The 57671-nt window shown below is 44.9% G+C and carries 33 protein-coding genes (2 of these 33 only partly in view); 10 read left to right on the top strand and 23 right to left on the bottom strand.

The window, feature by feature from the left end; genetic code table 11:
* The 4 genes from C3B73_RS07710 to C3B73_RS07725 form a co-directional block, all read left to right on the top strand.
* Positions 1-9244, top strand: the 3' portion of a protein-coding gene (locus C3B73_RS07710) for a hypothetical protein (RefSeq protein ID WP_157939448.1). It extends 3164 nt beyond the left edge of the window; only the last 9244 of its 12408 coding nucleotides appear in the window; the start codon falls outside the window, past its left edge; the stop codon is at positions 9242-9244.
* 23 nt (positions 9245-9267) lie between these two features.
* Entirely contained in the window at positions 9268-11304 is a 2037-nt protein-coding gene (locus C3B73_RS07715) for a hypothetical protein (protein ID WP_103665024.1), read from the top strand.
* A gap of 60 nt (positions 11305-11364) precedes the next feature.
* A complete protein-coding gene (locus tag C3B73_RS07720) occupies positions 11365-13398 on the top strand; it encodes a tetratricopeptide repeat protein (protein WP_103665025.1) in 2034 nt (677 codons plus the stop codon).
* A 125-nt stretch (positions 13399-13523) separates the two neighbouring features.
* Entirely contained in the window at positions 13524-19295 is a 5772-nt protein-coding gene (locus tag C3B73_RS07725) for an IPT/TIG domain-containing protein (RefSeq protein ID WP_103665026.1), read from the top strand.
* 153 nt (positions 19296-19448) lie between these two features.
* On the opposite strand, the gene C3B73_RS07730 is transcribed toward C3B73_RS07725, so the two are convergent.
* The 5 genes from C3B73_RS07730 to C3B73_RS07750 are packed head-to-tail and all read right to left on the bottom strand — an operon-like array spanning position 19449 to position 24067.
* Complete coding sequence (locus C3B73_RS07730; RefSeq protein ID WP_103665027.1) at positions 19449-20894, bottom strand: hypothetical protein; 1446 nt, start codon at positions 20892-20894, stop codon at positions 19449-19451.
* Positions 20895-22253, bottom strand: a complete 1359-nt coding sequence (miaB, locus tag C3B73_RS07735; RefSeq protein ID WP_232803074.1) for a tRNA (N6-isopentenyl adenosine(37)-C2)-methylthiotransferase MiaB — start codon at positions 22251-22253, stop codon at positions 20895-20897. It abuts the gene before it with no gap.
* Between the two features lie 32 nt (positions 22254-22285).
* Entirely contained in the window at positions 22286-22942 is a 657-nt protein-coding gene (gene pyrE / locus C3B73_RS07740) for an orotate phosphoribosyltransferase (protein WP_103665029.1), read from the bottom strand.
* A 48-nt stretch (positions 22943-22990) separates the two neighbouring features.
* The gene (locus C3B73_RS07745) at positions 22991-23479 is read right to left on the bottom strand and encodes a phosphatidylglycerophosphatase A family protein (protein WP_232803075.1); all 489 of its coding nucleotides are present in this window, start codon (positions 23477-23479) and stop codon (positions 22991-22993) included.
* Positions 23480-23488: 9 nt separating this feature from the next.
* Positions 23489-24067, bottom strand: coding sequence for a CDP-alcohol phosphatidyltransferase family protein (locus tag C3B73_RS07750; protein ID WP_103665088.1), 579 nt, complete (start codon positions 24065-24067; stop codon positions 23489-23491).
* Positions 24068-24226: 159 nt separating this feature from the next.
* Here C3B73_RS07750 and C3B73_RS07755 point away from each other — a divergent pair, with 159 nt between their 5' ends.
* Genes C3B73_RS07755 through C3B73_RS07765 form a run of 3 tightly spaced genes read left to right on the top strand, consistent with a single transcriptional unit; the run spans position 24227 to position 28368 of the window.
* A complete protein-coding gene (locus C3B73_RS07755) occupies positions 24227-25516 on the top strand; it encodes a competence/damage-inducible protein A (protein ID WP_103665030.1) in 1290 nt (429 codons plus the stop codon).
* The gene (locus C3B73_RS07760; RefSeq protein ID WP_103665031.1) at positions 25513-27480 is read left to right on the top strand and encodes a putative porin; all 1968 of its coding nucleotides are present in this window, start codon (positions 25513-25515) and stop codon (positions 27478-27480) included. Before C3B73_RS07755 ends, C3B73_RS07760 begins: the two co-directional genes overlap by 4 nt.
* A 3-nt stretch (positions 27481-27483) precedes the next feature.
* Positions 27484-28368: a cell division protein FtsX gene (locus C3B73_RS07765; RefSeq protein ID WP_103665032.1), complete on the top strand. Its 885-nt coding sequence runs from the start codon at positions 27484-27486 to the stop codon at positions 28366-28368.
* A gap of 51 nt (positions 28369-28419) precedes the next feature.
* On the opposite strand, the gene C3B73_RS07770 is transcribed toward C3B73_RS07765, so the two are convergent.
* On the bottom strand, positions 28420-28926 hold the full coding sequence (locus tag C3B73_RS07770) for a Fur family transcriptional regulator (RefSeq protein WP_103665033.1): 507 nt from the start codon (positions 28924-28926) through the stop codon (positions 28420-28422).
* Positions 28927-29043: 117 nt separating this feature from the next.
* Here C3B73_RS07770 and C3B73_RS07775 point away from each other — a divergent pair, with 117 nt between their 5' ends.
* Positions 29044-30924: an AMP-dependent synthetase/ligase gene (locus C3B73_RS07775; RefSeq protein ID WP_103665034.1), complete on the top strand. Its 1881-nt coding sequence runs from the start codon at positions 29044-29046 to the stop codon at positions 30922-30924.
* A gap of 87 nt (positions 30925-31011) precedes the next feature.
* On the opposite strand, the gene C3B73_RS07780 is transcribed toward C3B73_RS07775, so the two are convergent.
* The 7 genes from C3B73_RS07780 to C3B73_RS07810 all read right to left on the bottom strand — a co-directional run bounded on the left by C3B73_RS07780 (position 31012) and on the right by C3B73_RS07810 (position 39364).
* The gene (locus C3B73_RS07780) at positions 31012-32916 is read right to left on the bottom strand and encodes a S41 family peptidase (RefSeq protein WP_232803077.1); all 1905 of its coding nucleotides are present in this window, start codon (positions 32914-32916) and stop codon (positions 31012-31014) included.
* A gap of 136 nt (positions 32917-33052) precedes the next feature.
* Entirely contained in the window at positions 33053-34465 is a 1413-nt protein-coding gene (gene hslU / locus C3B73_RS07785) for an ATP-dependent protease ATPase subunit HslU (protein ID WP_103665036.1), read from the bottom strand.
* A gap of 1 nt (position 34466) precedes the next feature.
* Entirely contained in the window at positions 34467-35015 is a 549-nt protein-coding gene (hslV, locus tag C3B73_RS07790) for an ATP-dependent protease subunit HslV (RefSeq protein WP_103665037.1), read from the bottom strand.
* Between the two features lie 55 nt (positions 35016-35070).
* Entirely contained in the window at positions 35071-36804 is a 1734-nt protein-coding gene (locus C3B73_RS07795; protein ID WP_103665038.1) for an Rne/Rng family ribonuclease, read from the bottom strand.
* 526 nt (positions 36805-37330) lie between these two features.
* Complete coding sequence (gene murA, locus C3B73_RS07800) at positions 37331-38602, bottom strand: UDP-N-acetylglucosamine 1-carboxyvinyltransferase (protein ID WP_103665039.1); 1272 nt, start codon at positions 38600-38602, stop codon at positions 37331-37333.
* A complete protein-coding gene (locus tag C3B73_RS07805; protein WP_103665040.1) occupies positions 38595-39101 on the bottom strand; it encodes an acetyl-CoA carboxylase biotin carboxyl carrier protein subunit in 507 nt (168 codons plus the stop codon). Before C3B73_RS07805 ends, murA begins: the two co-directional genes overlap by 8 nt.
* Positions 39098-39364 (bottom strand): hypothetical protein, encoded by a 267-nt coding sequence (locus C3B73_RS07810; RefSeq protein WP_103665041.1) that lies wholly within the window; start codon positions 39362-39364, stop codon positions 39098-39100. The genes C3B73_RS07805 and C3B73_RS07810 overlap by 4 nt, the downstream gene beginning before the upstream one ends.
* A gap of 139 nt (positions 39365-39503) precedes the next feature.
* Here C3B73_RS07810 and C3B73_RS07815 point away from each other — a divergent pair, with 139 nt between their 5' ends.
* Together C3B73_RS07815 and rpoN are read left to right on the top strand one after the other, a co-directional pair.
* On the top strand, positions 39504-40082 hold the full coding sequence (locus C3B73_RS07815; RefSeq protein ID WP_103665042.1) for a DUF3109 family protein: 579 nt from the start codon (positions 39504-39506) through the stop codon (positions 40080-40082).
* Positions 40082-41587: an RNA polymerase factor sigma-54 gene (gene rpoN, locus C3B73_RS07820; protein ID WP_103665043.1), complete on the top strand. Its 1506-nt coding sequence runs from the start codon at positions 40082-40084 to the stop codon at positions 41585-41587. Before C3B73_RS07815 ends, rpoN begins: the two co-directional genes overlap by 1 nt.
* Positions 41588-41608: 21 nt before the next feature.
* On the opposite strand, the gene C3B73_RS07825 is transcribed toward rpoN, so the two are convergent.
* The 10 genes from C3B73_RS07825 to C3B73_RS07870 form a co-directional block, all read right to left on the bottom strand.
* Entirely contained in the window at positions 41609-45880 is a 4272-nt protein-coding gene (locus C3B73_RS07825) for an SPOR domain-containing protein (protein WP_232803081.1), read from the bottom strand.
* Between the two features lie 49 nt (positions 45881-45929).
* Positions 45930-46760, bottom strand: a complete 831-nt coding sequence (locus C3B73_RS07830) for a fimbrial biogenesis chaperone (protein ID WP_103665045.1) — start codon at positions 46758-46760, stop codon at positions 45930-45932.
* Positions 46761-46896: 136 nt separating this feature from the next.
* Positions 46897-47421, bottom strand: a complete 525-nt coding sequence (locus C3B73_RS07835; protein WP_103665046.1) for a hypothetical protein — start codon at positions 47419-47421, stop codon at positions 46897-46899.
* Between the two features lie 213 nt (positions 47422-47634).
* Positions 47635-48165: a hypothetical protein gene (locus tag C3B73_RS07840; protein ID WP_103665047.1), complete on the bottom strand. Its 531-nt coding sequence runs from the start codon at positions 48163-48165 to the stop codon at positions 47635-47637.
* Complete coding sequence (locus C3B73_RS07845; protein WP_232803083.1) at positions 48158-48721, bottom strand: hypothetical protein; 564 nt, start codon at positions 48719-48721, stop codon at positions 48158-48160. Before C3B73_RS07845 ends, C3B73_RS07840 begins: the two co-directional genes overlap by 8 nt.
* Positions 48722-48792: 71 nt before the next feature.
* Positions 48793-49299 carry a hypothetical protein gene (locus C3B73_RS07850; RefSeq protein ID WP_103665049.1) on the bottom strand — a complete coding sequence of 169 codons (507 nt, stop codon included), beginning with the start codon at positions 49297-49299 and terminating at the stop codon, positions 48793-48795.
* A gap of 979 nt (positions 49300-50278) precedes the next feature.
* On the bottom strand, positions 50279-51421 hold the full coding sequence (locus C3B73_RS07855) for a hypothetical protein (RefSeq protein ID WP_103665050.1): 1143 nt from the start codon (positions 51419-51421) through the stop codon (positions 50279-50281).
* Positions 51422-51431: 10 nt separating this feature from the next.
* Positions 51432-52031, bottom strand: a complete 600-nt coding sequence (locus C3B73_RS07860) for a hypothetical protein (protein WP_103665051.1) — start codon at positions 52029-52031, stop codon at positions 51432-51434.
* A gap of 2 nt (positions 52032-52033) precedes the next feature.
* The gene (locus C3B73_RS07865; protein WP_103665052.1) at positions 52034-52570 is read right to left on the bottom strand and encodes a hypothetical protein; all 537 of its coding nucleotides are present in this window, start codon (positions 52568-52570) and stop codon (positions 52034-52036) included.
* Between the two features lie 173 nt (positions 52571-52743).
* Positions 52744-57671, bottom strand: the 3' portion of a protein-coding gene (locus C3B73_RS07870) for an invasin domain 3-containing protein (protein WP_198597306.1). The gene runs 274 nt beyond the window's last position; the window shows 4928 of its 5202 coding nt (coding positions 275-5202); its start codon lies off the right edge, out of view; its stop codon occupies positions 52744-52746.

The following is a 57671-nucleotide window of genomic DNA, read 5'->3' on the forward strand; positions in this document are numbered from 1 at the left end:
CATAGCGTGGCTGGATGAGGATGGTTTCCATCCTTCGCCGGGATTCTTTGCGGACCTGTTGATCCCTGAACATCTTCCTCTGCCAACGATGGATATTGCCTATCTGACCCTTAAGGAAGAGGGAGAATTATTGGTAGAGATCACAGAAAATGAGGACGGTAATTATGCGATGTCAACCTTGCCCGGCAAAACATTGACCATAACAGCACCCTATTTTGATCCACAGGGTAGTCCATCACTCACCAATGTAACCCTGAATAACGTGGTGATATCAGGAAATCCGTCTAATCCGGAGATCCTTGAGGGGAGCATCGAAGTGACCATACCTGAGGACGATCCAATGTGGCAGTTAAAAGATCGTCAGGTTCCGATCACACTTAAAAAACTTCAATTCGGATCCAGGCCGGTTAATGGAACCTCATTGACGGCATTACACTTATTGGGCGACCTCCATCTGTTTGAAAATGACCTGCCGGATGCCCAACAGGAATTTGGTTTCTTTATTCAAAGCAATGGGGTGTTAAGAGCCGATCTGAATATCACCGGTATGGATGCTCAGGTACCTCTTTTACCCGAAGATAAAGCGTTATTGAAAGTGGACGGAATCAGCGGAACGTTCACATTACTTGAAGGGGCTAATTCACCCGGTTACGACTTCACCATAGACAGTGGTTTTGAACTGAATACTGAAACCGGGATCTCAACCGGCGCGGAATTTGACCTGAGATTGACACCCGGGAGTATGAGTCTTGAAAATCTGGTAACTGAAGACCTCGAGGGGTTGCCTGAATTTGATTTTGGCGTGTTTGGCCTAAAACTGAATACGATCGAGAGTATACCCCAGTTTGATTACACTCCGGGAGAAGGATTTGATTTTGCCTTTGCCCTGGATGCAGATATTCGGATTCAACCTGAAGGAGCTGAGGAGATCATATTCCCACTGCAGGGATTTGAGATCAGGGATACAGGGATTCAGATCCCAATACAGGACATCAGTTCGGCCAGTATTCCGGGTTTGAGTTTGCCGGAGTTTGATATTGCCGGTTTCAATTTTAAACCATTATCGCTTGAAACAACTTCTCCATTTACATTCAATTGGGGAGAAGGACTTGATTTCAATCCGGATGTGAACATGAGTTTTGAAGTGGATCTGCCTGAGTTTGAAGGCACAGGTTTGAATCCACCGGATGGTCTCACCTTCAATGATGTAGGGCTGGTTGACGGATTTTTAACCGGTTCCATTGAGCCGTTTCAGCCATTGGGGGGAGCAGAAATAGACCTGGTTCCGGGCATGCCGGATTCACCGACTCTAATGATCAGTGAGTTATTTGGATCACTGGATGCGGGACAGGATGAAAATGGAGACCTCTTTCAGGCCGTCAATATCGACCTGACCGGTGAGTTAGGTAACCTGCCGGCTTTTAACATTGACGACCCGAATGCTTGTGTTGAAAACGGATCCTTTACATTGAGTCTGGTTCAAAGTAAATATTTTGAAGGATCGGTAAGTGGTATTCAGCCTTGTGGGTACCTTGAATTAGGTCCTGCCCAAATTGCGGTCACCAATGCAGACCTAAACTTCAGCGTGTCAGCCGATCAGCAAATGGCAGAACTGGATGGAGGGGTGATGGTGACCTTACCGGCAACGGATCAGGGTTCTGAAGTGACCGCCAATGGAAACCTGGTACTCGATCTGATCGAAGGTAAGATCAACGACGGTTCAGTAACGATCGATCAACAGTTTGGTTTGGAATTCCCTCACGGACCAAGTGACCCTCTGTTTACCTTTGGCATCAATCAGGCTGTGCTGAGTAAAGATGGTCTATTGGTGAATGGGGGTGGAAATCTATCCGCAGACGGAGTCCAGTCTACCGTACAGTTCAACGATCTTTTAATAGGGTTTAACCCGTTCGGGGTACAATCCGGTAATGCCTCCATAGCAACTAACTTTGCTATGGAGGTTGGGGTACAACCTTTAGCTCTCAAGCTAAAAGACCCTGCTACCGCAATGCCGGCAGATAATGCTATCGAATTAGGACTGAACGGCGACATCGTTCTCGATAACAACGGTTTAAATCTGACCGGAAGTTCTACTGCTACCATCAGGTTTCAGGGAGAAGAATATGCCGCCCTGGAAGTTGCCTATGAAGACGGGTTTGCACTGAATGCGGGTGGATTTGCCGTAAATCAGGGACGTGCCTTATTCTACGAAATTGAAAATGGGGTTCGGTCTCAGGATCCATTAGCTGTGCTCAGTCAGAGAGGGTTTGATCTTGGGGAATTCATTGCCTCTTTATTACCATCCAGGATTCCGTTGCCATCAGAGGATATCGCTTATATCGACATAAAGGACTCCAATGACAGTCTGCTTGTGGATGTCATATCCAATGAACAAACCGGTGGCTATACTATCACCACTAATGAGTCTACTTTACCGATGGTGATCACGGCACTTGAAGATCAAAATGGAGACCCCACGGAAGTCAATGTCGGTTTCAGTTTGACTACGGACGGTTCCTATAATATCACGGGCGGATCCCTTTCACTGGAAAGCAGTTACTCACTGGAATCCCGGTTAGACATCCCGGTCAGCATCACGGAATTCAGCATTGGAAACGATGGAAATGGCATGGAACTCAAGGCCGGTCTGAAGGTTGATCTTCCGGGGCCACTAAAAGACCATGATGCCATTGCAAACGCTGTCATCGATCAGAATGGGTTATCTCAGGCTTCAGTTTCGGTTGGGACACACCTGACGGCCTATCAAGATGGTATTACTCCGCTTTTTGCCTATGAACACTCAGGCAACATAGATGGAAGTCAGGAGACGGATGTCTTTGAAGCCGAACTTTGGGGAATTGAAGCAGAGTTTGGTGGCACCAACAGTGTTGCCGTATCAGGAATATTGAATAGCAGTTTGATCCTTGAAGTAAGTGGAGGAACAGATCCGATCTTTTATACAGCTTCGTGGTCTGATACCGGCTGGGATTTTAGCATAGACCCCGGATCACTCGGAGACCTTTCCATGGGAGATGCGACACTTGCTCTCAATCAGCAAGATGGAATTGATGTGGTAAGCACTGACGAGGCATTTTATCTGGTATTGAATGGTCAGGTGTCATTAGAAGATGTGATCGGTGAGCCGCTGGATGTTTCGGTACAGGACCTTGAAGTAGGGGTTGATGGGCTTGAATCAAGTCCTGCATTGCACTTTGCAATTGGAGGGGCTTCAGGATCGATAGCAGATCAAACTTTTAGTCTGTTTGAAGGGGCATTTGAAGGCCTTATTGAAAGTCCAACTATTACTCTGAATGGACGGTCATTGGCCCTAAGTTCCGATACCGGGACCCTGACTTTCCTGGAGAAAGATATCGAGTATAATGACCTGATGATAGATACACAGGGTGGTTTAACTTTTTCAAGCATTGAAGCCCAGAATATCGAATTGATCCCCGAGTATGTTTTAATGAATTCATTGACCTTATCCGGTGATGAAGGACTAAGGCTGGACAGTGAGTTAGCGATCACTTTACCGGCACCGGTTGATCAAACTTCATCCTCGATCATTAGTATTTACCGGGATGAGCAAAATGTGGTACAAATAGAAGCGACTGCACCTGCTTTTGATCTTGAACAACAATATGCTTTGGGTGACTTTGGATACTTCCAGCTGAACGAACTGCAGGCGGATATTGACCCGTATGATTGGGAAAGTTCAGGCATTTATGCCAACGGGGATCTCTACAAATCAGGAGATACATCACCTATCATAAGTTTTGGGGAAGCAGGACAGATCACGCAAAATCCGGGAATTGGATTGTCGGCGGAATCACCTTACGTGCAATTCAATGCTACCGGGAATGTCGGCTTCGATTATGATTTCAGTGTATTCAGTGTAGCCGTCAATTTTGATGAAATTTCTACAACTCCAGATGGATTTGAATTAGAGTTAAGTGGAAGTTTAAATATGAGTGATGATGTTGATGCGTTGACAGTACGGAGTTCTATCAACTATGAGAATTTTGTAATTGACCATACCGGTGTTAAGAATTACGGAAATATTGATGGATCCGGAGAACTCGAAATGGATGGGATCGGTAAAATTGGGATCGGTCAGTTTATTTACGAAAAATATGAAAATGGCAAAGACATTGAGATAGCGGATGCTTCTGAAAAGAAACCTAATGAAATAGAAGGAGATCAAACTGGAATTCCTACTCGTACGGAAACGGGAGTGACCGAACTACTGTGCTTTGGGCCTTGTCCGGTTAGCACCAGTCAAGGAAGTGTGTCTCAAAGTGCACTCACGGTATCTATTGGAGGAGGCACAGACAGTGAAAGCGGAGGCTTTACCGGGGGTGTTAAAACCATTTTCTTCATGAAAAAATCCACCGGAGAATATGAACTACTGATAGATAGTTTAAATGTTTCACTGATAGATAATTTTTCCATCACTGCCAATATGCACTATCTGAATACAAATGACGGATTTCTGTTAAGAGCGGCAGCCAGTGGAGATTTCACTTTTGGCAATCAAAATGTTTCAGCAGCGGTAGCCGGTAAATTTGCCAACATTGGTGGAGAAATGAGTTATGGATTGTTTGTGGCTGCACAGACAAGTGTGGGTATCCCGATCGTTCCGGGCGTGATAGAATTAACGGGAGCCGGTGGAGGTTTTTTCTGGAAACCAACTGAGAAGGACCTGGATCTTGTTGTAACAGCTGTTGAAGGTATGGGGCACACGATCATCAAAAAAGACAGGTTTTCGCACAGTGATGATCTGTTATTTGCTGCTCAACTTTTCGGGAGTTTCGGTATCGCAGGCTCAGGCACAGATTATGTGATCGAAGGAAGTACTTTTTTACAGCTTACTGATGAAGGCTTTTATATGGATGCCAGTGGGGTGGTCTTAGGTATGGATGGCACCTCAGAGGCTCCTGCAAATACTTTATTGGAGGGTGGCATGTCACTTGAAGTACAATGGGATCCAAAAATGTTTATTAATGGTACATTCTTTGCGAATGCCAATGTACCGGCCATACTGACAGGTGATGGTGAAATAGAATATTTTGCTGCAGATAACAACGGAGAAACGGTTTGGGGAATAATGGGTAAGGCTAACTTCTCCATTTACTCCGGTATCATGACAGGTGGCGGAGAACTCTTAGCTTCAGGTTCGGGTGTACTATTGGAAGTAAATGTTGGCTTTGATGTTGATATTCCGATCCTTGAAGTGAACAGTAATGTGACCGGCTCCATCTGGATGATCGATGATCCGGATTTCAGTATGCCATTTGGGGCCTATGTGGTGTTCAGTGCAGAGGCCTGTCTCGGTTTTTGTATCACAGCTGATGCTAAAGCTGCTTTTGTAACAAAAAGATCGGGTGGTTTCCAGCTATATGGAGCTGTGAGAGGTTGTGTAGATCTCCTGATCGATGAAGCCTGTTTATCAGCTTGGGTATCGCTTACAGAATCTAAACTGGATGGTGGATTTGGACAGGGTGATCATAACGATCTGATTGCTCAGGCTCAGGATCAGAGAGATCAATTCCGGCAGAATATTGAAGCAATGAAAAATAGTATAGAGGATGCTAAAAATGCACTTTCAGAACCACCGGTATTCAGTGGACCGGCATACTCAGAAGAGGATGTTTTTAAAGCAGGTGCTAATATCTACTCTCAGGGTTATCAGCAAAGAAGGAGCCTGGCTACCATTATCGAAGATCAGGTTGAGAATAACCGATACTATTCACAAGGCGGAAACTTGCCAACGTCGTTACAAAATATTCTAACAGATATGATGGTGCGACCAAAAGTGTATAAGCTGTATGACTTGTTTACTTCCCGGTCTAATGCCCGACAGGAACTGCAAACGGCAGTCAGTAATGCTGAGACAATTTCTGATGCTGTTACAGATAAGTTGAATAATAGTGTTGAAAAAGCTATTGAATTCAGTAATGATGCTGAAACAGCATTCGAAGACATGATGACAATGATGAGCCAATCTCCGGTTTCAAATGTAGTTAAGCCGAATCCAAGTGAAAATACAACGGATTCAGTTTCCTTTACTGTAAATGAAACAATGGCTGAAAACCAGGCAAACAGCACAGAATCGTTAAGGGAAGAAGTGGATCAGCTGGATCAACAATTCAGAGAAAGCATTACACAGGTAGAGGAGAATCTCGATGATATGCAGGATATGCTTGCTGCAGAATATAATTTCAACTACCGTTCACCTAGTCAGAGTTCACAACTTTCAAGCCTTAATTCTCAGATAAGTGGTGGTAGCAGCAGTACAGAACCCGCTCTTAGTATTACGCCAAGTGTTAATGCTCTGGCAAAAGCCTATACAGATGTGTACGAAAAATTTGAAAAGTATTTTGCATTAGAGGCTAATATAAATTGGATGGAATGGGAATGGGCTTATAACCTTAGGGAAGAGTACATCAGTAGTAGAAGTAGCATTCAGAATGGAATCGGAACGTTGAATTCACGATTTAATAATCGGTTAAATTCCCGGAATAGTGGCTCAACCGGATTCAATGCTTTCAGAAACGAAGTCCACAAAGTAGCACAACGTAATCAGGCTATTTTACGCTTCAGTAACTCAAATTTTGATTCCAACTTTCCTCACCCTGCATCCAGTAGTGCCCCGACTGCAGTAAATGATCTCTATTCTGAGCTATTAAATCCAAATTGTGATGGAAGTGGATTAGATTGTGTTCGTGATTCTGTATCAAATATGAATCAGGATTTCTGGTATAACATGCATGTTTTGGGACTTGAAGAACATGGAGATAAATCGGCTCAGATAGTTGTAGATGAGGTGGTCCCAAATATGAACACGGTTCAAAGTACACTAAGGGAAGGTCACAAGGGAATGACAACTCTGCTTGACTCTTTTTACAGCAATAAAGCACAGTTAACGGCCATTCTCTATAACATGATAGACAATTATGTGAATTGGAAAGCAGGGATCAATTTTTCTTCAGATGGGGAAACACTAACTACTTCATCTGATACATCGAATACAGATTATAGAAGCCGTATACAAGAGTTGTCGAATGACCTGAGGCCTCCTCAAATTTCAGATATATTGGCTGAAACGTCTCGCCATTCTGCAAGTGGAAGTACAGTTAATTTTAACACGTTCTTCAATGATACTGAGATTTCCTGGTCGGCTACTCATCCCGTAGGGGTTATAGAAAATAGTGTAAACGTCGAACTGAGTGATCTTGAAAATATGCAGGATATAAATAACACGTCTGTTGCGTTTGGCGACGACAATTACCTGTCATTAGGGGAAGAGACCTCATTGAACATATATCCATTTAAAACGGCATTGGGTACAGGTAACGCTGTAAGTGAAACTAAGATGATAAACCTGGGATTAAGAGTCAGAGGTAATGCCGGTAATACAGCTACTAGAAGAACTCTGTTCTGGGTAGACGTCGGTCCCGAAGGTATTAACTTTTCTGACTCAGGATTCCTGGGTACAGACGGTGATCCTTCGGTATTGAATGAGGATAATACCAAACCGGACAAGCCTGTTATTAAACTGGGAGATATTTATGGAAGTTCTTCCCGGTATGTTTCTATGGGTAAAGGATATTACGGAACTTATGTTTCAACATACTGGACCAAAGATCCATCCAATCTCACCCTTAAAATTCAAGCTTACGATGCACAATCAGATATCGCTAATTATGAGTATGCAATCGGTACTTCAAAAGGTGCTACGGATGTGGTTGATTGGACAACCTTACAAGGTACCAGAGAGTTTATATCCGAAATTCCAACTTCCCAGATCACCGGAGAAACTCGGTTAATAAATATGAGTGAGGGTGTTTCCTATTATGTAAGTGCAAGAGCTATAAATGGTGAAGGATTAGTCAGCGATGTTACTGAAAGTTCCACAGCTATTAAACTGGATACAGATAAGCCATCAAAACCGGGTACGGCATATATTACTGCCCCACTGGTTATAACTATGAGTACGTTTGGGTACTCCACTCCTGTAGATCCAATGGTTACAACAGCACCCGACCTTAACATCAGTAACTCTGATAAAGATGACTGGGAAAATGCTCTGATTCCAGAAATTTCAGCAGCGTGGACCGAATCAAATGATTCAGATTCAGGATTGGATAGATACGAATACATTGTATCCACTTCTGAAAATGTTGCAGTAGCTCAGTTTACAGATACGGATAAATATACAACCGATGATCTGAATATGACCTACACCGGTGCAATGAAGAGTTCCGTATTAGAAGACTTTGATACGGAAGTATTTGTACACGTGAGAGCTGTAGATGTAGCCGGGAATGCGAGCGATATTCATACCATTGGATCAATAAAACCTCGTGACCCAACTCCACCAAAATCCGGAAGAATGAGAGCTAAAGTAAATCCATCGGATGTTAAACTGTACTTTACTGAGTTACCATATGACCCCGAAACAGATCTCAATGGAATTCAATACTCAATAGGTACTTCTCCTGGATCTGATGACCTAAGAGCCTGGCCTGCAGATGGAGAGGTAGATTTTGGATGGAGTCATTATAACAATTATTATTTGTTCAATTCTAATACTCAGTCCTCGGAAACAGTACAACAATCTTCAGGTGGACTTTACTCCGGTGTTAGTTCAGGTACTACATATATCTCAACAAACATAAATTATGTTTCCAACACTAGTAGCTTGAGTGCCGATTTAACACCTGACAGATACTTAACATTGTCCAGATCAGAAATTCCTGAAGGTACAAACATATACATCAACTACAGATCTGTAAATGGTAACAATAAGTTTTCCTCTATAAGGTCAACGGGACCATTAGCAATAGATGAAAGCATCCCAGAAATGCCATCATTGGATGTAACTTATAAAGTATCAAATAACAGGTTGCATATTGAATTAGATGACATTGAAGATCCTGAAACAGGAATAACATCAGTTCGGTATGCCGTATATAAATCAAAAAGCCCTCTTCCATTGAAATCATGGGCTGATTTTGAGACTATATACGGTATTAACCATAGTAGTTTTGATGCAGACAGATATGTGTATTTTTCTGATGGGGAAGTTCCTGACTTTACGGACCTTGTTGTTAAGATCAAGATAACTAATGGGGCAGGGATGCAGAGGATCATTAACCGATCATTATCTTATTCAGATTCTTATACAGCCAAGAATTTTCAACCAAGGACAACTTATACGTATCCTAAAATTGGGTTTTAAAATAAATGTTTAAAATAGTTTACATGTCATATTTAAGAATTGGGTTAACCTGTTTGTTGATGATTGCATTATCTCTACTTAAAACAGGTGAATTGAAGGCTCAGTTAAATAATGATCAACAGATCATCGGTATAGCAAGCGAAGAAGGTCAGGCTTATATCTATCATGCACAGCAAATTCCGCTGTCTCATGGATATAATGTTTATAGAAGTGAGAATGGAGATAACTGGACCAAATTAAACAGTGAGGTCATTTATCCTGCCCGCGATGGCTATGACCTTGAGTACCGTTTGCAGGATCAATTTGAACTGGCACAGCAGTTAACGGGTCGGCAGGATCCACAAGCGGTGTATCTGATGCTGAGAAGCGGTACCGGAGCCGGTATCATCGCAAATTTCGCATCACCCGAAATAGCCCAGAATATGGGCCGCTTATACATCGATGAAGATGCTCCCATAGGGGAAGACGTGCACTACCGTTTCGATATCGTGGATGACCTGGAACGTTCAACCGGTCAGGCTATAGAAGGGGAGGTCGATCTCGATGTTGTACAACCACCCGCTCCCACAGAACTTGACGTAACCAACCGAGGAAAGTTCGTTGACTTCAACTGGAACTATGTGCCGAATTCTGACCGGGATTCAAGATATGTGATCCGTTTTCAGATCTTTTACAGGGAAACAGGTGAAGAAAACTGGCTTCCCTTTCATGAACAATTATTGGCAAGAACCACTGGGAACACTGAGTTTAAATTTACCGATGAAGTGCCGGTTCTGGGAGAAGAGTATGAATTTGTAGTGCATGCCGTAGATTTCACCGGTGCAATTTCTGATGAAAGCAACAGGGTAACTTTAGATGTGGTAGAGAATACGGCTCCGGCTCTTGTCAGAAACGTTCAGGCTTCCGATCTGGGGAATTACAAAAGTCGTGTCACATGGGCTGTCTCAACGGAATTGGATCTTGGGGGATATCACATATATCGGGCGAGAGATGACGAGGAGGAATATGACCGAATTACCTCTGAATTATTACCTCCGCTTCAAACAGTTTTTGAGGATTCCGTTACAGAACCGGGACATCAATACCGATATAAGATCACAGCTTCAGATACATTGGGTAACGAAAGTGAGCTAAGTAATCCGGCACATATTTATTTTGAAGATGAACGCATTCCTGACCCGATCACAGCTGTCGAAGCCACATTGATCGATAATAAAGTTGCCAGGGTTGTCTGGGAGAATGGTGAAGTGCCCGGTGGGCTAAGATCATATCAGGTGCTTCGACGGGAAAGAGAACGCGGGGCGGAAGGACTTTGGAGTTTATTGAACAGCAATGCCCATACTGAGACATCCTATGAAGACACCGGTTTTGGTGGAACCCGCTTTGTGGAGGGGACTACGATCGAATATGGGATCGCGATTGTCAGTGAAAATGGCAACATCAGTGATACTGTAAGCACTGCTCTTAAGATCCCAGATATCACGCCACCGGAAGCACCCGGTTTACTGGAATTAACTATGCAGGAGGCCCGAAGAGTAGGGATCACATGGAATGCATCCTCATCAGGAGATGTAACGAATTATCGAATTTACAAACGAGAGTTAGATTCCGGTGATAGTGCTGATACCTTGATTACTGAAGTTGGTAAGGGAGACAGGTATTTTAGGGATGAAAATGTACCACTGCATAAAACCTACATTTACTCGGTTTCAGCCGTTGACTCAGTGGGTAATGAAAGCATTTCTGCTATATCCGATACACTCATCACGCGTAACACCCATGCTCCTGACAGGGTGCGAAATGTGCAGGCCGTCAAACTGGATGAGGGTGTTGTATTAACCTGGGAAGCCGGTGATGAAACAAAACTGGATGGGTATGTTATCTATAGGTCCGGTATTGCAACGGGTGTTTATGAAAAAGTAGGTACAGTGGAATCCTCTACCACAAGGTGGACCGACGGGACAGGAGAAGCCGGTAACTGGTATAAGGTCCATGCTATGGATATGACCGGTAGGGAGTCAAGAACGGCCAAAGCCACTCAGGCTGTAGAAAGAAATTGAAGTTCAGGGTTTATTTCAGAATCTTAGAGTTCGAGTATTTACAGATCTATTAAAGAGGCTATGAGGGCAACCCGAAGTTTATTGAAGTTATTATTGCTGGTTTTCGCGTTCCTATCGGTAACAACCTTTCCGGGGTACTCACAGTCGTTTGAACTGTCAGATGGGATCGCTTTATTTCAGAATGGTGAGTTTGAAAAAGCTATTTCCCAACTTGAAAAAGCGGTAGACAAAGATCCCTATAACACAGAGGGGTATTACTATCTTGCAGCCAGTCAGATGGGTTTGAAGAAATATGAAGCGGTCCTGTCAACTGCAGATAAAGCCTTGGAGGTGGCACCTGAAAATGTACAGATGCTGATCGTAAAAGCAGAAGCTCTGTACCATCTCGATTACCCCAAAGCCATTCCGGTCTATCAAAAAATAACGGAACTTGCCGGACAGAGAGGTGGGGATGTCATCAATAAGAAGCAAGCAGAAGCCTATCTGGGTTATCTGTATAAGCGTAAAGCCAATGATGCCTTTTTATCAGGAAATGTGGATGGAGCTGTGCAGGACTATAAACGTGCCAGAAATTTAACACCGGACAGCCTGACGGTTCATAATAATCTGTCTTACATTCTGATACAGCAGGAAAGATGGGAGGAGGCTATTGAGGCTCTGGAAATTGGTCTGAATAGATTTCCAACCAGTGAGCAGCTGCTGTTCCTTAAAGGACAGGCTCATCGGGGGGCAGGTAACAGCGAGGAAATGGTTCAATCATTTAAAGTTTTATACGAACTATATCCTGACAATATAAACTACGGGGTGATCTACGGGCAGGCACTGATGGCCACCAATCAGGCAAGAAAGGCCAACGAGCACATGAATCAGCTGATCGAAAAACACCCGGAAAGCGAACCATTGTATGAAACGTTGAAATCAATGAGTGAGCAGCGCTTTGACATGGGGTCAAAGCGCAATGTCCTGAAGCTTCAGAGAGAAGCTTTTCCGGACAACCGGCTGGTAGCCATGGAACTGGCCGATACCCATATTTTGCTTAAAGAATATAAAGAAGCCCGGGAGATCTATGATTCCCTCTACACGGCAAGTCCAACCCCTGATGTGGCTTTACGATCGGCCCGAACTTGGATCTACGATGGGATCGATGAAGAAGGATTAGAGGTATATCGGCAGCTTGTAAATGAATGGCTGAATAATTTTAAAGTCATCAATGAAACAGCAGTTGTGCTTAGGTCAGCCGGCCTTGAAGAACCTGCTCTCAGGCTTTTTAAAAATGCTTACGCTATTGAGAAAGACCCCGGAACTGCGATTCATATCATAGAGCTTGAGGATCAAACCAAAGGTCAGATTCCTGAACATATGATTACCGACTTAAAGCGTTCACCGTATTATGCACTGGGTGAATATTTTGAATTAAGACACCAATTATCTGCAACTGAGAGAACTTCAAAAAAGGATCAGTTTGTGTCGTCGATCACAGGGATTTTGGATCTGTATTCAGAATCCACTTCAGCTCTGACCACTCAAACTGAGCAGGTTCTTGAAGGGGAGGCTTCTCCTACCCCTGAGGTATTACAGGAAAAGCGGTTCACCGAAAAATTAAGTACTTATGTGGATGATTGGTATGAATTGCTCAAAAAAAGTTTCAGCTCTGAAAAGCAGGTAGAAATTATTGATGAGGCACTGAACGAATATCCCGGTAGTTCACGCCTGTTGTATTTCAAGGGAGTGTCGAAGTTAGAATCGGGTAATATAGCAGAAGCGAAATCTACTTTTGAGGATGCCATTCGTAATGGGGCAAGGGATGAGGCTATCTTTATTAAGATCGGGGATATCTATGCGGCAGAAGAAGATCCTGATAATGCCATTTTGTTTTATGAAAGAGGTCTTTCCCTGAATAACAGAAATAAAGAAGCTTATCGAAAGATCATTGCGGTTGCTGAACGGTATAATGTACTCAATGAGGTTTGTGATCGCTGGATGCTGAGGTTTGAGACAGATCCAGACAATAAAACACTGAGAGATCATCTCATTTCTGCCTTACACAAAGCCGACCGATTTGAGGACGCCAGGAAAATTATTGAAGATAACTGATCTGCTAAAAAACGACTGATCAGGAAAAATTCAATTATTATGACCTGTTATTGATACCGTTTACGTAAGTATTAAATGAGGGGTAAACCACTTCATTTCCGGAAAACAACGATTCAAATACTTACATGAAGAAATTAACGGTATATTTTTTCGCAATTTTAGCGGTATTGCTTGTATTCAAAGCAGGCTGCAGTGATATCAACAGGTCAGGGATACAAGATGAGGTAGATGGAATTAAGGCCGTGGTGCCGGCACAAGGCCCTTATGGCGCCAGGGTCCTGATCGAGGGGAAAGGGTTTACAAATAATCCTTCAGTGCTTTTTAACGGGGTTGAGGCAATGATAGAGACAGCCAATGATTCCTCGATCCTTACAAGAGTACCGTATGAAGCGACCACAGGTCCGCTTGAAGTAGTAGCCGGTCAGGCCCTATTTACAGGTCCGAATTTCAGTATTGACTCAACCCGTACGCTCTTCTTAGTTATTGATGAGATCCGTCCTGCAACCGCTAGGTACCGGGATACCGTTTATATAGCCGGGACAGGTTTCGATCCGGTTCCTGATGCCAATGAAGTGTATTTCAATGACTTGAGAGCAGAGGTTGAAGAAGCTAAAGATACGGTGTTAGTAACCACCGTACCATTTGGAGCTGAGTCAGGTTTGATATCGGTAGTTGCCAATCAGGATACCGCTATCGGTCCGGAGTTTACCTTGTTGAGACATCAGATCAGTGAGCTGGATCCAAGTTCAGGCAGGGTGGGTACACAGGTAAGGATCAACGGAACAAATTTCAGTGATCAAATATCTGAAAACAGCGTGTTTTTCAACGGGGTACAGGCAGAAGTACTCGAATCATCAACCGATCAACTTATAGCATCGGTACCTTTCGAAGCTACCACAGGACCGGTTTCAGTGGCAGTCAGAAGAGATACGGTAGAGGGACCCACTTTCAGCGTACAGGAATTGCAAATACTGGAGGTAGCTCCACTGAGTGGGGAAGTTGGAACGGAGGTGTTGATCTCAGGAAATGGGTTTAGTCCGGTCGTAGAAGAAAATACCATTCAATTTAACGGTGTTTCGGCTCCGGTTCTATCGGCTTCTGAAACCGAGCTGCAAACCAGAGTCCCTGAAGGAGCGACAAATGGTAATATTTCTGTGAGTGTAAATGGAATGAGCGTAACCGGGCCTGAATTCATGGTTGAACAGGGAGCACCGGTCATAGCCTCAGTTGAGCCACAGAGTGGTTTGATCGGGGATGATGTGACCATCACCGGTAGTAATTTCAGTGCCGACACTGCAGAAGTATCCGTTCTGTTCAATGAAGTTGAAGCAGAGATCTTGAGTTCTACAGATACGGAGATACAAACACGGGTACCTCAGGGAGCTACAAATGGCCCGATCACAGTCAGTGTAAACGGTAAATCTGCAACCGGACCGGATTTTGAAGTGATCACCACAGGTACGCTAATCGTGGAGATCACAACCACCGGAGCCGATGTGGATACCGACGGGTATTCATTAACGATCAATGCAGGTGATGCAATCCGAACCGATGTGAATGATACGATCACACGAAGTGGATTAGAAGAAGGAGAATATGAGGTACTACTTGGTGATATTGAGACCAACTGTTATCTGACACAAGATCTGCCAAATCCAAGAACGGCATTTGTTGAAGCAGGAGCTACCACTACGGTGAATTATATGATCACCTGTGAGGGAGTGAATGAACCACCGGTAGCGGCATTTACTATGGCTTGCAACGGACTTACCTGTGATCTTGATGCTTCCGGATCTTCAGATCCCGATGGCAGTATTACAGCCTTTGACTGGATCCTGGGTGATGGAAGTACGGCAACCGGGGAGGTCGTTTCTCACACCTATGAAACATCAGGAACCTATAGTGTTGAACTGACGGTGACTGACAATGAAAATGCCACTCATTCAGTGACTCAGGATATCACAGTTACGGTTCCGGAGATCACTGAAGTTTCTCCTCTTTCCGGAGTGCCTGGTTCTACCGTTTTGATATCGGGATCTAACTTCAGTGCAACCGCATCCGAAAATAATGTTCAGTTCAATGGAGTACGTGCTGAATTGAACAGTGCTTCTGAAACCGAGTTAAGTGCCATCGTTCCGGGAGATGCAACCACAGGTCCGATCACTGTTACGGTAAATGGATATACGGCTCAGGGTCCTGAATTTACGGTAGAAGCAGTTCAGCAACCGAAAACTTTGCAAGTGGTCATAAACACTCAGGGTTCCTTGCAGGATGATGATGGCTATACATTATCGGTGAGCGGAGAGGATGATCGCATTGTGAAGCCAACTGATAATGTGACGTATTCTAATATTCTTGAAAACTCTGTTCAGGTTGAACTGACCGGAGTAGCTGATAACTGTGTAGTAGAAGGCGATAATCCGCGTTCGGTGAATCTCGATAATTCAGATAACTGGGGTTATACAGAATTTACAGTAACCTGTAGTGCTCCGGCTCCTGAGATCACAAGTATAGATCCGACTTCCGGTCCGACAGGAACAGAGGTCACCATAACAGGGTTAAACTTCAGTGCCGTTGCTTCCGAAAACAACGTTCAATTCAATGGCGAACGTGCAGAACTGAACAGTGCAAGTGAAACGCAGTTAGTGGCCATTGTACCCGGTGCAGCTACAAGTGGCCCGGTTACGGTTGAAGTTAACGGTCAGACCGCCATAGGTCCTGATTACACCGTACTCCTGCCGGGAACACTTTCAATTAATGTGAGCACCGGCGGTTCTATGATTGATGAGGATGGTTATACCTTGTCAGTGTCAGGTCAAGAAGACCGAATGATCAAGCCAAATGATGATCAGATGTACAACAATATTTATGAACCGATTGTTGAAGTTGGCCTGACCGGAGTGGCCGATAACTGTACGGTATTTGGAGATAATCCACGAAAGGTAAGCTTAGATAACTCTGATAGAGCAGGTTACACTGCCTTTGAGATCACTTGTTCTGCTCCGGCACCTGAGATCACTTCTATTGATCCGGTATCCGGTGTAACAGGAACTGAGGTCACCATAACAGGTTCAAACTTCAGTGCCGTTGCTTCCGAAAATAACGTTCAATTCAATGGTGAACGTGCAGAACTGAACAGTGCAAGTGAAACGCAGTTAGTTGCTATTGTACCCGGTGCCGCTACAAGTGGCCCGGTGACAGTTGAAGTTAACGGTCAGACCGCCACAGGCCCTGAATTTACAGTTGTAGTGCCAAAAACATTGTATGTGAATGCAGAGACAATCAACCCGGTAAGTGATGGGTACACCGTACTTGTTTCCGGCTTTGATAACCGAATATTACCGGCTAACGGTGGCCTGGTGTATGAGAATATTCTGGCTGATCAGGTGACGGTAGAGATGACGGACTATCCAACAGGTTGTACCATAAATGGAGATAACCCAAGAACGATTAATCTTGACAATGGATATAATGAGGCTACTGCAACGTACTATATGGATTGTTCGCCACCGGCACCAACCATAGAAAGTATAACACCAACCTCAGGCGGATACGGCACCTTTGTGACGATCACCGGAACCAACTTCAGTACGGTGAATATGGACAATGATGTGAGGTTCAACGGAAAGAGGGCTGAACTGAACTTTGTCTCTGAAACTGAGATCGAAGCTATTGTACCATGGCAAGCAACCTCAGGTCCCGTAACGGTAACTGTAAATGGCCAAACCGCAACCGGCCCGGACTTCACAGTGATTGAACCTAAGACTCTTGAAGTGATCACAAACACGACAGGTTTTTCGCTGGATGAGAATGGATACACAGTGTCTGTCAGTGAGCAAACGGATAGAAATATCGCGATCAATGATACATTGATGTATTACGAACTATTTCAGAATGAAGTGAATGTGGAGCTTTTGGATGTTGCCCAGAATTGCACAGTTGATGGTGCCAATCCTCGCACAGTAAATCTGGATAATTTAGCTAATGAAGGAACTACAACTTTTAATATTTCATGTGTTTCTCCTCCTCCGACCATTGAAAGTATTGATCCTGCTTCAGGGGAATATGGAGCCAGTGTGACAATAACCGGTAGTAACTTTAGTACCGTCGCTTCTGAAAACAACGTTCAATTCAATGGGGACAGAGCAGAATTGAACAGTGTCTCAGAAACAGAGATAATTGCGATTGTTCCCTGGGGAGCTACTTCAGGTCCGGTTACCGTTACTGTAGATGGTCAGACCGCCATGGGTCCCGAATTCACGGTTTTAGTACCAAAAACACTGTATGTGAATGCGGAGACGACCAACCCGGTAAGCGATAGTTATACCGTTCTGGTGTCCGGTTTTGATAACAGACAACTTCCCGTAAATGGAGGCATTATTTATGAGAATATTCTGTCCGGACAGGTAGATGTTGAACTGACAGATTATCCATCCGGATGTAGTCTGGTAGTCGGAGAAAATCCAAGAACTATAAGTTTCGACAATGGGTATAATGAAGCCACTACCAACTTTTATTTGGATTGTTCACCTCCGGCGCCAACCATTGAAAATATCAATCCAACGTCAGGCATATACGGATCCTCAGTAACGATCACCGGTACCAACTTCAGTACGGTGAATATGGAGAATGATGTTAGGTTCAACGGAACCCGAGCAGAGCTGAATTTTGTCTCAGCAACAGAGATCGAAGCTATTGTTCCATGGAATGCAACCTCAGGTCCGGTTACGGTAACCGTGGGTGGACAAACAGCTACCGGTCCGAATTTCAATGTGGTGACTACAGGAAGTGTGGAGGTCAACGTCAAAACAACCGGTACCAATATTGATCCAAATGGCTACCAGTTATTTTTTGACAAAGAGGGGCCAACGGCAATTAACGTAAACGACCAATACGTATACACCAATGTGGAAGCAGGACCTCACACTCTTGAAATAACAGATATTGCATCGAATTGTATGATCAAAAGTGGGCCGGAAAATCCATACTCACTCTATGTGGAATCAGGGGCTACATTGATCCTTAACTACGAACTATATTGTGAAGGCAGTGCATCACCCGAAAAGATCTTATTCCACGGTGGTGATAAATCGACCAATATCTTTATGATGGATCCGGATGGAGCCAATGTAATTCAATTGACCAATGATGCTTTTCTAAATATTAATCCGGTTGCGTCGTATGCCGGTGATAAAATAGCCTATGTAGGTGGCTCAGATATTAAGGGTATACGTCTTATGGATTATGATGGAACCAATCAGCAACCAATTACAGGCAGTGAATTAATGAATCCGATCTTTTTAAGCTGGTCACCTAAGGATGATGCTATTTTATTCTCAGAGGACAACGCAAAAACTTTGGACCTTTATGTGATTGGTTCTAATGGATCCGGGCTCAATCAGGTCACTAATACTACAACACTAGATGAAGTATACCCGCATTGGTCACCGACAGGTAATGAGATCATTTTTGTGCAAATTGATCCGGAAATTGCCGGATCCGGGACAATTATTCTTGCAAACCCAGATGGTACGAATCAGAGAAAGATCACCGAAATTAGTGGGGATTACTCGTACCCAAGGATCTCTCCTGATGGCAGCAGGATAGCTTATGTACATATGGCGGGTGACTGCGATCAGATATTTACAATGGACCTTGATGGAAATAATATCTCACCGCTAACCGCTGAAACCGAATTTAAATGCGAAAATATTGACGGACTCGATTGGTCTCCTGATGGCACACAGATCGTATTTCAAACAAATCAAGGCGCTCCGGGAACAAGTCGAATGTGGGTCATGCCATCTAATGGTAGTACCTCACCATACGTTATTACCAATACTTCCGATCATCCCTCTGAACTAGCTTTACCAACGTGGGGAAATTATAAGCAGTAGAGGAGTATGACCGGGATGCTTAACAAGCCATTGTCTGAGACAACCCAGCTCAGATGATGGCTTTTTTATTTTCTTTGATAGGTTTTCAAATTTTTCTAACTCTGAAAGGTGTATCGAAAATGACAAGGGTGACCAAAGGTATTTCTGAAGCTCTTACAAGGACAGGGATAAGCGAAGGATATCAATTATATCGGTCTGCAAGATAAGATAAACAATGATAGACAGGTTGATTACAGTATGTAATCCCGAGGTAAGTATAAAGTAAAGGATCTTATCTGAGGTTTGATTTCGTGCCGTGTTGAAGGCAGTCAGATAAAAATTGATAAACCAGATCAAAAGATAAAAGGTGGCTAAAATAGTAACCGGAATGGCACTGAACCCTGTCACATAAAAGGAAATGAGAATGGTCAGCGTCAGATAGTCCGTGTACAGTAATCCGGCATACAGATTGGCCGTCTGACTCATATTTCTCAGGTTTTTGGCCGGAAAATAGAGCCAGAAAATGCTAATGGTTTGAAATAATAAGATCAGAACGATCATGAATATCGATAGCGAAATATAGCCATTATTGAACCAATCAAGCCATGGAAGGTGATAGGTTAAAGCGTTCATACCTAATTCACTGATCAGCATTTTTGAGGCAACAAACACGACGATACCACCTGACAAAGCATGAACAACCATCATAATGATGCTTTGAGTGGCATATCTTTCCCGATAGTGGAGGATATCATCTATATAAAAGCGATGGGCAAAGAAATACCGCAGTACCATGGGACGTGCATTAGGTATGAATTTTACCTGAACGGCAAGTACGATCCACAATAGAAGCAGAGCAAATACCAGCCAGTTTGCGGGGCTGGAATGTTCTTCCTGATAGGGCATTGGAAATGACCAATGGCCTTCTTCATGATAGACCTTCAAAGAGGCAGCCAGTTCGGGTACGTCCTCAACGGCTTGTGTCAACCACTTTGAATGCACAAATAGGATCAGGTTATCACTTTCTTCCACATGATCCTGCATGTGTGTGTCAAAAACACTTAGATCCTCGATATTGAACGGAGCATCATTTATTAGTCGCCCAAAGGGTTTACCGGGAGAATTTAAGGGCACCCACTGCCGGTTTTGAACATAGTAGAGTGTCTTGTCGGTAAAAGTATTGAGTGATTCGGCCTTTTCCTCAAATGCGGTACTAAAATCAGGATCCTTAAAGTGACTTTGAGATAAAAGTCCAAAACCCGCAATGCGGTTGTACTCCTCAAATGTTTGCAGCATTTCGCGGTTCAGCTCCCCGAATTCTTCAGCACTTTTTTCCAGTGTACGAAGCGTATAAAACCGCTCATCATTTCTGATCAGGATAGAAAAACTGAGACTATCCATTCTCCGGATCTGATCTTCGGATATCCCAGCCGGGAACTCAATATGGGTGACCCCGATGTCTTCAAAAAGCTGAAGTTGTCGGTCTGTAATGGGGTTTTCCTCTGAGTTATCCCAGACAACGCCAAGTGTAGGCTGGGCGGCACCGGTATTCGAAAGACCGAATATCCAGAGCAGAAGACCAAAACCCAGTACCCACAGATATGTTTTTTTTTGCCTCACCTAAGCGATAACTTCAGCTCCGTAGTATTCTGTGAGAGTCGTTTTACGGATCGGGTTGCCTATTAGGGTGGCGGAAGTCGTCTCAGTGATCTCCACTTCCACGTAATCACCCGGTTCAAAATCTTTACGGTCGAATACCACCATTTTATTGGTATCGGTGCGGCCGCTTAACTGGTCGTCCGACTTTTTACTGGTACTTTCGACCAGGACAAGATGACGGCGTCCAACTTCCTCTTTATTTCGGCGTTCCTGAATCTCACGCTGCTGAGTGATGATCTCTGATAAGCGACGTTTTTTGACGTCTTCAGGTACATTGTCTTCAAATTTACGTGCTGCCAGGGTTCGCTCACGTTCAGAATAGGCGAACATGTAAGCGAGGTCGTACTCAACTTCTGCCATCAGCGATAGCGTTTGCTGATGTTCCTCTTCCGTCTCATCACAGAATCCCGCAATGATATCGGTTGAAAGGGACACCCCGGGTATGATATGCTTCATTTTGTCGATCAGTTCCAGGTAGCCCTCGCGGGTGTATGGACGACGCATTCTCTCCAGCATGGTATCACTTCCTGCCTGAGCCGGAATATGAATATAGTTACATAAGTTTGGCCGTTCAGCGATCAGGTGCAGCAGATCGTCAGGGAAATCTTTTGGGTGAGGAGAGGAGAAGCGAAAGCGCATTTCGGGATCCACTTTACTCGCTTCATCCATTAATTTAGTGAAAGTGTTCTCACCGTCCAGGTAGGAATTCACGTTTTGTCCAAGCAGGGTCACTTCCTTATAGCCTTCATCAGAAAGCTGTTTGATCTCACGAATGATAGATTCCAGCGGACGGCTGCGTTCACGTCCACGTGTGAAGGGCACCACACAAAAGGCACACATATTGTCGCAACCTCTCATAATGGATACAAAAGCGTTAACCCCGTTTCCGGTGGTTCTGACCGGAGCAATATCGGCATAGGTCTCTTCAAGTGACAAGAGTACGTTGACGGCCTTACGACCATCATCCACTTCCTTCAGGAGTCGGGGGATATCACGATAGGCATCCGGGCCAACCACAATATCCACAAGGTGTTCCTGTTCAATGATACGATCCTTGATGCGCTCAGCCATACAGCCAAGCACCCCAACGGTCATTTCACCATTTTCTTTTTTGATGGATCGAAGTTCCTTGAGTCGGTTCCAGACCTTGGTTTCAGCATTTTCCCGAATTGAACAGGTATTGACCAATACCACATCTGCAGTTTCTGCATCATGAACCGGTTTCATGCCTTCTTCAAGTAAAATGGAATTCACGATCTCAGAATCCGCAAAGTTCATCTGACAACCGTAAGTCTCGATATAAAACGTTTTATCTGTCACAGTAATGAATTTTAGTGTGTTTAAAAGCCTGTTTATTCTTCTTCAGGTGAATTTGGCCAAACATCCGGATGTTCTCTCCATGAGGAAAGCAGATCCAGGTCGTCACCGTCTATGGTGCCTTTTTCAACAGCTACGTTGATCAAAGTTTTGTAGTCTGTGAGCGAGTACAGTGGCACATTCGCTTCCTTGAAACGGTCGGTGGCTTTTTCAAAATCGTAAGTAAAGATTGAGAGTACGGCATCCACATTGGCGCCTACAAACTTAAGAGCCTCAACCACAGAAATGGCAGACCCCCCGGTCGATACCAGGTCTTCGATCACAATGGTATGTTCGCCTTTCTTTACGCCGCCTTCGATCTGATTACCCATGCCGTGTGCTTTGGCCTTAGCCCGTACATAAGCCATAGGTTTGTTCAGGTTTGCAGCTACCCAGGCGGCATGTGGGATCCCGGCAGTTGCGGTTCCGGTTACTACATCTATATCAGAGAATTTTTCCTGAATGATGCGGGTGAATTCATTTTCGATCTTATTTCGGATCTCAGGATACCGGAGAGTTAACCGGTTATCACAATAAATAGGGGAATTCCATCCTGAAGACCAGGTAAATGGATCATTTGGTTTTAAAACCACAGCGTTTATTTCTAATAAATGAGCCGCTAACTCACGTGCAAATGAGGTGTCAAGTATCATCTTTGTTGTAATTCTTTTATTTGATTGCCGTAACGATGAGTGAGATCATTAAACTATCCCGAATATTTTCGGCCAAAAGAAAATAAGGGTTTTTAGACAGATAAGCGCATACAATCCTGCAAGTAAATCATCCGCCAGAATTCCAATTCCCCCTTTGTACTTTTGGATAGAATGTATGCCAAGAGGCTTTACAATATCGAAAAAACGGAAGAGCATGAAACCGGCCAAAAGAATGGTCATATCGCCATTGAGGCTTCCTGAGAGGGGGATCGTTAAAAAAACGAGACTTTGTCCGGCCCATTCATCTGCAACCAGTTGCCCCGGATCCTCGGCGTAGGTTTGTTCAAAAAAAGGTGAAACCCAAAGTGAGATCAGGCTGCTTAAAACTGTGAACATTATGAGATAGGTTAGATCTTGTTCTTGCAGAATGGGGTAAATAAGGATCAGTGCTGCAAGGCTGCCAAAGGTGCCCGGTGCCTTGGGCAGTAATCCCGAATAGAACCCGGTTCCCAGTAAAAGCTTTAGCTTATTCACCATAAGATCCGGTTAGCGGCTAAAGAGTTTTCGGTTCACCCACAAATATTCTATACCGGAGTAAGCGGTGAGTGCAGTGACAAACAGCATGGCGTAATAAAGAACACCGGAGTTGAAAAACTGAGAAGCCTGATCTGCAAAATCAATATCTGCTTGCTTGAAAACGCCTAACAACAATACGGCATACAGGAACACCATTTGAACAAGAGTTTTGGCTTTGGCGGTGAAACGGGTTTCCATAACAATGTCTTTTTGCCCTGCATATAATCGTAACCCGGTTACTATGATATCACGCACAAGAATTACCGAAATGGCCCACCATGGGAATTGACTTACATCGAGAAAAGGTAGACACAGGAAACCCGCAAAGGTCAGGAATTTATCAGCAAGGGGATCTATGAAGACTCCAAAATCACTTTCAATTTCATAATACCGGGCAATTTTACCATCAGCAAAATCAGTGACTGCCGCCACCGCAAAAACAGCTACACTTAGAGATCGCCAGATCAACTCATCCTGAATGTACATAAACAGGAATATGGGAGCCAGGATCATCCTAAGCGTGCTCAGTATGTTAGGAATATTCTTCATAAAAAATTCAGCTGATTTGATGGCCAAACTTACTAAGTAATTCAATTCATTACATGAATGATTTCGTTGCAAGCAGAGGCAGATCCGGATCGAAGGGAAATAAAGTATTTAAAGATTTAACTGTGGAAATTGGACAGGGTATTACAGAATTTATGCCCCATGAAAGCACAGATTGTTTCGGTCGGAAATGAGTTACTTATTGGTGATACAGTTAACACAAATGCCTCATGGCTGGGGGATTACCTTACCCGTGCCGGTTTTGAAGTGACTTACATTCATACCATCACCGATGATCTAAGTCAGATCAAGAACACCCTCCGTTTTGCAATGGATCGATCCGATCTTGTTATCAGTACCGGAGGACTTGGTCCCACCCACGATGATATGACCAAGAAGGCCGTTGCAGAATTATTTGATGTAGGATACGTGCTGCACGAGCCCACACTTGAATACATTAAAACGTTGTTTAAAGAGCGTAATATCCCGTTTTCCAGCTCAAATCATGCTCAGGCTGAGGTTCCTGAAAACTGTAAGGTACTTTTCAATAAAGCGGGTACTGCGCCCGGAATGTGGTTTCATGAATCTGATACGGTGCTGGCGGTATTGCCCGGTGTGCCAAATGAAATGAAATACCTGATGAAAAAGCGGGTACATGCTAAGATCAAAGAAGTTTTTTCTGAAACGGAATACCTGCTATCGAGATACCTGAAAACAGCCGGGATCGGTGAAAGTACGCTGAGTGATGAGGTCCTTGGAGATCTGAGTGATTACTTTAATAATGGCGTGAGTATGGCTTACCTGCCGGCTCCCGGAGGTGTGACGTTGCGGCTGAATGCCAAGGGGGCAACTAAAGAGGAGGCGGAAGAACATCTTCAAACGATCACTGATGTGATCTACGAAAAAGCCGGTAAATTTATTTATGGTGAAGGGAAAGAGTTTGAACTCAGTGAATCGGTCGGTCATTTACTTCAGGAATCCGGGTTGTATTTAGCCACCGCAGAAAGTTGCACAGGAGGATCGATTTCGAATAGTATCACGGATAGATCCGGGAGCAGTGCTTACTTTAAGGGTGGCATTGTATCGTATGCTAATTCTGTGAAGGTGAAACAGCTTGGGGTAAATAAAGAAGACCTGGAAAAGCACGGAGCGGTCAGTAAAGAGGTAGCCCTGCAAATGGCTAAGGGGGCGGCTGAAAATCTTGATGCTGATATCGGTATTTCTGCAACGGGTGTGGCAGGACCTACGGGTGGCACAGAAGATAAACCGGTCGGTACGGTATGGATGGGGTATTATCAGGAAAACGGTCCTCATTTTGCCGTAAAAGCCATGTTTACCAAAGACCGATTGATCAATAAGGAACGTACCAAGATGGTGCTTCTTGAGATCACAAGAAGACAGTTGAAGAACATTGATGGCATGCCTTACGATCTAAAACCACACACTTCTTGAACCGCCTTATTTTCCTACATATCGTTTTTCTGTTGGTCAGTACACAGGTGTGCGCGCAAGTTGTGGACTCAGTCCGGACGAATATTTCTTCAGATTCTTTATCACTGACTCCCGATTCAACCTTCAACTCCGATACTACGGCATCCAAAAGAACCTCAGAACCCCTTGAACCCGTCGTTCCCTGGGAAGAATCATTTCCATCATTCGCGGAAACCATAACCACGGATAGCCTTCTCAGATGGCAGATCTGGCCCAACTGGGGAGATCATCAGGCTTACCGGCCGGATGTGATCTCGTTCAGGCAGGGAACCATTGGCCGGGTTGACGCCTATCACATAAATGGATATGAACCCTACGAGCAGGAAGTGGTGCTGGATGGACTCACTATCAATGACCCTGTTACGGGTTTACCGAATTATAACCTCATCCCTCACCGGAAAATTGATGAAGCTGTGGAATTTTATGGAGGCACATACCGGTCTGATATCAGGATAAGAGATTTTTATCTGCTGAAACCCAGAAGTTATTTGATCTATGATGAAGCCGGTGGGGCTTACCGCAACCTCGAGTTTTTGGTGTCTCGTAATTTTTCCCAATCTACCAATCTGGAACTTTCTTACTGGGATCGACGTGGCGGTGATTATTTTCCAAACAGTAATGTACAGGGTAATCAGATAACCGGGAGATTGTACCATCACCTGAATGATAAGTATTTGGTGAGGGCATTGTATCTGCGAAATCAATATGACAGGGGGGAACCGTTTGGGTATGTGATCGGTAATCCGGCTGAATTCCCATTTAATGAATTTCAATCCCAGCCCCGGAACAGCAGTGCGAGTTCTGATCTAAGCCGATGGGATCTGATCACCGGGATCTATCATCGAAGCGATACCTCATCGGCTGAAAATGCAGGGATCGATTTTTCATACAGCAAAAGCAGTAAGGAACTCTCGTTTGTGATCGATACCCTCACTCAAAACATTCGTAGTTTCAGTCCCCGGGCTTTTTATAAGGCCGGCATTGGTAAACTGAAACTGGGGGTAGAAGGGAAGGCCTCACTGCACAATGTGGACGAGAATACCTCACTGTCGATCAAAAACTGGTCGGTTTACAGTGGAGATCTTTCTGCGGAATGGAATATTTCAAATGGCCTGATGGCTTTTGGTACTGCCGGAATACAGTACGACTCGAATGAAAAGTCAGCCTATGAATCCGTCCTGGGAATGGGGCTTCAGCCACTGAATTGGGTAAACCTCAAAGTCAGTGGGGCGATATTTAGCAACAGGCCGTCCATTCAGGCATTGTATTGGGATGGCAGCGGCTATGAAGGAAATTCGGATTTGGATAATGAAATAGGATATGCAGCCAATGCCCAACTTGAGCTGGATTTTCATCCAAACCTGACATTTGGTTTGAAAGGGAGGTACAAAAATTCGGACGGTGCGGTGTGGATCACTTCAGATAGTACCTTCACGAACAGCTCTGAGGTCGAACAGCTGTACGGTTCGGTCTATGGTCAGTTTGAGAACCGATTATTTGAGTTCAGCAGTTCAGCGACATTGCAAAATTATACCTATCTGGAACCCGATCCGTTAAATACACCTATTAATCGGCAAGATCAGATCTTGTGGATACGGAATTCGGCCTTTGTAAAAGGATATGTATTTGACCGGGCAGCCTATCTGAAGATGGGTTTTAAAACCCTGCTATCTCCCTTTGCCTACGGCGCGCGAACCTACAATACAGAGTTAGGTATCTGGCAGGGTAATAGCCTTGAACAAGATCTTCCTCCATTTTTCAGAATGGATGCTGAACTTTCTGCCCGGATAAGAGGTATCATGCTTGTCATGCGATGGGAAAATGCCCTTGACGGATTTGGTCAGGCAGGCTACTTTGAGGCGGCCGGTTATCCGATGCCACCACGACGGTTATTAGTTGGAATCAGAGCACAATTCAGAAATTAGAATATGAGTATTAAATATATTGTTAGGGAAGGTATTTCAGGAATCAAGCGGACAAAGCTGGCCGCTACCACTTCCATTTTTTCATTATTTGTTGCGGTTTTGTTATTGGGAATTCTCACGCGCATCGGTTTCAACGTGTATAGTCAGGCAATGTCGATCAAGGAATTAGTTGAGGTTGAGGTATTCCTTCTGGATGTGGATGAGCGAACCATGGATCAGATCCGTCAACAGATCGAATCAGAGGAATTGGTGATCGATGCAACCTACATCTCCAAAGACAGTGCCTCAGCCATTATGAGAGAAGAATTCGGGGCAGGGGTGGAAGAACTGGCTGAATTGAATTTTCTCCCGGCTTCGTACCGTCTTAGTGTAAATACGGATGCAGGGGCAGAGAGCATTGAAACCATGGTTTCCAGGCTTCAGAATATCCGTGGCGTGGACGAAGTGGAGTATAATGCCGCCTTACTTCGAGTTATGGAGTCGAATTTAAATACCTTTTCAATGGTGGGAGGCGGTATAGGGATCCTCATTTTACTGGCTGCTTTGGTATTGGTTTACAACACCATCCGGCTCACCATTTACGCAAAAAGAGACCTGATCCGGGCTATGAAACTGGTAGGAGCCACTCATAAATTTATCCGAAGCCCATTTATCGTAGAGGGGATCTTGCAGGGATTGATTGCAGGCTCTTTGGCTGTACTGAGTATATTTTTCATTTTTGAATTAGCGATGCCATACTATCTGCCTGACCTTGGGTTACTTGAGTGGCCTTTCGGAAGGTGGTACTTTCTGGCCGGAGCCATGTTGCTTCTCTCAATGATGATGGGATGGTGGGGAAGCCGCTGGGCTGCACGCCGGTTCATCAAGGAAACCTATATTTCTGAATGACCGACTAAGGAGCTTCTAAAGCGGCTCCTTTTACTATAAAGGAAACCTAAGTTACTCCTTCACAGAAGCCAGTTTGTTATTATTGGCTTTCTTGCGTTTTTCACAAGCTTCCTTATCGGTACAGGTACCAAAGAAGTGAAGGGAGTGGCCATCAATATCCATATCGTGGATCTCTGATAACATGCGTTGTATCTCGCCAATTCGCGGATCACAAAATTCTAGCACATGTCCGCATTCTCGACAGATGATATGATCATGCTGCTGGTAGGCATAGGCACGTTCGTAGTAATACTGACTTTTCCCAAACTGCTGACGCTGAACCAATCCGCATTCTACAAGCAGATCAAGGGTGTTATAAACCGTGGCTCTTGAGACCCGGGTACCGCCTTCTTTCATCCTGAAAAATATATCGTCGGCATCAAAATGTCCGTCGGCCGTGTAGATCTCTTCCAGAACCATGAACCGCTCAGGGGTTTGGCGCTGATTTCTTTCTTTTAAATAGGAACGAAATATCTCCTTTACAAGATTTACCGTATCTTCGTGTGCTGGATGTGCCATAATACTCTTTTGATTTGCCTAAATATACAACTTGTAAACATGCATATGAAACTCAGGCTTTTGATTTTAAGAGTATTATATTTCAGCGGAGTTAGACCAGGAATTAATTAGCGAACTATGCCTACTGTAGTCCCTTTTGAAACACTGACGGAACTGTTTTTGAATCTGTCTCATAAATACAGTGAGTCAGATAAAACCCCATTTCATTTTAAGCCTGCACCCGATAAACCTTATGAGCCCATATTATGGGATCAGGTGACCGATGATGTATATTCCATCGCTACTTATTTGATGGAAAGAGGTATTCAAAAAGGAGACCGGGTCGGTATTCTCAGTGAGAACCGGTACGAATGGGCGGCCGTTGACCTTGCTATACAGTTAGTGGGAGGTATAAATGTATCGCTTTATACCACTCTTCCGGCACATCAGTGCGAATATATTCTGAAGGATTCCGGAACTAAGATCTTCTTTGTTTCCACGGGACTTCAGCTTAAGAAAGCTGTTGATGTTTTTGAGAATTGTGATGAGCTCGAGCAGGTTGTGGCCTTCGATGAGCCGACACTGAAGCATTTGATGGATAATGACTTCGTGCAAATGTATGACGACATGCTTATTGAAGGCGGAAAGCACATAGAGAAGCATAAGGACGCTATAAAACAACGCAGCAAAGAAGTAGAGCCTTCAGATGTGGCAACCCTGATCTACACGTCAGGTACTACCGGTCAGCCCAAAGGGGCCATGCTTACTCACAATAATATTGTGTCTAATGTGAAGGCCGCCACGCAGCATATATACTGGGATGATAATGACCGGCTGCTTTCCTTCCTTCCATTGTGTCATTCTTTTGAGAGAACGGCCGGGTATTATGCGATGATATCCAGTGGTGTTGAGGTCTATTATGCTGAAAGTGTGGATACGGTCTCCCGGAATATGCCTGAGGTAAAACCAACCATTATGATCAGTGTGCCGCGGCTGTTTGAGAAAATGTATAATCTCATCGTGAAAAGTGTAGAGGAGGGGAGTGACACCAAGAAGAAGATCTTTGATTGGGCCGTTGAGACCGGGCAGAAGTATGCGGAAGGCAAACGCGGACTGGTGGCCGTCCAGAAAAAAATTGCTGACAAACTGGTGTTTGATAAACTGAAAGAACGAACCGGTGGTCATGTTCGGCTTTTTGTATCAGGTGGAGCCGCTTTGCCCCCTGAGATCGACACCTTCTTCCAGTGTGCCGGTATGAATATTCTTCAGGGTTATGGACTTACAGAAACCTCTCCGGTAATGGCTGCCAATCAGCCGGGTAAGGAAAAGATAGGTGCAGTTGGGACGATCATTCCAGGTGTAACGGTTGGTATTCAAAGCCTTGAGAATGGGGAAATACTGGCCACCATCAGCGGTGAGGATTATCCTACCGACCTGAGTTCTGAAGAAGGTGAGATCCTTTGTAAGGGACCAAATGTGATGAAAGGATATTGGAATAACGAGAAGGCAACCAAGGAAATGATCGACGATGATGACTGGCTTCACACCGGTGACGTTGGAAAGTTTGAGGATGGTTTCCTGAAGATCACGGATCGTATCAAACATATGATCGTGAATGCCGGTGGTAAGAATATTTATCCGGGGCCGATTGAAGACCTGTTTAAAACAAGTAAGTGGATCGATCAGATCGTGGTAGTTGGAGAAGCCCAAAATTACATGGCCGCGATCATTGTCCCTGATTTTGAAGTGGTAGGTAAATGGGCCAAAGAACAAGGCTTATCGTTCAAGGGTAATGAAGAACTTATTGAGCTTGAGGAAGTCAAAGATATCTACAAGAAGGAGCTAAGGGCCTTCTCTAAAGAACTCGCCTCGCATGAGAAGGTGAGAGACTTCAGATTGGTTGCCAACGAGTTTACGGTTGAAACCGGCGAGATCACTCCTACCCTGAAAGTGAAACGCAGGGTGATCGCAGATAAATACGGTCACCTGATCGAAGACATCTATAAGGATGATGATTGATCCGACTTCACCATTCTCTGTATAAAATCTGAAATATAAAAAAGGCCTCGTGTGAGGCCTTTTTTATATCACCAAAGAATGTATGATCTACTCGTTATTGTCACCTGATAGATTTCCAATGGCAGAAGCTTTTGAATCTCCACTGGCAAGTTCTTCCAGCCTGGCAACGGCATCCCACAAGGTCATGGCTTTTTTAAGGGTGTTGTCAAACACATCGTTAACGATCGGGTAGAAGTACTCCATTCCCCAGACCTGTCGGGCCAGCTCAGCCTTCATGCGGCCTTCAAGCAGCCACGAGATATCTTCAAAATGTCCCTGTGGCACAAATAATGTATCGTTTCTGAAATCAGGGGTTTTAACCGTATCAGAAATGAACATACCGCGTTCAACCAGCAAAGATCTCAATCCTTCTACATTGGTATCATCCCACTCAAAGTTTTCGCGATAGTTTTCAAAATCAGATTCCCATTCTGCTCTGAAAGCATCCCCGTTTTCATCCAGGAAGTTCCGTACATAATCAAATGAGGCCTGCTCACGAATAGCGAAATTGAATACATAGGCTGATGTGGAAGTATCTGCCGGTACAATATAATCAGGTACAATGCCGCCACCGCCATAAACGGTTCGTCCACCATCGGTTTGATACTTGAGAGAATCAGGAATGTGGTTTATGAATTCTGAGGCATCATCCATGGCATCCTCACGGCGGTAGATCTCGTATGCATACTCTTCACCGCCTTCTACAAATGGCTTCTGAATGAGTCTGCCCGAAGGGGTATAGTATCGGGAAATAGTGACCCTAACACTGCTCTTATCTACCAATTCGTATTGCTGCTGAACCAGGCCCTTACCGAAGGTTCGTTTACCGACTATCAGTCCCCGGTCATGATCCTGAATAGCCCCACTCACGATCTCGCTCGCTGAGGCTGCTCCTTCATCAACTAAAACAATAACGGGTTTTTCAATATAAGCACCATCTTTTCTGGAAAAATACTCACCGTCGAAGCGTTTATGCTTACTTTTGGTGGATACCAGCTCGGTTCCCCGGGGGAAGAATTCTTCTGCAATGGCAATAGCCTGACTCAGATATCCTCCGGGATTTCCTCTCAGATCAAGTACCAGGCGGTCCATGCCTTCATTGCGCAGTTCCCGGGTTGCTTGCATAAATTCATCGTGGGTAGTGGCTGCAAACCGGTTGATCTTGATGTACCCGGTACGCTCATCCAGCATATAGGAGGTATCCACAGTGTATAAGGGGATATCATCACGCGTGATGGTAAAATTGATGGGTTCACGCACATTCGGTCGCTTGACGGTTACGCCAACTTTGGTGCCTTTTTCGCCTCGCAGCCTTCTCAGTACCATCTCATTGGTAAATCCAACGGCAGATGAATCCTCGATCTCAATGATGCGGTCACCGGAACGAATACCCAGCTGCTCACTGGGTCCACCGGAAATAGCGGTAATTACGGTTATGGTATCCTGAATGATCTGAAACTGCACGCCGATGCCCTGAAATTTTCCGGCAAATTCAGCCTGGATCTGCTCATTGTCTTCAGCTTCGATGTACACAGAGTGAGGATCAAGGGTTGAGAACATGCCTCTGATGGCAGCCTCGGTTAGCTTACCCATATCTTCATCCGCACTGTTGTTGGCTACATAAAGATACGCCCGTTCAAAATTTCTAAATGAATCTCTTATCGATTCAATGTTAACTCCGCTAAAGGTTGTATCGATGGGGGAATCGGTGATCTCCAGCGTACTGTCTTTGATGGCTTTGACCATATATTTGATACTGGTCTTGTACATCTGATCGATGTCAGGTTCGCTGAAGTAATTGGTAATGATACTTCGTTGTGCCTGATGGTATTTGGTCAGGTTTTCCGTGTCGTTGTTTTCTGACTGAATGACCGGATCGACCCCCGTAAAACGGAGCGCCGCAAGCAGCAACAGAATGAGTATGTTTGGGTACAGTATCTTTTTTAAATGCATGTAGATCATATTACGTCATTACTTATTGATCATAACCAATTCTGGCGTGTAAAGTTTCATTCAGAACGAGTGTACTAAATAATTAAGTATACCACAATTGTGGTGTTTGGTTCATTTAATAACCCTTTACAAACACTTATAGAATGTAGTGGCTCAGATCTTTGTCTTTAACAATATCGGTCAGTTGTTTATCCACGTATGCCTTGTCGATGGTGATCTTACCTGAGTTGATATCGTCCGGAACGGCAAACAGAAGTTCATCGAATAGTGAAGACATGATGGTATGCAAACGTCTTGCTCCAATGTTCTCCACAGAGGAGTTCACCTCAGCGGCAATTCGTGCGATCTCTCTGATCGCGTCTTCTTTAAATTCAATTTCGACACCCTCTGATTGCAACATGGCAATGTATTGCTTGGTCAAAGCATTTTTGGGTTTCGATAGAATATCAACGAAATCGTCTTCAGTCAGTGAATTCAGCTCCACTCGGATTGGAAACCTTCCCTGAAGTTCAGGAATCAGATCAGATGGTTTAGATACATGAAATGCACCGGAACCAATGAACAGAATATGATCGGTCTTGACGATACCGTGCTTGGTGTTTACCGCACTGCCTTCCACAACCGGAAGCAGGTCACGCTGTACTCCTTGTCGGCTTACATCGGGGCCGCCTTTGCCGCCTCCGCTTGAAGATTCTGCGATCTTGTCGATCTCATCAATAAAGACGATACCTTGCTTTTGAACCCTCTCAAGGGCTTCCTGCACGGCAGACTCATGGTCGATCAGCTTTTCGGCTTCTTCTTCCGTCAGCAACTCACGGGCTTCGCTGATCGGCAGCTTTCGCTTAGACTTTTTATTACCCTTGCCAAGATTCCCCAGCATATCCTGAAGGTTGATTCCCATTTCTTCCATACCCTGTGGACCAAATACCTGCATCATCGGGCTACCTTTCGTGGATTTAACTTCAACTTCGATCTCCCGATCTTCCAGTTCACCGTTTTTCAGTTTTTCTCTGAACCGCTCGCGGGTACGCTCATTGAGTTCAGAATCGCTGGCTTTTTTGGGATCAAAGTCTTCATCACCGGCAGAAGGACTGTTAAAGCCAACTCCTGTTTTCTTGACAGGAGGGATGAGGATATCTAAAATTCTTTCTTCTGCTCTTTGAGCCGCTTTTCCTTTTACACGCTCCTGCATTTCCTGCTTTACCATATTGATGGCAACATCGGTCAGGTCGCGGATCATGGATTCAACATCACGTCCCACATACCCAACTTCGGTAAATTTAGATGCTTCCACTTTCATGAAGGGAGCATGAGCCAGTTTGGCCAGTCGTCGGGCAATTTCCGTTTTACCCACACCGGTTGGGCCGATCAGCAGGATGTTATTTGGTACGATCTCTTCGCGGATCTCTTCTTCAGCATTTAATCGTCTCCATCGGTTCCGAAGTGCAATGGAAACTGATCTTTTGGCAGATTGCTGCCCAACAATGTACTTGTTCAACTCAGATACGATCTGCTGTGGCGTTAAGTTCTTCTCTTCAATAGTTAACATACTAGTCGTCAATTTCTAAAATGGTAAGATTATGATTCGTGTAGATATCAATATCAGCAGCAATATGAAGGGCATCCTCTACAATTTGTTTGGAGGATAGCTCCGGTGCATGTTTGACCATGGCACGTGCCGCTGAGAGGGCATAGGATCCGCCGCTGCCTATAGTCGCTATTTCATCATCAGGTTCGATCACGTCACCCTGTCCCGATATCACCAACGATTTTTCGTTATTCATAACGATGAGAAGGGCCTGAAGTTTTTGAAGGAATTTGTCCTTTCTCCATTCCTTGGCAAGCTCAACGGCCGCTCTCTCCATGTTGCCATTGTATTCGTTCAGTTTCTCTTCGTACTTCTCGAAAAGGGTGAAGGCATCAGCGGTGGATCCGGCAAATCCTGCCAGGATCTTACCATTATATAATTTTCGTACTTTTTTAACGGTGCTTTTCATGACGGTCTTATCCATCGTAGCCTGACCATCACTCCCAATTGCAGCCTTGCCGTTGTGGATCACTCCCACAACGGTGGTTGCATGTAATTCAGATAAATTCATAAATAATATTTTGGTGAAAGAGTTTAGTGGTTATTCACAAAAACCAAGCCAAGGTCTAATTTGAAGACTTATAGTACTTAGAATTGCCTCTTCCGTTCGAATTGTCATTACGACCTGACGAACTGTTCTCTTTCTTGGATATATCCAGGTTGTTCTTGTCACCTTTGCCGCTTTCAAGCTCGACCAGCTCGCCTTCGCGGTCCAGGACTTCCTCTATCGACTCATCTCTCATGACGATGTCTGTAATGTCTATGTCTGAGCCGACCAGTGTGGCACGGAATTCATTCATGGATACCGTTTCATCGCCGATCAGGGAGATCTTGATGCGGAATCGTGCCATCCATTTCCAGCGAGTGCTGAGCATTCCTTTGGTTAGAACCGAGCGCAGGTAAGGATTCACGTAGATATCAACGGCACGGTAGTTCGTATTGTGCTTGAACTTGCTTAACCAGGTCTCAAGGTCGGTCAGGATGGTATCTTTGGTAACCACGTTACCAGAACCACCGCATACCGGGCAAACTTTTGATACTGAATTCACAACACTTGGACGGATACGCTGACGTGTGATCTGAACCAGACCAAAGTCACTCATTCCGATCACATTGGTTTTGGCAGGATCTTTGACAAATTCCTTCTTGAGCTCGTCATAGATCTTCTTACGGTTCTTATCATCCCGCAAGTCAATGAAGTCAACAACGATGATCCCGCCAATATCCCGCAGTCTGAGCTGCTTGGCGATCTCTCTGGCGGCTTCCAGGTTGGTTTTCAGGGAGTTATCTTCCTGACGCTTTTTGGCAGCGTAAGGACCAGAGTTAACATCCACCACATACATGGCTTCAGTTTGCTCAAAGATGAGGTAACCACCTGATTTCATCCTCACACGCGGACTGAAGATCGAATTGACATCATGGGCGATCTTCATGTAATCGAAGATGTGCTCCTTGCCTTTATACATCTGTACATTAGGAACCATCTGCGGGGCGATCTGACTCACATAGCCTTTGATCTGTTTGTAGAGTTCCGGATCATCGATCAATACCCGGTCATAATTTTTGGCAAACAGGTCGCGAATAAGACTTTCTGTCATATTCAGGTCACGGTAGAGGAGGGCCGGAGGTTTGGCGTCCTCAAGCTTATCGACGATCTGCTCCCATTTTTTCAGGACATTTCGGAGATCATCCTCCAGGGACTTTTTATCCTGACCTTTGGCAACCGTTCGTACGATCACTCCAAATCCGTCCGGTACCATATTATTCAGAATGCCTTTAAGGCGTCTGCGTTCTTTGTAGTGACCGATCTTTTTGGAAACCGCGATGTAGTCGCCCATTGGGATCAGTACCAGAAAACGCCCGGCAATGGTAATATCCGTTGATATACGCGGACCTTTTGAACCGATAGGTTCTTTGACGATCTGTACCAGCAGTTTTTGTCCGGTGCGTAGCATCTTGCCGGCCATGATCTGCTTTTCAATGTTTGAAAGGTTTTCTTTGTTAGCTACATCCTTTCTGACATTGTTTGGAATGGCATCAGGGCCATTTAATTTGGTGATGTATTCATCGAGATGGTCTCCCGCATCAGAAAAGTGAAGAAAGGCATCTTTAGGGGTGCCCATGTCAATAAAAGCGGCTCGGATACCGCTTAGCACTTTGTGAACACGTGCTACATAAATGTTACCAACCGTACGCTGGTTTTCTTCTGATTCTATGAATAACTGCGCTAATTCGTTGTTCTCCAAAAGCGCAATACGGGTCTGATTGCCCGAAGAGTGAATAATAATTTGATTCTTCATTAAAATTCTTCCTTTCCCAAAAGCCACTGCTTCCCTTGCAAACGAACCATCTGATTAATTTACGATGCAAATCGATTAGGGTCTCATTAGTGAGAGCACGGTTTGAAGCAATCGGACGAGCGGCTGCTTTGGGTATAATATCTGTTAAAATTGTTTTTTGGGTTGATTCCGTATCGGAATCAGAAAAGAGTTGCTGCGTAAGATTTGTAAGTAATAATCCGCAGAAAAAGAGAAAATCGATGATGGCATCTTCAATACGTGTAGACAGTGATGCCGTCATAGGTAGTTTTTGATATGTATTCTGTACGTTAAGCAATCGAAAAATGTTTAAAAAAGCTTTTATAGGCTAATTTTCTCCTTTATGAATATACATGGGAAAAGCCATTAATGTAAACGCATCCGAAAATAAAAAAAATAGTTTTACCTGCGTCCAAACGCAGCGTGATTTAGACTCTGTCACAGGGGCTGATGGTAAGAGTACAGGCTAGGTTTCTGAAGCCTGTACTCAATCCTGTACTCAATAAGGTCAAGAGTCCTCGTCAACCCGCTCTATGGTTGCACCAACCGCTCTGAGTTTATTTTCAAGGGTTTCGTAACCGCGATCCAAATGATAGATGCGCAAGACTTCTGTGGTGTTTTCAGCCACTAAGGCAGCCAATACCAGGCTCACACTGGCTCTCAGGTCTGTACTCATAACGGAAGCTCCTGTCAGTGGAGTTTTACCTGAAATGTGAACCGTGTTTTTTTCTACATCAACGTCGGCTCCCAATCGGGTCAGTTCCGGCACATAGCTGAAACGGTCAAAATAAACGGTATCTGTAACTTTGGATTCGCCTTCAGCCTGAGTCATCATGGTGGCCCATTGTGCCTGAAGGTCGGTTGGAAAGCCGGGATAGATCTGTGTTTTGATGGAAACCGGTTTGAGGGTTTCAGGAGCTTTGACATTAATAGTAGTGCCATCGATATCAACAGTAGTGCCTGTTTCCCGAAGTTTTTTAGTGAAGCTGCCCAAATGCTCGGGATTGCACCCCGTAAGCGTAAGTTCGTTGCCGGGCTGCATGGCTCCAAGTATCATGAAGGTTCCAAGCTCAATACGATCGGGATCATTGGATACTTCGATTCCTGTAAGCTCATCCACGGCACGTACCGTGAGGGTGTCAGTACCGATACCTTCAATATCAGCCCCCATAGCCACCAGGTGATCACACAGTTGAACCACATCCGGTTCCTTGGCAGCATTTTCGATCGTAAATTCTTTGGCTTTTAAAACAGATGCCAGAAGAAGATTTACAGTAGCTCCAACCGAACTCGGTTCAAGTCTGAAGGTGCCACCGGCTATTTTTTCAGGAGCTTTGGCGATCACATAACCCTTCTCCAGGGAGATATCGATCCCCATGGCTTCCATGCCTTTCAGGTGCAGGTCAACGGGACGGGGACCCCACGCGCAACCGCCGGGTAGGGATACCTTTGCATAGCCGTGTTTGCCAACCAGTGCCCCAAGCATGTAAAATGAAGCCCGCATCTTGCGAACCAGGTCGTAGGGGGCTTCCAGGTGGTTTACGTTCCCGGGATCGATCTCGAGGGTGTTTTCTTCTTCCCTGAAGGTCACCTGAGCTCCAACCACGCGGATCACGTTGTTGAAGGTATAAATATCTTTGAGCCGTGGAATATTTTTTAAAGTAGATGCTGAACTGCCTAACAACGAAGCGGCCATCAACGGTAGGGCGGCATTTTTAGAGCCGCTGATCGGTATGGTACCTTTGAGAGGGGAGCCGCCTTTAATTACAAATTTATCCAATGGTTTCTATCTCCAGTATAGGTGAATTTTTTTCCAGTGATTGACCAACGTCTGCCGAGATGGATGATATCTTACCGCTGATCGGGGCTTTGAGTTCATTTTCCATCTTCATGGCTTCCAGGATCACGAGTGGCTGATCTTTTTCAACCTCATCGCCTTCACTTACCATGATCTCAAGGATTTTGCCGGGCATTGGCGCATTCAGTAACCCTTCAGCCGCGGCAGCACCGGTTTTGAAACCTAACCGGTCGAGCAATAACTCCTGCTCATCTTTAACAGAAATGCTGTGCCAAACACCGTTCATGGAAAATTCAATGGTTGAACCTTCCTTACTGATATTATCGATCTTGTAGGTTTTTGTTCCGGTTCGCAGAAAGTACCGGCCATTAACGTGTTCAAACGTGTAAGACCCGTTTAATTCTCCTGACGTAAACGTTCCTTCTTTTGGCGATAATTCTACATCCAGTTCATTCTCACCGATGGTTGCCTGAAATTTCATGATCGTCTTTTCATAAGGTTAATGCCTGAATTTGTGATCCTGTAGACGGAATCCCTGACGTTATCAGAGTCGAAGTAGTTGGTGGTACTCGCATTGGGATCATCCGGATCTACAGCTTCGATAAGGCGCGAATTCATCAGATTGATAAGGTCGTCCCGGATCTCACCGTAGGCTAATTGGGTTTCTTCCTGAATGACCTCAAAGGGCTCAGGATATAACAGGCGATCCAGTATTTTTTTCTCTGATGGGGTTAATTTTCGCATAGGCTCAGAAGATAGAACCGATCATAAATTATCACAAATATTATCAAGGTTTATTTAACAGGATCTGTACAAAATCAAAATACCTGCAAAATGAAAAAGCTTTCATCGAAAATAGTTCAGCTGATTGTTATCTTGGTTTATGTTCAAAGTTAGAAATACCATTTTATCAGGCGATATTGCCACGGCCAAGTTTGCTTGCGACCTCCCGCGTTGCAAGGGAGCCTGCTGCGTGATCGGTGATGCCGGGGCTCCGGTTTCCAAAGATGAGATCCCGGTTCTGCACAAAGCCTACCGAATGCTGAAAGGCGAATTAATGCCTGAATCAGTGGAGGTAGCCGAACGGGATGGAGTGGTTATCGGTTCCGAAAAGGCAGGCTATGAGATCTCAACGGTACGAACAGAGGAATGCATCTTTGTAAAATATGATGAGAACGAGGTGGCCTATTGTGCCATTCAGAAAGCCTACTTTGAAGGCCGGTTCAATTGGGAAAAACCACTAAGCTGTCATTTGTTTCCGGTGCGCCTAAAACACATTGCCGGTTTTGATTATGCTAATTTTGAGTATGTTCCCAAACTGTGTTCGGCAGCCTGTGAAAAGGGGGATAAAGAAAACATATACCTGGCTGAATTTTTAGAAAAACCGCTGGTTCGCAGGTATGGAAAAGAATGGTATGATGAATTTATTGAATCCTGTAAATCAATGAGAGACCAAACATAGTGCTTCGCAATAAGCAAAATATCGGGCAGAAACAGCAACAAAATCTGCAGCAGAAACTTTCGCCACAGCAGCTGCAGTACATCAAGCTGTTACAGCTTCCTACTATCGCTTTAGAGCAGCGGATCAAAGAGGAGATGGAAGAGAACCCCGTGCTTGAGGAAGTGGACCCGGTAGACGCGGAATCCGTGAGCCTGGAAGAACAGGAAGCTCCGGAAGAAAATCGTGAAGAAGCTCTCGAAAGCCTCGACGATCACGAAGTGGACTGGGATGAGTTCGATAATAATACGGAGTATGACGGTGAGAATTTCAGCTCATCCTACAATCCGGATATTGAGGAGTGGAAAGACCTTCCGAATCCCTATCACGCCTCACTCCTGGAAGAACTTGAAGATCAGGTGGCCCTGCTGGACCTGAATGATGAGGAGACGCTAATTGCAGATCAGATCCTCGGCTCGCTGGATGAAGACGGTTATTTCCGCAGAGAACCGGAGGCAGTGGTGGATAACATAGCCTTCAATCATGGTATTTTACTGAATGAGGAGAAAGTTGAGGAAGTACGAAAAAAGATACAACAGCTGGAACCGACGGGAATAGCGTCAAGGGATCTGCAGGATTGCCTGCTGGTACAACTCAAAGCTTCAGAAAAGAGATTGCCAGCCAGGGACCTGGCGATCAGAATTGTGCGCGATGCCTGGAAACTCTTCGAAAAGAAGCATTACAATAAACTCCTTCAAAAATTCAATATCGACCGGGAAGAGCTGCAGGAAGCGGTAGAAACGATCCGGCATATGGATCCCCGGCCCGGAGCGATCTCAACCGGAATGGAGCAGACTCAGAACTATATCGAACCTGATTTTGAAGTGTACTGGAAGGGTAAGTCAGGGGGTGAAACAGAGAGGGGAGAGTTTGTGATCTCTTTGAATCAGCGTAACGCTCCATCATTGAGGATATCACCTGAATACAAAGAAATGTGGGAGGATATCAAAGCCAAAAAGAAGAAGAATACAGATGCCGAGACCCGCACTTTTATGAAGCGAAAGATCGACTCGGCTCAGTGGTTTATCGAGTCTATCAGGCAGCGGCAAAATACCCTGATGAATATCATGAAGACCATTGTGGCACTTCAGGAAGATTTCTTTAAATATGGGGAAGGCCTGAAACCCATGATCCTGAAAGATGTGGCTGAACGGATCGGAATGGATATTTCAACGGTCTCACGCGTGGTAAATGGGAAGTATGTTCAAACGCATTTTGGGGTGTATGAGCTTAAGTATTTTTTCAATGAGGGACTTGAAACTGAGAGCGGGGAAGAGGTTTCAAATCGTGAAGTGAAAAATCTGCTTCAGAATATCATTAATAATGAAAATAAACGTAGCCCCTATAGCGATCAAAAGCTAACCGATATGCTGAATGAGAAGGGATATAAGGTCGCCCGGCGAACGGTCAGTAAATACCGCGAACAGCTTAATTTGCCGGTAGCCCGTATGAGAAAGCAGGTGATATAAGCTTTTTAATAGCCCAAATCATTACTCATTCTTTTTTTCTACCATCAGGATCACAGGGTCTGCAGGGATTCCTGAATTGACCACGCGTTCTTTGAGCCTGTTGATCCGATTCCAGCCTTCCATCAATTCAGTGGTGACGAGATAGCTTTCACGGTTCTCATCCAGAAGTATTTTTATCCTCAGGTTTAGGGATCGTTGGATCTGTTCAACATAGGACCGTGCTTCTACCTCAGTTGAGAAATCATTCAACAACAGTAGAAATTCAAAACTAAGGTCCGTTACCTTGACAGGAGGTGTGAGGGGCAGAATGCTTGCATTGGTGTAGTTATCCAGATCGCCTCGCAGCTCTCTGAGCTTCTCAGCGGCCTGTCTTTCTGATCGGAATGCTCCAATGCCAATTCTGATATCAAAGCCGTTACCGGGAATTTCAGCTGCAGTAATGCCTTTCTCTTCCTGCAGGTCCCGAATATATCTTTGAGCATTTTCCTGAGTTGCAAATTCTGCAATCTTCACATAATAACGGGTTGTTTCAGGATTCAGATCCAGATCCGCATAACACTGACTGATAACAGCCGCATTGAGATCATAAGTTGTATTGAATTCCTGAGTTGCGGTATTCACTCTCCCCAGGCTTTGATACTGAATTTCACGTAATCCATACAGATTATAAGGGGTGTTGTAGATCGTGAAGGTCAGATAATCCTCTTCCAGCCTCTGAGACAAATTGGTTGCTTGTTGTTCCTGTGAGTAGGAAGCAAACTGAATACCATAGATGCAGCGTCCGGGGGTTAGTGACTCAAGATCATTATCAGAGCTAAAAGCTGATGGGATGGCATCTGTAATAGTTGGTACAGGCACAGTTTCAGTAGCGGGTTCTGAAACAGGATCCGCATCGGTCAATGTGATCTCAGTACGTTCCGGTTGCTGCACCGGTGGAAGATCGTTATCGGCTTCTTCTTCGGTAACCGCTTGCTGCCCCGCATCAAGACTGTAAGCCGGTAATGTTGAATCCGGTAGGGCGGCCACAAGGGATGAATCAGTCTCAGTGATCTTAGCGGAGTCACCATCTGCGATCTCGGGGATACCCGTTACCGGAGGTTGAATGGTTTCAATATCTGTTTGAAGTGAATCTGCTGTTTGTGTTGGTTCATCCGTGATCTCAACATCTTCATTCCCCAGATCGGCTATGGTACTGTCAGCAGGAATATCGGTTTGAAGATCAACCTCTGTATCTGATTCTGTTGTGTCTGCCAAAAGCTCAGGATCCTCAATTTCTGCTTCTGTGAAAGGTTCTGAAACAACAGTGTCGGGCAAGGAATCAGTCCGTACAGAATCGGCCTCTATTTCTGTTAAGTCCGTAACAGGAACACCGAGAGGGGTGATCACCGGTGGTAAGCCGGTATCAGGATCCACATCTGCATCGGTTTGATCCGAATCAGTTTGAGGAGTTTCATCGGTCGTATCAACAGTATCAGTATTGGCCTGCTCATTACGGGCAACAGAGTCCGTTACTGCAATAGAGGGAACCGTCTCGTTGACCACAATGGTGCCAAGGGTATCAGGTAAAATGATCGGTTCCGGGATTGTTGGGGCTACCGGTTCTACAGAATCACCATCTGCCACGGTTAAAGGAGGGATCACAGTTTCAGTATCTGTCTCGGTCGTATCCGAAGTTTCAGGGTCCGTAGCCTCTGCAATTTGCTCAGGCTCCTCCCGTTCCATGCCGCCAGGGATCAATTCAAAACCGAGCCCTTCTACAAAATCTCCGTCCGGTGACCGTGCCACTTCAAAACTGATCACCTCGGGTTCGGCATATACATCCAGTATATCAAGCTGGGTAGAATCAACTTTCAGGGTGTAACTGCCGGGTGGTACCTCGTAATCATAAAAACTACCGTCACTGAAAGTTCTGAGTTCCTTGGTGTAGGTTTGGTCCTGACTGCTCATAAGTAACTTCAAACCGGCCACGCCTGTCGTGTTTCCACTTTCCAGCAAGCGTTGAACCGAGCCTTCGATCACGCCCGACATATAGAACGGAACTTCCACTTTCTTGAACCGATTGGGATCCGTGATCAAGCCGAATTTCTCAAATTCAGGTACCAGCATGGGGTTCTGGATCAGGGATTTGTTCAGTTCCATGTTATAATAAAAATAGGGCTGCATCTGCGTGTAGTAGATCACTCCGTTCTTAACGGTACTGGTGGCCCCCGAGCGCTGAATTCTCAAGGCATTGCCGGCTATCGGATCGTCGTTATCCCCGAAATCACCGTCTGCATTATTGTCCACAAAGAGTTTGACGGCGGTACCGGATCGTCCCACTTGATCGCGGCTGGTGAAGATGAAATTGTTGTAGTTGGTATCGTAACCAATGGATCCCCTCACGTTCTGGGTAAGATTTCCGGATCCCCGAATGTTGCTGTACGTAGTACTGGATCGGACCTTATTGAAATCTACCACAAGATTGAACCGGAGGCTGTTATACTCTGCTGCAAAATTACGGCCGTAGGATAACTGCAGGCGGCCCTGTTCAAAGACATTTTGCGAAAGTAGCACTTCCGCCGATTCCAGCTGATTCAAGGCAGGTTGATATCGGAATTGTCCTCTTAAAAAGACACCTCTCAGGTACACGGGTAAATTACGATTTCGTGACACGGTGTAGGTGGCAGAAGTTTCCAATGCTGCGGTGTTGGAGGGATCAAATGGATCAAAGCTACCGCTGATCCGGTCACTGTAGCCCAAACGCAGATTCAGCTTGCTGATCCTGGAGTTAAGATCCAGCCTGAAGTTGGTGGAACTGTTGGAGGCCCGGTAGCGTGAAAAAGCCGAGGCTCTCACATTGAACGGCAATCCCCAGAAATTAAAGGGGTAGAACGCACTGGCCACTAAACGTCGCTCATCATTAGAGGGATTATAAATACTGAAGCCTTCATTGTAGGAGGTATAATCCAGTGTGAAACTGGCAGAATTTGGGTAGATCACATTGAGCAATCCCCTATAGTAGGCCTCACTGGCAGCCTCAAGGGTCAGAATGTAGTTACTTTTGATACGAGAGGATAAAGACCCGGTAAAAGTGGGCAGCGATTCATGATATCCCTGATAATACTCGACGCCGGCTTTTGCGGTCAGCCACTCGTTGATCCCGTAGGCACCGGCTCCCTGTGCGGTAAGGTCCTGTGTGGTCTGACCAAAGATAGGATTATCCAGGCGACCTGCATTCACCGTGTAATTGAATACTCCGGATGGCTGAAAGGTAAAGGGCACCTGAAGTCGTTCAGAGCGTTCAATGATCTGCCCGGTGGGACCATAGATCTTCAGGTCAAGTTGTGAGGATCCGTAACTCACCGGCGTTAGGAAGCGATAATTACCAAGTTCATCCGCCTGCTGGAAATCGATGAGGACATTATTCAGGTATAGCTCCACCTCAGACTGCGGGATGGTGGTTCCCTGTACCTCAAATTCATCAAAGAGCCTGCGGGGTTCAATGGGTTCGTTAGAGAGCCTGATGCCGGTGTAGGCATTGCGTGAAAACCCATCGGTGGTGGTTTGACCAATGGTTAATTTGGTAAGCCATGGCTGATCGCGGTACATATAGCGCCACCGGAGGTTATCGGTTGCAAAGTTGGAGAAATTCTCTGAATAACTGCCGAAGATCGAGCCCTGAAGGTCGCCGCCATATACCTGAAGCCCAAGGTTGGTGTTGAAGTTATAGACGTTCTGATTGGGATTAAGGTTGGCAGAGAGATTGTAATCCACAAAGCCGCCATCCAGGAAAGGGCGCTCACGGTCATATTTTAGGGGATAGCGTTCTTCCTGAAGTCTGTTTTGATCGGCCACCTGTCGCCGTTGCCGCCTGATGGCCTGTTGTATAGCCGGCAGTTCACGCTGGGTTTCAAGATTCAGGCTCAGGTTGTTAAAGTCGATGGTGAAATCGAGGCCAAAAGCCTGGTAAAAGATGTCAGCCCGCAGGTAAGAATCAATTTCTCTGAGGATGTAATCCTCGGCGTTGATCTCAATGCGTTCATCCCCGAATTGTATCTCACCCGACTGAAAGTTGATGCGATAGGGGATCTGTTCGATACCAAACCGGCCGTCGATGACGAGACCATTAATGGTGTGATCGATATTGAAAAGGGAGAAAAGCTCGGAGACCGGAAGGTAGAACTCATCATTCTTGTAATAAGAAATGATAACTGAGTTAATGACGCCGCGGTGACGAAAATCGAGATAGACCTCGATCTCGTCGGAATTATTGCTCTGTGCAGAAAGTGAACCGGTCATAGGACCGGCGCCCAAAGCAATAAGAAATATGAATGTTGCTAGCCACGGCCAATTGTTGGTCACCTTAAGGAATTGTTACAGTGGTTGTTGCTGTGACGGGGTCCATTTGTACGATATCACGGGATGAAACGTCGTTTCGCTGTGATTCGAACTTAACTTCGATCGTGTACTGTCCGGAAGGTACGCCTTCAATATTGAGTTCCTGACGCTGTGTACCATCAAAATACAAACTGGTTGAAATGAATCCTGATTGTACCACTTCACCGTCAGAATTTTTCAGATTCACGGAAATGGTTCCGAGAAAAGGGGCATTGCCGGTTCGGTTATAATCTGTGAGTACGGCAAGAATGTTCTCATCCGAGATCTCGGTTCGAATTTCTGCCACTTCAATACCGGTATTTACGTCTCCGTTCTTGTAGAACAAGCCGGTTACCTGATTGATCACAATACCCACCTGGGCGGTTACGGACTGATCGTTTGAAAGCTCGATGGGGGCACTTTGCGGGGTGGAGGAGGTTTTGATCCTTGACCAGTACACGCCATCATTGAGCGTATTTGGTGGGGTGATCCTTAGCCTCACGATCTGCCGCTGATTGGGATTCAATACAAAATTTCTTGGAAAGGCCCGGATGCTTTCAGCGATGGAATGATCGGCCGCGACCTCCGCGCTGTCTTCAACGGTGGTCCGGTTACCATTCTCATCGGTCTGTGAATAACCGAAAAAGAAGTCAATGGAGACCTCCTGCGGGGTATTCGAGTTGTTGATCACCATATAGGTGCCAAATTTAGACTGACTGTCAATAAATAAATTGGTTGGGGCAATGGTTACCTGAGCCATTGATTGCAGGGGAAGAACTAAAGCAATGGCAAGTAATATATTACGTATGGCTGTCATCTGCGATGATTTGATTCACGTTTGTCCAAATTTAGTAAAAAACGAACCAACCTTTGAATTATTTGTGGAAAAGAGATCAGCTAAAAAAAAAGCCATGGAGGGTAAGCTCCATGGCAATATTGGAAAAATTTAAAATTTAGTTGTAGTCAACTTGTACAGTAATGGTGTTTTGGTATGTATTACCCGCAACACCGTTTGATGCATCAGTGATAGCTCCACCAACGAACACATAAATGTCATTTGCAGTAGCTTGGAAACTTCCTGTTATAGTCTGAGAGTTTAGTGTACCAAAACCAGCAGCAGAAGTTGCATCACTACTTCCATCAGTTGTATATGCTGCTGTGTAACTTCCAAAAGTTAGGTCGTTTGCAGGTGTGCCATCGGTTAGAGTGCTAGGAAAATCAATGGTAACGCCTAAATCAACTCCAGCAGAAGCGCCTGAAATTTGAACAGCACCAGCGCCAGCATCAGTGGCTGCAATTGTGATTGGAGTTTGGCTTGTAGTAATTGTACCAAATAATAAATCAGCAAATTGATTAACTGTAAATGCAGATTGTACTGTAGCGCTGGCATTAACAGTTGCACTTCCTTGAGCAAAAGCTGTCGTGCTAAAAACTCCTAAAAGGGCGAAAAGGGTAAGTGTTTGTTTTAAAACTTTCATGTCCGTGAGATTAAGTTTGTTGTTTTATTAATTTCTGATCCAAAATTATCGAACATCTCGAAACTGTCCAATTAGATAGTCTTAATTAAAGCCGGTTAACCAACGTAGTTAAAGTGCGTGTTTATTAAGTACCGACGCTAAGGTAATCACAGGTACACTTAATTATCTTTAGAGTTCTTTAATGTTAAAGAAGTGGGGAAAGGGGTAAACCAATTAATCGTAATCCAGGCTGAGGACAATATTCCCGGTATAAAGGCCATTTGGGATATTACCGATCACAATAGAACCGTACACATAGATATACATTTGTTTCCAGACCTCAGCTTCCATTTCCGGGGTAGTGTTCTGGGTGATGGATACCATACCCTCATTCAGGGGCAGGGGCCGGCTGTTTTGCGGGTTATCTGAACCGGTATTGTTGTAAGCCATACCAAGCTCTAGAGGGATGTCGGCCACCACACCCGGCTCATTATTCTCAAGAGCCTCCGGATACTGCAGGTCGATGTAGATATTCTGGGTGTGAAAGGCTCTGACGCTGAAGATCCCCATGTTGGCATCCCCAAGCTGAATGGTGGTACGACCGGAATTGGTGATCTGTGTACCGAAATCGAGGGGCTGAACGACAGTAGCTTGAAGTTCCGGCTCAACCGTGAGCCGTAAATTGATGAACTGAGCAAACAGGGCAGAGGATACACTCAGTGAAAACAGGATCGGGAGTAATATGTAGGTTAGAGACCTAATCATAGGTCACGGTGACCTGAATCTGCCCCGAGTAAGAGCCGGCATTCTGATTGCCCACGTTTATGGAGCCGTATAAATACAAATAGGCCGTTTCGTTAAACAGAGCCGGGTTGTAGCCTTCGTAAACGGGGGTTGGGGGCGGACCCGGTGGTCGGTTGCCCCGTGCAAGTATAGGGAACTGCGCACTCGCAACATTGGACGCCACCTGCATCAGTACCGCCTGATTGGTGTTGTTGTTACCGCGATTGGCATAGGCCGCCTGTAAGGTAAAGGGAATACAATTTGAATTGGAGCCGTTGCAGCTCACATCATTGTTCAGATAAAGATAGTTATCTGCGGTGATGGTCACGACCACATCCAGGTATTTAACGCCTTCGATCATCAATACTTTGGCATCCAGGAGGTCAACCGTTTTAAGGCCCTCATTTTGGATCACCATCCCGAAAGAAAGGTCCTCGGCCGGAATGAGTTCTGTGATAGAAACCGTGTATTTACTGCTAAAATCTCCGAAGTCGATCTCCTGAGCATTGAGTATGGTAGTAGTTGAAAGTGAGATCACACTCAGTATAAACAAAGCTCTGAGCGACCAAAGAGCAGATCTAATAAAAAAGTTATGTGAACTCCGGAATATCATATATAATCGATCTCAATGGTGAAGTCGCCTTCGTAATTGCCCGGTGGGGCATTGCTTAGATCTATAATTCCACCGATCCATATATAGAAACGTCCCTCTTCATTAAAGCGGAGGTTTCGGTTTTCCAGATCCAGGGGTTCAGAGGTAGCCTGTTCTTCTTCATCGTTACCGGAAATGCGATAGGTAAAGGTCAGAGATCCATTCCCGTTGATCTGATTCAGAATGCGGTCCGGCAGGTAATTCAAGCGGAATTCGGCTTCAGGATTTCCAACGGCGATCATAAAACCGGCATTCAGATCCGAAACCGGATTAATGTTGATTTGTCCGTTTACAGACCGGGCATTACCCAATTGGAGGGTGTTGACCGTAATGATCTCAATAGCCGACTGCGTTGAACCAATAACCTGTGCGGAAACATTTACATTGGCAGTTTCACTGCTTTGTCCCTTGACGTAATAATTCCCTAAAATTAAAAACAGAGCTATTAAAAGCGTTCTCTTCATAAATATCGAGTGCAAAAAGTCTTGCTTGTTTATACCACTTAAATATAACCACTATGATAATGGTTTACCTGTTAGTTTATTTTAACGTCGTAACAAAATAAGTGTTAGGACGGTTTTATAATAAGAGATCATTTCGCGGCGAATGCCTGCTTTTGCCGTCAGACAGGCAGAGCGCCCCAGGTTTTGAATTGGGCATGTTATGGTGAACGCGATGGATCTCAACGTATAATACAAACGAGTAGCTCCACCTTTGAGACCCTTCGCGAAATACAATCTATACCTAATCCCAATTGAAAACGCTCAGGGTGACAACCAAGAGGTAATTTTACGTCGAACTCACGTTATTTAATTGCTCACCCGAATTTCAGTTCGATTATTCTTCTAAATGTTAGATAATTCAATGACAGTTTCTAAATTAAAAACGGCCCTGAAGGGGCCACATACGAATAACCCCGGACAATGAAATGCGATAGCATGGAAGCAGTCCGGGGTTAATAAGCGTACATGGAATAAAGCTTCGCCCGATTAATGTTTAAACCTCTGATGGTTTACGAAGCTTGGGCAAACTTCTCTTTAATGACCAGTTTCCACAACCCTGCGAAAACCAACAGAGACACTGGGATCTCTGTTTTCTTGGGTTTTCTTTTTTTGGACTATTAATCCCAGGGTTGCTCCCGCTTTCGCGGCTTTACCCTGGGCTATTCGTATTTGACCCTTTCAGGGGCAAGAAGGAACAATGAACAGAATTCTGCCCTCGATTTATCTAACACCTACAAGGGTAACAACAAAGAAACAATTTGATCTTGAACTGACTTTTATCAGTTATTTTTGTTTTCACGGGAATGACCGAATTCACGTGAGTTTAACTAGAGAGGAAAAACCATTGCAAAAAAATCTCCTTTTACCTCAGCCACCGGGCAAAGATAAAAGGAGATAGGGGTACACTAAAGGGGTACAATAAACAAGTACGACTTACTTCTTATTCGTAGGTACTCAATCTTTTATAACGGTTTTGATTGAGCATATTGGCGGCTGCGGCTTTTGCTGTTTGCTCAGCTTGGCAATCATAGCTTACCGTAATGTTACCATTGAGTTCAATATCAATGTCTGGTATTGTTGGATCATCTTCATCCGTTTTACCTACTAATACTGACCCATTAATATTTACAGTTCCTTTACCATCCATATTGTAAGCATTTTCAAAGATCACTAATCCATTAAAGGTAAATCCACCTTTTAGGTCCAGGCTACCGGTAACCGGATCAAGTAGTCCGGTTGTATCTCCCTCTACTGTACCATAATTGCGCACGACCATAATTCCAAAACCTTCTGTATTTGAGGCAAATTTAGTATCCCCTTCCACAAAAAACACCCCAGGGTTATCAGCTGAACCCAAGTTTTCATTATATGTTCCGGAAGGAATTTTATTGACTCCATCCATTTGGGCTAGTCGCGCAACAAGTTGATCGACGGGTTGATAGGAAAGAGTTGAATCAACTTCTATTTTACCACCCTCACCTTCTAATTGGTCGTAGGTACCGCTATCACCAGAAATAGCATCATATGATTCCTGGTCCTGTACTGTAACAGCGGGTTTAGAACCACAAGTTCCACTATTATCATCACCGGTTATCATGGATGAACCCTGTGCTGAAAAATTAAAGTGATCATACCCGGCTGCAATCGAAATAGCCGATTGAAAATCAGGTACGAAGTGAAGAGCTTCTTTTACATAAGATGTAATGATGTTTAGATCTTTTACCTGATTACTAATAGGATCTCGGTACCACGAACGGGCATGTATTTCAACGGTATCACTTTCAAGTATTGCATAAGATCCGCCACCTGAAGAAGGTTTCAGGTCATAGTATAACGAAATAGAATCTCCATCAATCTCCTGAATCCATGGGCTACTGCTGGTTGGATGCCAGGTACCGCCACTTTCATTAATTCTTTCCATTGAAACCTGTGCAGCCGTAAATGCTTTATTTCGGATCTGTACTTCGTAAGCATCAACGGCTGAGTTCTGTGCTATACCTGTACGCTGACTTTGTACACCTACTTGCAGGATGCCTACAGCAATAATGGCACCGGCGGCTATAATTAACATTGCGCGTCCCATAATTTATCTCCTAATCTTTTCTGAGGTTAACCGGCGAGAATCGTTTTTGCCAGGTTGTGGTTACATATCGGTCGGGATCTGAGGCCCGATAGTTTAACGAGTAATCGTTTTGCATTTCGAATTCGATCTCAATTTGTAGAATATTTTCAAAATTAGAACTACTTACCGGAGTACTCATTGGAGTGGTAGATCCGTACTGATCAAAGTATCGTATCTCGAAGTCCGTGATACCAACAGGGATTTCAGTAGTTACTCCATCTACTGTTCTGGACAACATGTCCACATGTGGGTTATTGGCATGATCCGGAGCATTATCAGGATCATATTTCCAAGTGATGAGTTCTACGTCTCCACTGTTATCAAGGTCACTGTAAAATGAAATTTCATGTTCATCTGCCTTGAGAAATTTAGTAGCGATTACACTGTCTTTCTGATAACCTATCTTAGGTATATCATTGATGATCATTTCCTGTACAGCTTGAGAATGTGTTTTTTTGATCAGTGTTGTGGTCACTTCCTGATTGCTGAAACCTACGTTATAATTGATCGTAAAGATCATGATCATCAGGAAACCCGCAATGACATAGCTTATAATGAGTCCAAAGTTCATATCTAATCCGCGTAATAGCTTCTGATAAAGCTGAAATTATAATTTGTATTTTCAGAACCTGGGTTCTTTTTCAAATAATCTGATTCTACGTTTACGGTAATTTGTTTTAATGTAGATTTACCTGCAGCTGTGCTAAATGTATTGTACTCACTACTGTGATTGAGATATTGTACTTCGACTGTAATGAGATAATCCACACCATTAAAATTTTTAGTCTCACTAAAACCGTTAAAATCATCAAAATCATCAAATGTAGTTCTACCGCTTTCTCCAGTATCTTTTCCCAATGTTGAGAAGCCGCCTGGTATATATACAGGAACCACACTATTCCCACTGGCATCGTCAGTTGTTTCTTCATCAAAGGCGAGGGCTCTTGACTCTTCAATTATATCCTGAGCATACGCAATGACCTGCCCCTCAAGCTGCCCTTCGATCATGGATACGTTGTTCACTTGTATCACACGGTTGGCATTCAGTGCCATGGTGGATACAATGACCATAGCAAAAATCACATAAAGTACTTCCGAATATCCTGACATGGCTTTTTCCTCTGTTTAAGTTCTCTATTAAAATATTAAAAAATCTTAATATTTGATAGCTTTTCTAACATCAAGAGCTATCGAACCCTTATTTGTTACGATTTAATATCACGACAGTCCGGATCAATACAAATTAGATTTTTTTATCCAAACCGCAGGTGATGCGCTAAGCCTTACTTAACGAGGGTCATTTTCTTGGTGAGAACACCACCTTCAGTAGAAAGGCGATAGATATACACGCCACTGGCTAATCGGGTGGCATCAAAATTCACTTCGTGGAAGCCGGCCTGATAGTTTTGGTCGACCAGGCGGGTGACTCTTCTTCCCAGGACATCATACACATCCAGCTGAACCGGCCCCTCAATAGGCACCGCAAAACGAATGGTGGTTCTTGGGTTGAAGGGGTTAGGGTAGTTATTATACAACTCAAATTGATCAGGAAGCCCTGCGGCATCTTCACCGGGGGCAAGGATCAGGGTGAACCGGGAATTCAGGTCCGCATTGGTTTTGGATCTGGAACCGGAACTTGTGAGGCTGAAATTTTGAACAGTATTCATCTGTGCCTTACCGGCCTGCTGCGCCAGATTGAAGGTGTAGGTTTCCTCTTCGATCAGATCCACTTTTTGATCGGTATCTTTATCGTGAAGGGTGATGCTCCATCCCTCCGGCAGAGCTTCCAGGTTATGCAGTTTGATGGTAAAGGAGCCGCTGATCGGCAGGCCATTTTCATAGCCCCCCACATGTAAAGGGATCTCGAGTTCTGTACCGAAATCACGGGCCAGGTTATTGATGGCCAGTTGAGTACCGTCATCCAGTGTTGTAAAAAACTCGAGGTAGGTATTTGTCTCAAAAGGTAGCAACCGAATGGCGTCCCGGTCGTCTTTTTGAGTGCGCCCACCAGGCGATAGGGTGATATGAGTCGGTTTGGAAAAATCACCGGACGAGAGTTCAAGGGTAATCACTTCGGGTTCCTTGTTATTTTTGCTAAGGAAGGTTCCCCCGGTCGTGCGGGCACTTTGGTCAACAGACAATACCGGATTTTCCCCGTTGGCTTTCACCCAGAAAGCCTGAAACGGGCGGATGATCCCGTTCCCAAGTTTGGTGCCATCCAGGCTGCCGCCGCCAACGCCGTTCCAGTAAAAATAATCGTTACTCACCGGATCCCATACGTACAATACATTATCGATATTGGTCTTGGTCCAGCCGGAATGATCCCAGTCCAAACTAGATGCGAACGGATTCCCAACCAGGTTCCAGCCATCCGAATTCTCATTGTAAGCCACTTCCGAAAAATTAAAGGTTCCGGTTGCAGCAGGGTATTCCGTTCCATCTATATCTAAGGTTAGCGGGAGAGGGGTATTGTATCGGGGATCTTCCGCAATATCTCCAAAGAAATACACAAAGTAGCCGCGTCCTGCAGTTGGGGTGTCTGTAGCATTGCCGGGAGCTCTCCATCGTTGATTGTCGGTTGTGCCGAGTTCTTCATCAGCCACTTCGTAGGCAGTATCATACCAAAGTACGTTGGGTTGTAGGGAGTCAGCCGGGTCATTTCCCAGGCTCGCTCCGGTATAACCCTGTGTGACGGTCTTGTCCAACAGATCGTTAAAATCACTTTGTAATGGTGCTGAGATCATGCGCCAACCACGTGAAGCACTCACATTTCTCTTCATCCGTATGTTCCCATTCACATAACTGATGTTGGGAGCGATCAGGCTGTTACCTGAACTCAGGATCAGGGGGCCGTTTTGCAGCGTGAGGTTTCCACTCAGTACAATATCCCCAAAGGTTTGTACCCCTTCGGTGTTATTGATGACGGCACTTTGCATTTCCGAGAAGTTGGATACCTGCTGTTGTTGAATGTCAGGATAGTCCACGAAGTTTTCATCCAAACGAATTCCAAAGATCACTGTGCCTTCCGAGGCATCAATGTTTTCGAGACTTGCATCACCCCGTAGTACAAAGGTGTTGTCGTTGAGAAGGAGGGTGCCATCTCCGGTGATCTGATCCGTGACATCCAGCGTGATGCCGGCTCCGTCCTGAAGTTCAAAGGTGAAACCGGATCCAATATCCAATATGTTGATATCCAGGAGGTCGGCTCCGTTATCAAGAGTAACATCATTTTGCACGTTCAGGTTTTGAGCCAGAAAGTTAGGAGTTGAGATCGTTTGCGGGCTTTCACCATTCAGGGTTATTTCAGCCCCTTCATTGCGAGCCAGAAAACTGTTTACTGAGATGTCTCCACCTATAGTAATGTTAGTTTGAGCACCGGCTGTAAAGGTGCCGGAACCGGAAAAGCCGCCCTGAGTGGTTAGATTTGTATTATCATCAATATCAAGGATACCATCTACAATAAGTGCCCCGCTTACATTGATGGCATTAGCTCCAAAAAGCGTGAGGGCAGCACCGGATTGAATTTCAAAGCTTCCCAGGTTTATATTTAGATCTAACACGGGAAGATCCCCTACATCAGGAATGATCACATAGTCATCGTCCTGAGGAACCGTTTGAGGATTCCAGTTTTCAAAATTGGTCCAATCCGTTCGGGTCCCTTCAGGCCCTCCTGCATTGGCAGTCCAGATAATCGGGTTTACAATATCCACGGTGGCGGTTGTTGCGATCTCGGTTGCCGGAGCATTTCCAAAGGATCCGGTGATCTCCACCAATTCAACCGAGTTGGAAGCCGTTAAGGTAGCGGTATAATTTTGCAGGCCTGAATTCCATGACAAAGTTCCTAAAGAGGCATTTGGGTTGCCATCAGGCGACGAATTTCCATTTTCCTCAATTTGTGCAAGCTGTAAGGAAACAGGCAGCTGTTCCAGAACCCTGTTGCCAAATGCGTCTCTTAAGATGACAGAAATAGCAGATTGGCTGCCCGTTTGGTTTTGAAGCACACTCGGGTTAGCTACAACAACTGAAGTATTTGCATCTGGAGCATTAGCCTTGACAACAAACTCCTCACTGATTGTTACTACGTTAAACAGGTCGTCTGCGGTGACGGTTAACGTGGCGGACGTATTACTCTGAGTGAGCGTAATTGGGTGACCTGTCAACTCACCATTCACAAACGTAGCCGTTGAGCCACCCGTGATGTTGGAATTGGAGGTAATAGTTACATCGCCATTAAAGTTTGTTACGAGATTCCCGTAGGGATCGATGGCCTGAACATTGATCTGAAAGGGAACTCCGGCTGTTTGTTCATTCGGAACCCCTCCGGTAGATGGCAAGGAAATAACAAATTCAGCGGCATCACCCTGTGTAAAATCAACTGTAGCGTTATCCGGTACGGCCGTAGAATTCACTTCTGCTGTGATAGTGGCTGTTTCACTGGCGTTTAGTGAAGAGGTCAATGAAGCCGTATAGGTTCCATCTCCCTGATCAATAGCATTGAATGAAGTGGTATTTCCGGTAAAAGTGCCGAAGTCGGTAAACACGTCAACGGTCTCACCACCTGTTAACAGGTTATTGGAAAATTCGTCTCTAAGTTGAACCGTGATCTCCGAGGTGCTGCTTCCGTTAGCAACAATGGCCGTAGGGTTTGCCGTGATCAAAGTGGTTTGAGGATCAAGATCACCCGGTAAAATGTTGAATTCGTTACTTTCTCCGGATCGGTTCAAGGCCGTATTTTCAACGCTGATAGTGGCAGGTCCGGCTGTAGTAAGCGCCAGGTTTGTTTCGAGCACACCATCCACAAAAGGATCGGTTGTGAACCCTGAAACCGGATTGCCATTCAGGTATATTTGGGAGGTTGAACTTACATCAACGGCATCTGTAAAGTCTGTGTACACCTCATTATTACCATTCAGGGCCCTGATGCGAATGGTAAACGGTTCACCTGCCGTTTGTTCACCGATCTCTGTTTCACTCGGAGTTTCGACCACAAATCGTGCCAGCGAATTGATGCTGATGATCTCAAATATCTCACTGCTTTGCGCGTAGGTGCCGGCGGCATCCTCTACGGTAAGAGTTGCGTTGCCGATCGCAGCCGCTGCATCTATGATAATATTATCAAAGGTAGCCTGACCAAGGGCATCGGTAGGGGCGGTGAGGGTACTGTTGCCGTCAAGTGGGACACTCGCACTGACTTCCAGATCAACACCCTGTGTATCCGCAATGTTGCCAAAGGCGTCAACCAGCTGCACTTTTACATCAGCTGGGATTGTTTGTCCCTGAGCCGTATTGACCGGTTGGGTCAGATAACGGATACCGGCAGGAATGTTATTATCTATTGTGATCTCATCAGTGATCAGATCATCAAGTCCCGGACTGCTCACTAAAAGGTCGATGGTGTTGGCTACATCCACTGACAGATCATTGAATGTGACCACACCGTTGATGGCCGTATTGGTCAAAGTACCTGAGAGTGTGCCTGAACCATTGTTAACAGCAACCGACACTTCCGTTAAATTATCGGTAGTAACCAGGTTTCCGAAAATATCCTGAAGATGGATCACAAGATCATTACTGAACGTTTCCCCGGCGATCGCATTGGCAGGGGGTTGTGTGGCAATGACCATCTTATCTGTGGCACGGGGCAAAACCGTGATCGTTTCAGATGGTACAGTAGGGAAACCATTGAATGAGGCTTGTATAGCTGCAGTTCCTGTTGACTGGGAAGAGAAGATCGCACTTCTTAGATCAACCGATGGTTGCAGGGCACTTACGGATAAGGAGCCTGTAGTGTTTATCAAAGACCAGTCGTTTGGATTATTTAAAGCGACATTATCGACAAAGTTACCACCCACATCACGGCCGATAGCATATACTGTCAGTTCGTTTCCGGCTGTGAGGTTCTGTGCAGGGACGATCTGTCCGGTACCATCCGGCTGAGTTTCAACGGAGATCTCGGCTATTGAACCGGCTACTTTACTGAGGTCCCCATAGTTTACGTTTGGTCCTGTGGTTCCGGTGTTTGTGATCATGCCCGCATCCGGTATCGAAGTGGTGGAAGGTCTTAGTTGCAAGCCCGTAATTGCAATTCTTCCGGGTCCCTGACCATTACCGTTCGTAGTACTTGCATTGTCTATGGTAAAAACAGCTTCCTGAGTATTATTGAATCCAGTGAAACTCGCTTCTAACTTAGTATTAGCTGCACCGGTAGGTT

Origin of the sequence: Gracilimonas amylolytica, assembly GCF_002911695.1 — a bacterium.
In the GTDB taxonomy this organism is placed as follows: domain Bacteria; phylum Bacteroidota; class Rhodothermia; order Balneolales; family Balneolaceae; genus Gracilimonas; species Gracilimonas amylolytica.

Excerpts from the sequence above, each read along its gene's own strand:
- C3B73_RS07805 (WP_103665040.1), bottom strand. The coding sequence starts at position 39,101 with ATGAAATTTCAGGCAACCATCGGTGAGAATGAACTGGATGTAGAATTA.
- C3B73_RS07850 (WP_103665049.1), bottom strand. The coding sequence starts at position 49,299 with ATGAAGAGAACGCTTTTAATAGCTCTGTTTTTAATTTTAGGGAATTAT.
- C3B73_RS07860 (WP_103665051.1), bottom strand. The coding sequence starts at position 52,031 with ATGAACTTTGGACTCATTATAAGCTATGTCATTGCGGGTTTCCTGATG.
- C3B73_RS07755 (WP_103665030.1), top strand. The coding sequence starts at position 24,227 with ATGAAAGCACAGATTGTTTCGGTCGGAAATGAGTTACTTATTGGTGAT.
- C3B73_RS07750 (WP_103665088.1), bottom strand. The coding sequence starts at position 24,067 with ATGAAGAATATTCCTAACATACTGAGCACGCTTAGGATGATCCTGGCT.
- C3B73_RS07725 (WP_103665026.1), top strand. The coding sequence starts at position 13,524 with ATGAAGAAATTAACGGTATATTTTTTCGCAATTTTAGCGGTATTGCTT.
- C3B73_RS07720 (WP_103665025.1), top strand. The coding sequence starts at position 11,365 with ATGAGGGCAACCCGAAGTTTATTGAAGTTATTATTGCTGGTTTTCGCG.
- C3B73_RS07810 (WP_103665041.1), bottom strand. The coding sequence starts at position 39,364 with ATGCGAAAATTAACCCCATCAGAGAAAAAAATACTGGATCGCCTGTTA.
- C3B73_RS07815 (WP_103665042.1), top strand. The coding sequence starts at position 39,504 with ATGTTCAAAGTTAGAAATACCATTTTATCAGGCGATATTGCCACGGCC.
- C3B73_RS07775 (WP_103665034.1), top strand. The coding sequence starts at position 29,044 with ATGCCTACTGTAGTCCCTTTTGAAACACTGACGGAACTGTTTTTGAAT.
- C3B73_RS07840 (WP_103665047.1), bottom strand. The coding sequence starts at position 48,165 with ATGATTAGGTCTCTAACCTACATATTACTCCCGATCCTGTTTTCACTG.
- C3B73_RS07830 (WP_103665045.1), bottom strand. The coding sequence starts at position 46,760 with ATGACAGCCATACGTAATATATTACTTGCCATTGCTTTAGTTCTTCCC.
- C3B73_RS07795 (WP_103665038.1), bottom strand. The coding sequence starts at position 36,804 with ATGAAGAATCAAATTATTATTCACTCTTCGGGCAATCAGACCCGTATT.
- C3B73_RS07715 (WP_103665024.1), top strand. The coding sequence starts at position 9,268 with ATGTCATATTTAAGAATTGGGTTAACCTGTTTGTTGATGATTGCATTA.
- C3B73_RS07780 (WP_232803077.1), bottom strand. The coding sequence starts at position 32,916 with ATGCATTTAAAAAAGATACTGTACCCAAACATACTCATTCTGTTGCTG.
- C3B73_RS07770 (WP_103665033.1), bottom strand. The coding sequence starts at position 28,926 with ATGGCACATCCAGCACACGAAGATACGGTAAATCTTGTAAAGGAGATA.
- hslV (WP_103665037.1), bottom strand. The coding sequence starts at position 35,015 with ATGAATTTATCTGAATTACATGCAACCACCGTTGTGGGAGTGATCCAC.
- C3B73_RS07855 (WP_103665050.1), bottom strand. The coding sequence starts at position 51,421 with ATGGGACGCGCAATGTTAATTATAGCCGCCGGTGCCATTATTGCTGTA.
- C3B73_RS07865 (WP_103665052.1), bottom strand. The coding sequence starts at position 52,570 with ATGTCAGGATATTCGGAAGTACTTTATGTGATTTTTGCTATGGTCATT.
- pyrE (WP_103665029.1), bottom strand. The coding sequence starts at position 22,942 with ATGATACTTGACACCTCATTTGCACGTGAGTTAGCGGCTCATTTATTA.
- C3B73_RS07835 (WP_103665046.1), bottom strand. The coding sequence starts at position 47,421 with ATGAAAGTTTTAAAACAAACACTTACCCTTTTCGCCCTTTTAGGAGTT.
- hslU (WP_103665036.1), bottom strand. The coding sequence starts at position 34,465 with ATGTTAACTATTGAAGAGAAGAACTTAACGCCACAGCAGATCGTATCT.
- C3B73_RS07745 (WP_232803075.1), bottom strand. The coding sequence starts at position 23,479 with ATGGTGAATAAGCTAAAGCTTTTACTGGGAACCGGGTTCTATTCGGGA.
- C3B73_RS07765 (WP_103665032.1), top strand. The coding sequence starts at position 27,484 with ATGAGTATTAAATATATTGTTAGGGAAGGTATTTCAGGAATCAAGCGG.